Genomic DNA, 57,671 nt, shown 5'->3' with positions numbered 1-57,671 from the left:
AAAGTTCTTAAAGAACAAGTTGGACTTAATACTTTAGGAACTTACAGTGCAAAGATAAAAACCCCTGCACTTATCACAAGTTCATGTTGTGCGTTAGAGGGAATACTCACACCTAATGGTTTTATAGATAAGTACTATCTAAATAGATTTATTAATGCTAAATCAGCCGACTATGGAGATATTGGTATACGTGTTCAAGATGCGGGGAAATGCATAAAAGTTATTGCGAGTAACCCTTATCTGAAAAACAATCCACTTAAACGTGGAGATTGTATTTTGGCATTTGATGGCAAAAAAGTTTACTCATCGGCACATTTAATGAGACAAATACTTTTTAGTAAGGTTGGCTCTAAACATACGATCAAGATCAAAAGAGATGGGAAAGTTTATACCTTTAATGTTGTAGCAAATAAAAGAACAGGCGGTGGAGAGATAAGTGATACCTTCCTGGAGTTCCGCGGAATATTTTTTAATAAGAAACTTTACATCGTAGGTTTGAACCAGTATTTTAAAGATTACGGAATGAAGCTTGGTGATCGTCTTGTTCAGGTAAATGGCGTAAGAGTAAAAAACCAAGATGAACTTAGAGAGTATATAGAAAATTTTAAAGATTTCTCTTCTTTACTTTTTGAGAGAAATAATTTCCAATTTTTTGTAAATATTAAGTAGCGTAACTATATAATTTCATATGCAAAAATTTGAAGCTTTTTTACTAGACAATTTACCGACATCAGCATCGATCCATCCCGTATATGAGGATGCTTTACAAGAGATGTTAAAAGCTGGTGGAAAGCGTTTTCGTCCGGCACTTTTGCTTGGTGTTGTAAAAGCTTTAAATCCGCTAATGTTAGAGAGTGCGAGACACGCTGCATATGCGATCGAATTACTGCATACGTACTCGCTTATCCATGATGATTTACCGGCTATGGATGACTCACCGCTTCGTCGCGGAAAGCCGACACTGCATATGGTTTATGATGAAGTGACTGCTATTTTAGTCGGGGATGCACTCAATACTTACTCATTTGAAGTACTTAGCAATGCACCTTTTAGCGATGCAATGAAAGTAAAACTAATTCGTGAGCTTTCAAGTAACGGCGGTCTTAACGGTATGGTTTTAGGACAAGCGATAGATTGTTATTTTGAAAACAAACCTTTAGAGATTGAAGATATTAAAACACTTCACACAAATAAAACAGCAAAACTAATAGCAGCTTCAATGAAAATGGGTGCTATTATTTGTGGAGATGAAGAACTTTCTGAAAAACTTTACGAGTTTGGTATTAAACTAGGACTTCTATTTCAGATCCAAGATGATATCTTAGATGTGACACAAAGTAGTGAAGAAGCAGGTAAGCTAACAAATAACGATGAAGATAAAAATAGTTTTGTAACTATTTTGGGATTAGATGAGGCGATGAAAGAGGCTAATGTTTTGGCTGAATCATTAACTCTAGAGATGCAAAGTTTTGATGAGAGTTTACAAAGTGAATTGTCACCAATACTTACTAAATACATAAACAGACACAAATAACAAGGAATAAAGATGAGCGATAATGTAATGCGCAAAAAGATGGCGGACTCTATAAGATTTTTAGCGGCAGATATGGTACAAGCTGCAAACTCAGGTCACCCGGGTGCACCTATGGGACTTGCAGATGTTGCTGTAGTATTAAGTGAACACTTAAATCACAATCCAAAAAATCCATCTTGGTTAAACCGTGATAGATTAGTATTCTCAGGTGGACACGCTACTGGTCTTATCTATTCACTTTATTACCTTTGGGGATACGGTTTAGAGATTGAAGATCTTAAAAACTTCCGTCAGTTAGATTCTAAAACTCCAGGTCACCCTGAATATGGTCACACGGCAGGTATTGAGATCACAACAGGTCCACTTGGCCAGGGTATTGCAAATGCTGTTGGTTTCTCAATGGCTAGTAAGTTTATGGCTGCACAAGTAAACAGCGATACGGCAGATTTAATTGATCACAATGTATATTGTTTATGTGGAGACGGTGACTTAGAAGAGGGTATCTCTTATGAAGCGTGTTCAATTGCCGGACATAACAAGCTTGATAATCTAATCGTTATTTACGATTCTAACTGCATCACTATTGAAGGGTGTACAGATCTAAGTATCTCTGAAAATATCCGCGGAAGATTTGAATCTCAAGGTTGGGAAGTTTTAGAGTGTGATGGACATAGCTTTGACTCGATCGATATTGCGATCACAGCTGCAAAAGCTTCAACAAAACCGGCTATCATCATTGCAAATACAACTATCGCTAAAGGTGCGGGTGAGTTAGAGGGAAGCCACCACTCTCACGGTGCTCCACTTGGTGATGATGTAATTGCCCAGGCAAAAAAAGAAGCAGGTTTTGATCCTGAGAAAAAATTCTTTGTTGACGAAGATGTAATGGCAAGATTCAGATGTGCGATTGAAAAAGGTGACTTACTAGAGCGCGAGTGGATCCACAGACAAAAAACAATGCCTCTTTTAGAGCAAAATGAAGTGCTTTCATCGTTAGAGTACCCTGACTTTTCTCGTATTGAGTACCCAGTATTTGATAAAGCAGATGCTACTAGAAGCACAAACGGTAAGATCATGAATGCTATCGCTAAAGCGATTCCAAGCTTCTTAGGCGGTAGTGCGGACTTAAGCCCGTCAAACAAAACAGACCTTAAAGATATGGGTGTATTTCCAAAGGGAAGAAACATCTACTTCGGTATTCGTGAACACGCTATGGCTTCGATCACAAACGCTATTGCACTATACGGTCCTTTAATGCCGTTTAGTGCAACATTCTTTGTATTCTCGGATTACCTAAAACCATCGGCTCGTATCGCGGCACTTAGTGGGATCCAGCAGTTCTTTATCTGGACACACGACTCTATCGGTGTTGGTGAAGACGGTCCGACACACCAGCCGATCGAACACCTTTCACAATTTCGTTCATTACCAAACTTCTATGTATGGCGTCCGGCTGACGGTGCAGAGAATGTTGAAGCTTGGAAAAAAGCTTTAGAGATGACAAAATCTCCTTCGGCATTTGTATGTTCACGTCAAAACCTTTCAGTACTTCCGGCAGCTGTAAAGGGTGAAGCGTCACGTGGTGGTTATCTACTTGCAAGTGATGCAGATGCTACTGTTACGTTAATGGCTTCAGGTAGTGAAGTACAACTTGCTCTTGATGTAAAAGCGAAACTAAATGAGCAAGGTGAGAAAGTAAATGTTGTATCTGTGCCTTGTTATGACCTTTTCATCGAACAGGAAAAATCTTACATCGATGAAGTGATTGCTCCAGAAACTAAAAAAGTTGCGATTGAAGCAGCTCGCGGTTTAGAGTGGTATCGTCTGGCTGATGAAGTTATCGGTATGGACAGCTTCGGTGCTTCAGCTCCTGCAGATCAACTTTTCGAGAAATTCGGTTTCTCAGTTGATTCTGTAATTGCAAAAATAAAATAATTATTTTTTGGCGGGTTTGTTTTTAGAACTGTTTTGTTCTAAAAACATCCCTTGCATCATAAAACTTTTTTTAGAATTTTCAACCCCTTTTTTCTCATAAGAGTAATCCTCTTTGCCTCCATGCATATCTATTTTTCCCTTTTCATATTCTGCAAAACAAAATGAACTTAAAAATAGGACTAATAACGTGAATCTCATTTACGTTCTCCATATGCCGGAAGTGACATTATTCGACTATCTACAAAACCTTTTCCGACCGTAAAATGGTAGAATGTCTGAAATCTGTTATCTTGCAATCCTATAAGAGAGTGAAACATATCATCTAAAAAACATCCGATTCCGGTTCCGCTGAGATTTAAAGATGTGGCCTCAAGATAAAGCTGTTGCCCAATCGCTCCACACTCCCAGTACAACTCTTTATATCTATGCGCTCCAAAGTTTTGCAGTTCACTTGAAAAACGTGTCAGCATCCCTAGTGTAAAAGCACCGTCACTGGCAATATCTTGGGAACAGGAGATATTTTTAGCCGCAAAGGTAAAATCTCCCTCTTGGAGTAGATAGAGATTTTCAAGCTCCGTCTCTTTCCAAAGAAATTCCGCTTTCATTGAAGATTTTAGCGTTTGGAGATCATCTTCGTTTCTTACCAATATATAGAGACCTTGCTGCATATCTTTAACACGATGGAGCATTAACACAGGATGGACTGCATTTTTTCTACCATCGAGAGAGCCCGTTACACTTTTGATGATTGTAAAAAACTGCTCTTTTGAGATCCATGAGAGCTCTTTATCCATAACATGGATACTTCTTCTTTGCAGTACTACCTCTTTAGATTCTTTTGTAGGCTCTTTGAGATGAGTTCTGTGTGCAACGCTTTCTTGTTTTAGCGGTGTTGCTTGTGTAGCTTCTTCAATGGCAGGGATGATCTCCCACTCTTGCATAGTAGGGCTGAGTTTATTTGCTATCCCCTCATATTTTAATGGAAGTTCTTCATAGAGCTTATCTAGGTTTACAGCAGTTGAGTTTTTCTCTGGTGTAATCAGCAAAAACATATCGGGCAGTTCCATTTCAAAGAAACGCTCACTTTGATTCAGACCTAATATTTTTGAGAGATCAGCATCACTAATCTCATCTAGTTTTTGAACACTCCATCCAAGCATGGCCGCAGAGGCAACTATGCTTTGCCAAGCATGTCCGACATCGAGCTGCACATAACGAAAGGCACGCTCGCCGTACTTCCATACCTCTCTCCAAGAGATACTAGAGAGTGCGAGTATAAAGCTTCCTTCTGGTAGTGAGTTAAAAAAAGAGCTCTCAAGTTCACTAAGGATTTCAAGCTGATGATCTTTTGGAGCATAGTGGGAGACAATTGCTTTCTCAGTTAAAACAGGCGGTAAGATCAAGTAAGACTCTGTCGGGTGTAAGTTTCCGCTTGAAGCGTTACAACGTACTGCCCATTTTTCTGCTCCGGCAGATTTCCAAGCTGCAATTGCCATGGAAAATTGCAATAGTTGTGAGATTGACTCTTTGCACAAAGGTGCCCGGGGAACATCTGATGTATATAAAAGATGGTAAGGGGGCGTAGTATGCTCAAGCGCCAAGGGGAGTTGAATTTTTTTCGTCCCTTTGTATTCCCGAAAAGGGTTTGGCTGCGAGGCCCAGTCCATATATCCGAGAGATCGGGCATATCTGTGTTGATTATGTTTTGTCGTTTCGTGATAGTGGAGTACCGTTTGTAAATTTTTATTCATTTTATGAGTTTAATTATTTAATCTTAAAATTGGCTCTAAAAAATTATCGCGTTTATTTGAATAGTTTTTTTTAATTTTTGTCATGCTAAAAGGTGTCTATGAAATTTTCTGATTTAAAATTAACAACACCGTATTTAGAACTTCCTGAGTTGTTCTATCATCTTGTTGAACCAATGCCGCTAAAAAAACCGTATCTAATTGCCGCGTCGCAAAGTTGTGGAGAGCTTTTAGGTATCGATGAGGATCTCAGCGATGATGAGAAACTTGTGCAGATTGTCAACGGAAATGAAAAACTTGCAGGTTCAAAAACTTTTGCAATGTGTTACGCCGGGCATCAGTTTGGTTACTTTGTTCCGCGTCTGGGGGATGGAAGAGCTATTAACCTCGGTAAAGTGAACGGACAAAACCTTCAACTTAAAGGCTCCGGGCTTACACGCTATTCTAGAGAGGGTGACGGCAGGGCAGTGAAGCGTTCTAGTATTAGAGAGTTCTTAATGAGCGAAGCGATGTATGGTTTAGGCATAGCTACTTCGCGAGCTTTAGCTTTGATTGGAAGCGATACGGATGTAGCACGTGAACGGTTGGAAAAGGGTGCTATGGTTTTACGGGTATCACCTACGTGGATCCGTTTTGGAACTTTTGAGTATTTTAAAACAAGAAGAGAGTACGAGAAACTGCAACTCTTGGCCGATTATGTGATCGAAGAATCATTCCCCGAGTTGCAAGGTCAAGAGGACAGATACTTTAAGATGTTCTCACAGATTGTAGAGAATAGTGCAAAGACAGTAGCACGCTGGCAGAGTGTAGGTTTTAACCACGGTGTTATGAATACAGACAATATGTCGATAGACGGTCGTACTATTGATTATGGTCCCTATGCGATGTTGGATGACTACGAGGTGAACTATATCTGTAACCATACAGATGTAGAGGGGCGTTACTCATTTAAAAATCAACCCAGCATCATGCAGTGGAATCTTTCGGTTTTAGCAAACGCACTCTCCCCTATGGTAAATATTATAAAGATGAGCAAGCTTGTGGAGAAAGATTTTATCTCTATCTATGAGAGTGAGTATCTTGAGCTGATGAAAAACAAGATGGGACTCTTTGAAGAGGATGAAAATGATGTCCCTTTTATACGATGGATGCTTGGAAGTTTAGAAAGCAGTGTTGTTGATTACAGTCGCTTCTTTAGAACACTTTCACATTATAGTGGAGATAAAGCTGAACTCTTAGCACTATGTGAATATGAAACACCTTTACAGGAGTGGCTTGAGGCTTACGATGAAAGAGTTCAAAAAGAACAACTCTCACAAGCAGAACGTTCCAAAAAGATGTTGCAGACAAATCCAAAGTTTGTACTGAAAAACCATCTTTTACAAAAAGCGATTGAAAAAGAGGAGGAGGGGGACTTTACAATGATCGAAGATCTTTTAAAAGTGGTGCTCGATCCCTTTAGTGAGCATGAGGCGTTGGAGTACTTAAATATTCCAACACCGCCCAGAAGTAAAAACTTGAAGCTGAGTTGCTCATCATAGTAGGTTCAGATCATCTTGGAGCCGATTAAAACCTTCTATAAGTTTGTCATCAGTTAGAGGCCCTTTTAAATCTTTGTAGTAAGTGTAAAGGAGTACACCCTCTTTTTTTATTTCTATACGGATGTAGCCATTTGGGATACCTGAAGTTTTTTGTGCCCAGTTTTGGTTGGAGTTGCATACTATATCTGTTTTATAAGAGAGTGCAAGCTCGTAAGAGCAGTTTGTGTCAAACTGGTAGAGGGATTTGAGAGTAGACTCCATCTCTTTATTTGGTGGGAAAATTGAGAGCTGCATACACTTTATGGGTGTGTTAAATATCTTTTTATCATTTACATAGACCTCCCCTTGATCGCTGCAGCCTAGAAAAAAGAGTATGAAAAATATTGCAATAACGGTTTTCATAAGTATGTTAAAACCTTTACTCCCAAGAAGATAATACCTAAAAACAAAACAGAAGAGATAAGGACTAAAGCTGTTACCACTTTTGGTTCACACTCGTAGAGCGATGCGAGGTTTACATTGGCAACGGCCAGCGGCATAAGGAGCTCTATAAATATGATCCCTTTGATCATCGGGTCAAGTTCTATAAAGTAAAGCACTATAAATGTTACGATAGGCAGGAGTAAAAACTTAAAACTAAGCACCCAAGTGATCAGAGTTTTGTTGATCTCTTTGATTTTCGTGCCGTAAAGATAAACACCAAATAAAAAGAGCTGCATTGTCATGGAAGCATAAGCACCCATCATCAACATCTTCATAATCTCATCACTCGGTTTATAATGAAAAACACTTAATGTGATCGCAATAATCGCTGCCCAAAGAATGGGAAGTTTCACTATGTTCAGTAATGAAGTTTTAATATCAAAACTGCCTCGTGAGTAGTAATAAACTCCGATCGTATAAACTACAAATACATTAACAAGGTTTACGACAGTCGTATAGGGGATAGACTCCTCACCGAAGATTGCTATATTGAGCGGTATCCCTAAATTTCCTGTATTTCCGATCAGAGCTGCCACCATAGCTATTGAGTACTCTTTCTTCTGAGTGAAAAGATAACGTGCAAAAAGAGCTGAAATGATTAAGGCTATAAGAACGATCACAAAATAAATACTGGGAGCATAAAGAAGTGTAATATCTACAGGATGTATTAAAAGTCCCCAAAATGTTAAAAAAACTTGTAAAAAATAGACGTTAAGCAAGGTGATCGTTTTATCGTCGATCTTCTCTTTGAAACTGCGTTTGGCAATGTAACCCATGACGATAAAAACATAGATACTTAAAATACTAAATATAATTGAACTCATAGGGTAATTATAGTAAAATTCATTCATGCAAACAATAGAAGAGATAGAAAATAAAATTAAAGAAAATCTGGCTGTAATGGTGTACTTCTCAGCACCGACTTGTAATGTGTGTCATGCACTTAAACCAAAACTTCTTGAAGCGATCGATGCAAACTTTAAAGAGTTTGAGATTGTAAGTGTAGATACTTCGATCGATCAAGAGGTAGCTGCGCACTTTAGTGTTTTTACGATCCCGACGGTACTTATCTTTTTAGACGGCAGAGAGTTTTTAAGAAAATCTCGTCATATGTCAGTTGATGAGGTGATCCGTGAGATCAAACGCCCTTATGAGATTATGATCTCATAAAAGCGATCAGTGAGGCAGTCACTGCAACGTTGAGTGACTCAACCCCTCTGTTCATTGGGATAATTAAAGAGTCGTTACATAGTTTTTGTACTTCCGAGCTTACCCCCTCGCTCTCATTTCCCAAAACAAAGATAGATTTGTTTGAGGGTTTGAGATCATACAAAGAGTTCTTTGCTTCAAGTGAAAGAGCATATATCTTCGCATTATCAAGCTCCCCTAAAACATTTTCCAAACTGTCGCAAAAATAGATAGGTATCTTAAAAAGTGTCCCGGCACTTGCTTTGATCACAAGAGGTGAGATCTTTGCAGAATTCTTTTTCGGAAGTATTATTCCATCTACATTACCAGCCGCACAGCTTCTAATGATCATTCCAAGATTTTGAGGATTTTGAATTCCGTCAAGTGCGATAAGTCTATACTCTTGCAACTCTTTGATCGCATCTGCATTTTGATAGGTTTTTGAAAAAACATCGATCGCTACACCCTGATCCTGCTTAGCATTTTTACTGATGCGGCTAAGGGCATTTTTTTCATGGTAAGTGATCTCTATATTACGCTGTTTTGCCAGCTGCATAATCTTTTTAATTGCACCGTCAGGTTTATTCGATTTTGCAAGGTGAAGTTTGTGTACTTCGATGTTTTTATCTTGCAGTACTTCTACAACGACATTACGCCCGTAAAGGGTGATCAGCTTTTCAAAAAATGCTTTTCTTTGTTTATACTCTTGTGAATCTTGTTTCATTCTACGATCTCATATACTATTTCAGTTTTATTTTTTGTTTTTTTAATCTCTTTGACTTGAAGGTTTTCAATTTCGAGTTTATTAAACTCTTCCAAAGATGTGATCCCTGCTTTTGCAATCTCACGCAGTACTATACCGCGATATGCTTTTGCCCAGTGTGACACCGTCTTTCCATTTTTCAAAAACTTTAGCGTAGTGTAGGGTTGAGTAGTTTTATAAAACTTGTCGTAATAGCCTGCACGAAGATCCAAGATATCACTGTTTGAAAGATAGAGATCAAGTTGATACGAAAAGCGATCTTTGTAAAATTTATCGGGTGCTATCTCACCTATGGAGTTACCCTGTTTTACTTTATAGTTTGCTATCGGGTCTCCACCAAGCAGCGGCCCGTATAGGTTTGAAAATATGATAGTATTTTCTTTGAGGTAGTTTTGTGCGTTTTTGTCTAATGAACTGTACTGTAGATAGTCATACGCTACTCCGTCATATCTCTCAATGGCACTCATAAGCGGTGCGTCAAAAATATCTTCTATATACGGTTTGCAGTCGTCAAACTTCTTGATCCCAAAAAGAGCCGTGATCTTCTCTTCGTCACCACTGTTTACGATCTCATTATAAGTTCGTAAAATCTCATCTCTGGCTGATACGGCTCCAAAGATCTCTTTAGCAGCTGTATCACCGCCGACATTTTTCCCTTCAGAAGGTGAAAAAAGTATTTTTAACATCTTCTCCCTTTTTTTAATAAAATGATATAATCAGATAAAAGCTTTTAACAAAGGTCTTATATGAAACTATTCTTGATGTTAATGATAGCGAGTTTTACATATATTTACGCTTCTGTAATAGGGAGTGTTGAATATGTTCAAGGGAATGTTAAAGTAAAATCATCACAAAGCATTAAAAAAGTGAAAGTCCAGCAAGGATATCAGATCCAAGAGGGTGATATTATTACTTCCTATAAAGACTCATATGCAAAGATAGTTTTAGTAGATAACTCTACACTTGTGTTAGATGCAGATTCTATAGTTCATTTTGGCTCTGCTTCAGAACTAGCACAGGAAAAAGGTCGTGTTTATTACAAGGTCACTTCTAAAAAAGTAAAAAATTCATTTAAAGTGAAAACAGATTTTGCGATCATCGGGATCAAAGGGACTACGTTTATCGTAAAAGCCGAGGAGCAAAAAGAGGTATTATTACAAGAGGGGCTTGTCGGGATCAACAGCATCAAAGAGGAGTTTGAACTTTACAGAAAAAAAATCAATGCCGACTTTGAAGCTTTTAAAGCACAACAGCAACAGGGCTTTGAAGAGTACAAAAACGGTTACAGCGGTTATGAAAAAGTGATGACTACAAAAGCATTTGATCTCCAAAAACAAAATAAACTGAGTTTTGATCAGAATCTTGTAAAAGAGGATAGCTTTGAAAAAGATGATTATAAAGAGTTTGAGTATTTTGAGAAACTGATAGATGAGATTTAGTGTAGTTGCATTTTTAACGGTACTGTTTGTCCTTTTTTTACAATTTGAGAAAATTGAACTACTAGAGTCTTTTGCGCAAAGATTTAACGATATCAATTTTCAGCTCACTCAGAAAAAGATAAATCCGGACGTAGTAGTAGTAGCGATTGATGAGAAAAGCGTAAACCATTTTGGACGCTGGCCTTGGGATAGAGCAGTTTTGGCTGAGGGAATTGTAAAACTGCAAGATGCTGATGTGCTCGCTTTAGATATGGTGTTTTCAGAACCTACACCTTCTGATGAAAAGTTTTCAGAAGTATTAGGTAGTTTAGATAATAGTATCTGCGGATTTTTTCTAAGAACAAATGCTACACAAGAGCTTGGTGAAGCACAGCTAGATATTTTGCAAAACTCAAGTTTAGACCTGCTGCAAACAAAAATGAAAGAGGGAAACAAGTTTTTAAAAGCAGATTATGCAGAGTTAAACGTAGAACCGATATTGGACTCTTGTACACTACAGGGTGCTTTTTCAACACTCTCTTCAAGTGACAAGCTTTATAGATTTTATCCTACTGCATTTTATCTTCATAATTCACTTTACCCATCACTGGGTTTACAAAGTTTACGTTTGAAATTTAACAGGGATGTTGATCGTAAAAATGCAAACACTTTGCTTCTAAACCAGCTCTCAATACCAATTAACGAACATGGATTTACCAGACTTAATTTTTATAAGAAGAATGAGTATAAAACGATCTCATTTTTGGACCTTTATAACGGTGATGTGAAAAGTTCCGAGCTCAAAGAGAAGATCGTTCTCTTTGGCGTGACGGAGATGGGGATTGGTGATGTTGTCCCGACACCGATCGGGAATCTTTACGGGGTATATATCCACTATACATTTTTATCCAACTTTTTAAATAATGAACTTATCTTCGAAGCACAGTGGCTCAATTTAGTTTTTACAGCAACAATAATGCTACTTGTGCTCCTTTATATACTTTATATGAAGAAGGTTTTTTCTAGAGTCGTTGCATATGTGCTCTCTTATGCTGTTTTATTTATAACAGCAAAAGCTCTTTTTATTAACTACTCTATCTATATCGATACGTTTTACCCATTACTTGCATTGATACTGAGTGCATTCATTCAAGAGTTTATCCTTTTTTATATTCATGAAAAAGATGCCAGATTTATTAAAAAAGCATTTTCTAGTTATCTCTCGCGCGAACTACTCAATAAACTGGCAAATAGTGAAAAGTCTTTAGAGCTTGGCGGCGAGAAAAAAGAGCTGAGTATCCTTTTTAGCGATATACGTAATTTTACGACAATATCTGAGGAGATGAATGATCCTCAAAAACTGATCCATCTTTTAAATAGGTACTTTACTCCAATGACTCAGGCAGTTATGGATAATAAAGGGATGCTCGATAAATATATAGGTGATGCGGTAATGGCATTTTTTAATGCACCTGTAGATGTTGAAAATCATGCTGAGGCAGCTTGCAGGTGTGCATTGGATATGAGAGAAAAACTAGCACGCTTAAATGAAGAGCTTGAAGGTGACGGTATAGCCCCTATACATATAGGGGTAGGTATCAATACCGGTGAAGCTGTTGTTGGAAATATGGGTGCAACAAAAAGGTTTAACTACACCATAATTGGCGATAGTGTAAACCTTGCTTCACGACTAGAGTCAAAAACCAAAGAGTTTGGAGTAGATATAATTATCTCCAGTTATACGTATGAATTTGTAAAAGATCTTTTTATCTGTAAGGACTTAGGCTATACAGCCATTAAGGGTAAAAAAGATGAGGTGAAGATCTATCAACTCGTCTCTGATAAAAATGATATAATAACTGCCAAGGTGGAATGAGTATGAAAAATGAGATTGGTTCATTAGGTGCTACTGAACTGTTAGAACTTATTTTTGTTTATTTAGCAGAAGTTTCTTCACGTAGAAATTATGATGAGGTTATTGAACTGCTGGCAAGTATGGGGAAAGCATTAAGCAGTGCCGATCGTTGTAGTGTTTGGATTGTGAGTGATGACAAAAAAACAATCAAAACCAAAGTAGCTCAAGGTATAGCACCCATAGAGTTACCTATTGACTCAGGTATAGTAGGGGAGTCTATAGTAAACGGTACTCGATACATCATTGATGATGTTTATAAAGATGAGCGCTTTAACAGATATATAGATGAGAAAACAGGTTATAAAACAAAATCGATGATGGTTATACCTATGTATGACTATAATGAGAATGTAATCGGTGCTTTTCAGGTTATAAACCGTCAAGGCAATAGTGGTATTTTTGATGAGAGGGATATGGAAAGACTTACCCTTGCCACTACTTATGCAGCAGAAACTATCGTATCTGCAAAACTGACACAAGAGATAGAAGAGACACAAAGAGAGGTTGTCTTTACTATGGGTGCAGTTGGTGAGAGCCGCTCAAAAGAGACCGGGAACCATGTAAAACGTGTTGCTGAATATTCTAAACTGCTTGCTATAAAATACGGACTCAGTGAAAAAGAGGCTGAACTACTCAAACAAGCAAGTCCAATGCATGATATCGGGAAGGTTGCAATCCCCGATAGTATTTTAAATAAAAACGGCCGCTTTAATGAAGATGAGCGTAAGATTATGGATACCCATGCACAGCTTGGATTCGACATACTCCAAGGTTCCGAGAGAAAACTATTGAAAGCTGCGGCAATCGTAGCGCACCAACATCATGAAAAATACAATGGAACAGGATACCCTCAAGGTCTTAAAGGGGAGGATATCCATATCTATGGTCGCATTACTGCTATAGCCGATGTATTTGATGCCCTTGGAAGTGACAGGGTATATAAAAAAGCGTGGGATGATGAAAGAATCATAGAACTCTTTAAAGAGGAGAAGGGGAAACACTTTGACCCTGTACTTATAGATATATTCTTTGAGAATATTGAACAGTTTTATACTATTCGCGATACGTTTAAAGATGAATATAAATATGTAGAAGAGAAGATCGAAAAAACTAGAAATATTAAAGTTCTCGGTGCCTACGGAACAAAAGCAAAAGGGTTTGGGACAAGCTCTTTTGCTCTGAACAAAACAGATGTAATAGATGCAGGTAATTTACTTGAGGCTTTAGGGGAAGAATCTATTCATGTGAAAAACATTTGGCTAACTCATCAACATCTTGACCATATAGTTGATATTGCCTATATTATAGATAACTATTTCGGTATCAGAAAAAATACTATTAACATCCTTGGAACAAAAGGGACCATTGATGCTATCAAAAAACATTTTCTCAATGATGAAGTTTGGCCTGATTTCTCTAAAATAAAACTACCAAACAATGAGATGGTTGTAAAATATACAGAGATAGAACTCGGCCGTGAATATAAGATATCTGAGAACGAGTCTATAAAAGCTTTTGATACTGAACATACCGATTCAAGTTGCGGTTATATATATACACGCGATGGTAGCTCTATTTTAATTACTGCAGATACAGCAAATCTAGAGAGTGCTATAAAGGAGATAGAAAAAGACAATTCTATTAATAGTGTAGTCTTAGAATGCTCTTTTCCAAATGAATTAGAAAACTTAGCAGTTGAGAGTAAACATTTAACACCAAAAATGTTGTTTGAGAGTTTAAAAAATGTAAAAAGAAAAGATTTTCAACTCTATATTAATCATATAAAGCCAACTTTTATTCTACAAATTGCACAAGAGATCGAAGAAAACAAGGGGTTATTTAGCCCTAAATTAGTAAAAGATGGAGATTTTTTACAATTTTAGTCAAAAACCCTTGACATTAATTTTGTTTTGCACTATAATTCTGGCTCAAATTCGATGCCGACATAGCTCAGTTGGCTAGAGCAGCTGATTTGTAATCAGCAGGCCCGGGGTTCAAATCCTCGTGTCGGCACCATTGAATTTTGAATATTAGAAACAGTGTTAGACCAGATTTAAGATGGTGAGATAGTCAAGTGGCCAACGACGGCGGACTGTAAATCCGCTCCCTACGGGTTCAGAGGTTCGACTCCTCTTCTCACCACCACTTGTTCAGATGCGGGTGTAACTCAGTGGCTAGAGTTCCTGCCTTCCAAGCAGGCTGTCGAGGGTTCGAATCCCTTCACCCGCTCCATTGAGAACAAATTCTGGAAGCTGAAGTATAATTTCAACCAAAATTACTTCATATATAATATTTATACTCAAGAAACTTATAGATATCTATATAGCTTTACATCTAATCACAACTAATATTTTTTCGTTTAAGAATTATGCAATGATTTCTTATATTTTTACAATTTTGCTTATGTGGCTCAGTGGTAGAGCACTTCCTTGGTAAGGAAGAGGGCGTGGGTTCAATTCCCATCATAAGCTCCAGCAAAGTTGTATTTAAATAGTTTAAGAAATAATTGAATGATTTTTGGATATAATTCCATTTCAATTCACAATTTAAGGTCGGAGGACACTATGGCAAAAGAAAAGTTTGAACGTAACAAACCCCATGTTAACATTGGTACAATTGGTCACGTTGACCACGGTAAAACTACATTAACAGCTGCTATCACTGCAGTTTTAGCTGTTAAGAATGATGCAAAATTTATGGATTATGATCAAATCGATAATGCACCAGAAGAAAGAGAGCGTGGTATTACAATCGCTACTTCACACGTTGAGTACGAAACTGATACACGTCACTATGCGCACGTTGACTGTCCAGGTCACGCGGATTATGTTAAAAACATGATTACTGGTGCTGCTCAAATGGACGGTGCTATTCTAGTTGTTTCTGCTGCGGACGGCCCGATGCCACAAACTCGTGAGCATATCCTTCTTTCAAAACAAGTAGGTGTACCGTACATCGTTGTTTTCATGAACAAAGAAGATATGGTTGATGATGAAGAGTTATTAGAATTAGTTGAAATGGAAATTCGTGAACTTCTTGATCAATACGAATTCCCAGGTGACGATACTCCAATCGTAGCTGGTTCAGCTCTTAAAGCTCTTGAAGAAGCAAAAACTGGTACTCTTGGTGAGTGGTCAGATAAAATCCTTAAGCTTATGGCTGAAGTAGATGCTTATATCCCAGAGCCAACTCGTGAAACTGATAAAGATTTCTTAATGCCAGTTGAAGATGTGTTCTCAATTTCTGGTCGTGGTACAGTTGTTACTGGACGTATCGAGCGTGGTTTAGTTAAAGTTGGTGATAATGTTGAGATCGTTGGTATCCGTGACACTCAAACAACTACTGTAACAGGTGTTGAAATGTTCCGTAAAGAGATGGAGCAAGGTGAAGCTGGTGATAACTGTGGTATCCTTATCCGTGGTATTGGTAAAGATGAAGTTGAGCGTGGTCAAGTTCTTTGTAAGCCAGGTTCAATCACTCCACACACTAAATTTACTGCTGAGATCTATGTACTAAGTAAAGATGAGGGTGGTCGTCATACTCCATTCTTCACTAACTACCGTCCACAGTTCTACGTACGTACAACAGACGTAACAGGTGCAATTACTTTACCAGAAGGTACTGAAATGGTTATGCCAGGTGACAACGTAAGCATTACTGTTGAACTAATTCACCCAATTGCTATGGAAAAAGGTACTAAGTTCGCTATCCGTGAAGGTGGTAGAACAGTTGGTGCTGGTGTTGTAGCTGAGATTCTTGCGTAATTCGCTTTTGCGAATTACCCTGAACCAATTTAAAGGTTTAAAAACATGAGAGAAGCAATTCACTTAGGTTGTGAGAAATGTACTAGACGTAACTATCACACAACTAAAAACAAAAAAACTCATACTGAAAAATTTTCAGTAAGAAAATACTGTAAATTCTGTAGAGAACATACAGTACACAAAGAGATGAAACTGTAATAAGTTTTCTCTCTTTTCTTTAGGCGTGTAGCTCCAATGGTAGAGCACCGGATTCCAAATCCGGGTGTTGGGGGTTCGAGTCCCTCCACGCCTGCCACTTATATATTTATTATTAGTTTTGCTTTCGAGCAAAATTTATAATAAATGATACTTTAAGATGATGGAAAGAATAAATGAATTTAGGTAAACATATCCAAAATGCAAAATTAGAGTTAAGTAAAGTTATCTTTCCTACAAAAGGTCAGGTAAAACAAGCTTATATCGCTGTTATAGTTGTAGTGTCTGTTATCGCTGCGTTTTTAGCTCTAGTTGACCTTCTTATGTCATCTGTAGTTTCAGCAATCTTAGGTTAAGGAGAAAGTTATGGCACATCAATGGTACTCAATCCAGACCTATGGAAGTGACAGAGCAGTTAGAGATGCTATCTTCAATATGATTGAAGAGTATGGACTGCAAGAACACATTACTGACGTAATTGTTCCAACGGAAGACGTTATCGAAGTAAAAGACGGTAAGAAAAAAGTTTCAGAGAGATCTCTTTATAGTGGGTATGTATTCGCTAAAATTGATCTAAATACTGAAATACAACACATGATCCAATCTATCCCTAAAGTATCAGGGTTTATTGGAGAAGGGAACCATCCAACACCTCTAAGCGAGCATGATATTAATGTTATCTTAGATCGTGTAAATAATCGTCAGGCACCAAAACCAAAAGTATTTTTTGATAGCGGTGAAACTGTACGTATTATTGATGGACCGTTTGCAAACTTCACAGCGACTGTGGATGAGTACGATTTAGAACATGGTACTCTAAAACTCAACGTTTCAATTTTCGGTAGAGCTACTCCTGTAGATATCTCTTACACGCAAGTTGAAAAAATAATTTAAATTCATAAAAAGGACAAAAAATGGCAAAAAAAGTCATGGACTATATCAAGCTACAAATTGACGCTGGTAAAGCTAATCCAGCTCCACCGGTAGGACCAGCACTAGGACAACGTGGTGTTAACATCATGGAATTCTGTAAAGCATTCAATGAAAAAACAAAAGATAAAATGGGATTCAAAGTTCCTGTTGTTATCACTGTTTACAACGATAGAAGTTTCTCTTTTATCACTAAACAACCACCTGCATCTGAACTTTTAAAGAAAGCAGCTGGACTTAAAAAAGGTAGTGACAATCCACTTAAAAACAAAGTTGGAAAAATCACTCGTGCACAACTTATGGAAGTTGTTGAGTCTAAGATTGAAGATTTAAATACTGATGATAAAGATATGGCAGCAAACACTATTGCTGGTCAAGCTCGTTCAATGGGTATCGAAATCGTAGATTAATTTACGAACAATCATCGACCACAATGATTTAAAATTGTGTGGCAGAATTTATTACGGAGAAATTTGTTATGAGTAAAAGATATAAACAATTATTAGAAAAAGTTGATAGTTCAAAATCTTATACAATTGAAGAAGCATCTTCAACTGTAAAAGAACTAAAAAGTGCAAAATTTGACGAAACTGTTGAAATTGCAATGAATTTAAATGTTGATCCACGTCACGCTGACCAAATGGTACGTGGTGCAATCGTTCTTCCACACGGTACTGGTAAAACTGTACGTGTTGCAGTATTTGCTAAAGGTGCTAAAGCTGATGAAGCTAAAGCTGCTGGTGCTGATATCGTTGGTACTGACGAATTAGTAGCACAAATTAAAGAGGGTAATATCGATTTCGATATCGTTGTTGCTGCTCCAGACTGTATGGGTCTTGTTGGTCAAGTTGGTCGTATCCTTGGGCCAAAAGGTTTAATGCCTAACCCTAAAACTGGTACTGTAACTCCAGATGTTGCAACTGCTGTTAACAATGTTAAAGGTGGTCAAGTAAACTTCCGTGTTGACAAAAAAGGTAACATTCATGCTGGTATTGGTAAAGTAAGTTTTGATGCTAACAAAATTGCTGAAAACTTAACTACTTTTGTACAAGCTATTAATAAACAAAAACCAGCTTCTTCAAAAGGTCGTTACATTAAAAATGCTGCACTTAGTTTAACTATGTCTCCAGCTATTAAACTAGATGTAACTGAACTTTTAGATACTAAATAGTATAATACAGGTTTCCGAGAATATTTCTCGGAAATTTTGAAAGTTTTTATTTTGAGATTTTTTATCTTAAAGTAAAGATTTTCATTTTAGGTGAAAATCTGAATAACTTGGACTAAAGATAGCAGGGGGCATCTACCGTGTCGGTAGTGAGCTTAATCGGCCCTTTCCGCCCCGCTTGAAGTTATGTCTGGAAAGGAGAATTTATGCTTAAATCTAAAAAAGCTGAAGTAATTGAGCAACTTACTAATTCTTTCGCTGACACTGCTGCTGTAGTTATTTGTGACTACAAAGGTTTAACTGTTAGCGATTTAGAATCTTTAAGAAAAGCTGCTCGTGCAAAAGACACAAGTGTTCAGGTTGTAAAAAACACTTTAGCAACAATTGCACTTAAAAATGCTGATATGACAGGTGTAGAACTTAAAGATACAAATATCTTTATCTGGTCTGACGATGTTATTAGCGCTGCAAAAGTTGCTGCTGACTTTGCAAAAGATAACGAAAAATTCGTAATCAAAGCTGGTTACTTAGATAAAGAAGCAGCGGACGTAGCTAAAATTGAAGCGTTTGCTAAACTTCCAGGTCGTGAAGAACTTCTTGGTATGCTTGCTGCTACTTGGATGGCACCACTTACAAACCTTGCGTTTGGTATTGATGCTCTAAGAAAGAAAAAAGAGGAAGAAGCGTAAGCTTTACCTTTTAAATTTTACCCAATAGAAAGAATCGCATCCGTGCGATGGGCTTTCTAAAATATTTTAAAACATAAATAAATTAAGGAGTCGTTATGGCTGTTACTAAAGAAGATGTATTAGAGTTCATCTCTGGACTTTCTGTACTTGAGCTTTCTGAGCTTGTAAAAGAATTTGAAGAAAAATTTGGTGTATCTGCACAACCTGTAGCTGTTGCTGGTGTTGCTGGTGATGCTGGTGCTGGTGCTGGTGCTGAGCAAACTGAATTCAACGTTGTTATCACTGATGCTGGTGCTAAAAAAATCGGTGTAATTAAAGTTGTTCGTGAACTTACTGGTTTAGGATTAAAAGAAGCTAAAGATGCATGTGAAAACTTACCATCTACAATCAAAGAAGGTGTAGATAAAGATGTTGCTGAAGAAGCTAAAGCTAAATTAGAAGAAGCTGGTGCAACAGTAGAAGTTAAATAATTTTAACTGAACTTTTTTTTTGGAGGGCTTAGATCCCTCCACTTTCTGGGCGCTTTAGTAAGAAGAGGGAACTCTCCTTATTAAAGTGCCCTTATGTCGTTTATAAGCACTATAAAAATCTCTTTGCAATAAGAGTAGATTTCAAATCTAGGGACGCCTAGAATTTGATAATTGATTTGCAAAAATCATTAATTAACAACTTATCGAGGTAGCCTATGTTAAACACTTTATATTCCGGAAACCGTCTTCGTGTAGACTTCTCTAAAACTCCTCAAGAAATAGAAGTACCAAATCTATTACAACTTCAACAAAGTTCTTATGAAAAATTCTTAATGTTAGAATCAAAAGATAGAACAGCTAGTGGAATCGAAAAAGTATTCCAATCAGTTTTCCCTATCCATGATTCACAAAACAGATTAACTGTAGAATACATTGGTTCTGAAGTTACAAACCCTAAATATACTGTACGTGAATGTATGGAAAGAGGACTTACTTATGCTGTAAGCCTTAGAATGAAAACACGTTTAGTACTTTGGGACAGAGATGAAAATACTAAAGAGAAACTTGGTGTAAAAGATATTAAAGAACAATCTATTTTTGTTCGTGATATCCCTTTAATGACAGATAGAACATCTTTTATTATTAATGGTGTTGAGCGTGTTGTTGTAAACCAATTACACCGTTCACCTGGTGTTATCTTCAAAGAAGAAGAATCAACAACTGCTAGTTCTAAACTGATCTATACTGGTCAAATTATTCCAGATCGTGGTTCATGGTTATACTTTGAGTATGATCCAAAAGATATCCTTTACATGAGAATTAACAAGCGCCGTAAGGTTCCTGTAACAATTATGTTCAGAGCATTAGGTTATTCAAAACAAGATATCTTAAAACTGTTTTACCCTATTCAAACAATTAAAATTGAAGATAATAACTTTGCAATCGATTTTAACCCGTCTGATTATTCTGGCCGTTTAGGATACGATTTAGTTGATACTAACGGAAAAACATTAGTAGCTTTTGGTAAAAGATTATCTGCTAAAAAAGCACAGAAATTTGTTGAAGATGGTTTAACAGAAGTTCAGTACCCGATCGAAGTGTTAATCGAACGTTATTTAGCTGAGCCTATCATCGATCCAATGACAGGTGAAGTGCTTTTTGATACTATGACTCACATTGATGAATCTAAGTTAAAGAAAATGGCTGAAATCGGTGTAACTGAATTTAAAATTGCCAACGATTTAGCTGAAGGTGTTGATAGCTCAGTTATTAATGCATTTAACGCTGATGCTGATTCACTTAAACTTCTAAAACAAACAGAAGAGATCGAAGATGAAAATGATTTAGCGGCAATCCGTATCTATAAAGTAATGCGTCCTGGTGAACCAGTTACTAAAGAAGCGGCACATGCATTCGTAAACCAATTATTCTTTGACCCTGAAAGATATGACTTAACACAAGTTGGTCGTATGAAAATGAACCATAAACTAGGATTAAATGTTCCAGAATACGTAACTGTACTTACTCATGAAGATATTATCGAGTCTGTTAAATACGTTATCAAAGTTAAAAATGGTCAAGGTCATATCGATGATAGAGATCACTTAGGTAACAGACGTATCCGTGCAATTGGTGAACTTTTAGGTAACGAGTTACACAACGGTTTAGTGAAAATGCAAAAAGCTATCCGTGACAAATTATCTACAATGAGTGGACCGATGAATGAGCTTATGCCTCATGATCTAATCAACTCTAAGATGATTACATCGACTATTATTGAGTTCTTCTCAGGTGGACAGTTATCACAGTTTATGGACCAAACTAACCCATTATCTGAGGTTACACATAAACGTCGTTTATCAGCACTAGGTGAAGGTGGTCTTGTTAAAGAGCGTGCCGGATTCGAAGTGCGTGACGTACACCCTACTCACTACGGTCGTATCTGTCCAATTGAGACTCCAGAGGGTCAAAATATTGGTCTTATCAATACTTTAGCATCATATGCAAAAGTTAATGAACATGGTTTCATCGAAGCACCATACAAAGTGATGAAAGACGGTGAAGTTACAAAAGAGATCGTTTATCTAACAGCTACTCAAGAAGAGGGTGTGATGATCGCAGCTGCTTCTAATAAGCTTGGTGAAGATGGACAGTTTGTAGAAAACCTTATCTCTGTTCGTCAAGATGGTGAAATCTTATTAAGAAGCCCTAAAGATTGTCAATATGCTGACTTATCATCTAGTATGGTGGTTGGTGTTGCTGCATCACTTATTCCATTCCTTGAGCACGATGATGCCAACCGTGCACTTATGGGATCGAACATGCAGCGTCAAGCGGTGCCTTTATTAAAAGCACAAGCTCCTATGGTAGGAACTGGTGTTGAGAAACTTGTAGCACGTGACTCTTGGGAATGTGTAAAAGCTAAACGTGGCGGTAAAGTTGAAAAAGCTGATGCTAAACACATCTATGTAATGGGTGAAGAAGATGGTGAAATCTTTATTGATTATTATCCATTACAAAAGAACTTAAGAACGAACCAAAACACATCTTTCACACAAAAGCCTATCGTTAACGTAGGTGATATAGTTGAAAAAGGGCAAATCATTGCTGATGGTCCAAATATGGATCAAGGTGAGCTTGCTCTTGGTGTAAATGCAATGGTTGCTTTCATGCCTTGGAACGGTTATAACTTCGAGGATGCGATTGTTATCTCTGAAAAGCTGATCCGTCAAGATGCATTTACTTCAGTTCATATCTATGAAAAAGAAGTAGAAGCTCGTGAACTAAAACACGGTGTTGAAGAGATTACTCGTGACATCCCTAACGTTCGTGATGATGAATTAGCACACCTAGATGAATCTGGTATCGTTAAAATCGGTACACAGGTAAAAGGTGGAATGATCTTAGTTGGTAAAGTTTCTCCAAAAGGTGAAGTAAAACCAACTCCTGAAGAGCGTTTATTACGTGCTATCTTCGGTGAAAAAGCTGGTCACGTTGTAAATAAATCACTTTACTGTCCACCATCTATGGAAGGTGTTGTTGTAGATATTAAAGTATTTACGAAAAAAGGTTACGACAAAGATCCTCGTGCATTAGAGCTTGAGAAAGAAGAGCGTGACCATTTAGAGCGTGAACACTATGACAGACTAATCATGATCGATAAAGAAGAGATGTTACGTGTAACTAAACTTCTTACTCGTGAACCATTAGTAAGTGATGTAAAAATCGGTGATAAAGATTACAAAGCCGGAGATCTAATCAATGGTGACGATTTAGCTGGTATCAACCGTTTTGCTATGAACAATGTTGTAAAATCTTTTTCTGAAGAGATTCAAGATCAGTATAACAAAACTAAAAACCATTTCCAAAAGCAAAAACGTCTTTTCAGAGACGAGCATGAAGAAAAACTTAGCATTCTAGAAAAAGATGACATCCTTCCAAACGGTGTTGTTAAATATGTAAAAGTTTACGTTGCTACAAAACGTCACCTAAAAGTTGGTGATAAAATGGCGGGTCGTCACGGAAATAAAGGTATCGTTTCTAACATCGTACCTGAAGTTGATATGCCGTATATGGAAGATGGAAGAAGTGTAGACGTTTGTCTGAACCCACTAGGGGTACCTTCTCGTATGAATATTGGTCAGATTTTAGAGATGCACCTTGGTATGGCTGGTCGTGAACTAGGAAACCAGATCCAAGCTGAATTTGAAACAAAACAAAAAGATTTCTTAGATAATTTACGTACTAAGATGGCTGAGATTGCTGACGTTGCAGGTCTTATGAATGCAAAAGAAACAATCGGTGCTATGAATGATGAAGAGTTCTTAAAACATGCACGTGACTGGGCAAAAGGTGTTAAATTCGCTACTCCGATTTTTGAAGGTGTAAATGCTGTAGAGTTTGAAAAACTTTATGAAGCAGCACGTATGGCAGAAGATGGTAAAGTAGTACTTTACGATGGTAGAACAGGTGAGAAGATCAAAGAGCGTGTAAATGTTGGATATATGTATATCCTAAAACTACACCACTTAGTTGATGAGAAAATTCACGCTCGTTCAACTGGACCATACTCTCTTGTTACACAACAACCAGTTGGTGGTAAAGCATTATTTGGTGGACAAAGATTTGGTGAGATGGAAGTTTGGGCTCTTGAAGCATATGGTGCGAGTGCTGTTCTTAAAGAGATGCTTACAATTAAATCTGATGATGTGGATGGTCGTGTACGTGCATATAAAGCACTTACAAAAGGTGAATCAGTACCAGCTTCTGGTATACCTGAGACTTTATTTGTATTAACAAAAGAGCTTCAAGCGTTAGCTCTTGATGTAGAGATTATGGACGAGGTGGAAGACGATGAGTAAATTAGTGCCAGTAGAAGTAACAGAAGATAGCAGACCGCAGGATATAAAACAACTTCAGTTCAGATTAGCGTCACCTGAAAAAGTTTTATCTTGGTCAAACGGTGAAGTTAAAAAACCTGAAACTATCAACTACCGTACATTAAAGCCGGAACGTGATGGGCTTTTCTGTGCAAAAATTTTCGGTCCTGTACGTGACTATGAGTGTCTTTGTGGTAAATATAAAAAGATGCGTTATAAAGGTGTTGTATGTGAGAAGTGTGGTGTTGAAGTAACATCTACAAAAGTTCGTCGTACTCGTATGGGGCACATTGAACTAGTTACTCCTGTTGCACACATTTGGTATGTATCTTCATTACCATCTCGTATCGGTACACTTTTAGGTATCAAAATGAAAGACCTTGAGCGTGTACTTTATTACGAAGCATATATCGTAGAAGAGGGTGGTGAAGCATACTATGATGCTGAAGCAAAAACTCCTGTACAACAATATGATGTTTTAAATGAAGAACAATATCGTACACTAGTTCAAAGATTTGGCGAATTAGGCTTTAAAGCTCGTATGGGTGGTGAAGTTGTTCGTGATCTTCTAGATTCAATCGATCTTGTTGAAGTATTTAACAAACTAAGAGAAGAGATTGAAGAGACTCGTTCAGAAGCTAAGAAAAAGACTATTAATAAACGTTTAAAAGTTATTGAGTCTTTCTTAAATAGTGGAAATAATCCTGCATGGATGATGTTAACTGTTTTACCGGTTCTTCCACCTGATTTACGTCCACTTGTATCACTTGACGGTGGCAAATTTGCTGTTTCTGACGTAAATGATCTTTATCGTCGTGTTATCAACAGAAATCAACGTCTTAAACGTCTAGTTGAGCTTGAAGCACCTGAGATTATCGTTAGAAATGAAAAGCGTATGCTTCAAGAATCAGTAGATGCACTATTTGACAATGGTCGTCGTGCAAATGCTGTTAAGGGTGCAAATAAACGTCCACTTAAATCTTTAAGTGAAATCATTAAAGGTAAGCAAGGTCGTTTCCGTCAAAACTTACTTGGTAAGCGTGTTGACTTCTCTGGACGTTCTGTAATTGTTGTTGGACCGGATTTAAGAATGGATGAGTGTGGTCTTCCAAAGAAAATGGCTTTAGAGCTTTTCAAACCGCATTTGATCGCTAAGCTTGAAGACAAAGGTTATGCAACTACAGTTAAAGCTGCTAAAAAAATGATCGAAGACAAAACAAACGAAGTTTGGGAGTGTCTTGCTGAAATCGTTGACGGTTATCCAATTATGCTTAACCGTGCACCGACACTTCACAAGTTATCGATTCAAGCATTCCACCCAAGACTAATTGACGGTAAAGCTATTCAGCTTCACCCATTAGTTTGTGCTGCGTTTAATGCCGACTTCGATGGTGACCAGATGGCTGTTCACGTACCTTTATCTGCAGAAGCTATTGCTGAAGCGAAAGTTCTTATGCTTGCATCAATGAATGTTCTTCTTCCAGCTTCTGGTAAAGCGATTGCTACACCTTCACAAGATATGGTCCTTGGTATTTACTACCTATCTTTAGAGAAAAATGGTGTTAAAGGTTCAAACAAACTATTTGCTAATGTTGATGAGATCAATATTGCATTAGAAAACAAAGCTCTTGATATTCATGCAAAAGTTAGAACTCGTGTTGATGGAAGAATTATCCATACAACTGCTGGTCGTCTTTTAATTAAAGCTATTCTTCCTGCTTTCGTTCCTGCAGAATTATGGAATAAAACTATGAAGAAAAAAGCTATCAATGAGATTGTTGACTATGTTCAAAAGCATGGTGGTATCGGTGTAACTGCATCATTCCTAGATAGATTAAAAGACCTTGGTTTCAAACATGCAACTGAGGCTGGTGTATCTATTTCAGCTGATGATATCCGTGTTCCAGATATGAAAGAGGGGAAAATTACAGAGTCTAAAAACCGTGTAATTGAGATCCAAAAACAATTTGAAGCGGGTCTTTTAACTGAACAAGAAAGATACAATAAAATTATCGACGTTTGGACAGATACAAACAACACGCTAGCATCAGAGATGATGGATCTTGTTCAAAATGATAAAGATGGTTTTAACTCTATTCATATGATGGCTGATTCTGGTGCGAGGGGTTCTGCAGCTCAGATTCGTCAGCTTGCCGGTATGCGTGGTCTTATGGCTAAACCAAGTGGTGATATTATTGAAACTCCGATTATCTCGAACTTTAAAGAGGGTCTAAACGTAATCGAGTACTTTATTTCAACTCACGGTGCGCGTAAAGGTCTTGCCGATACAGCACTTAAAACAGCGAATGCGGGTTACTTAACACGTAAACTTGTTGACGTTGCACAGAATGTGAAGATTGTTGAACATGATTGTCATACTCACGAAGGTATTGAGATTACAGATATTTCTGATCAAAATACATTAATTGAGTCTTTAGAAGACAGACTTAACGGTCGTGTTTTAGCTGATGATGTAATCGATCCAATCTCTAATGAGATCCTTTTTGCAGAGGGTACGTTACTTGATGAAGAGAGTGCTAAAGTTATCGCAGAGGCTGGAATTAAATCAGCTCACATCAGAACACCGACAACATGTAAAAGTGAAGACGGTATCTGTGCACTTTGTTATGGTGTTAACCTTGCAACTGGTCACATTGTACGTCCAGGTGAAGCAGTTGGTATCGTTGCAGCTCAGTCAATCGGTGAGCCGGGTACACAGCTTACACTTCGTACATTCCACGTTGGGGGTACTGCGAGTTCAACTGCTCAAGAGCGTCAAGTTGTAGCTGAAAAAGAAGGTTTTATCCGTTACTATAACCTTAAAACATACCAAAACAAAGAGGGTAAAAACATAGTAGCTAACCGTCGTAATGCGGCTGTACTACTTGTTGAGCCAAAAATTAAAGCACCTTTCTCTGGAAAAGTTGAAATTCAAACTATCCATGATGAAGTACTTGTAAGTATTACTGGTAAAGATGATACTATCCGTTATGCACTTCGTAAAAATGAGATAGCTAAACCAAATGAACTTGCTGGTGTAAGTGGTCAAATTGAAGGTAAATATTACTTCCCGTATGCAAACGGAACAGAAGTTGAAGCAGAAGATTCTATCGTTGAAACTATTAAAGATGGATGGAATGTACCATCACGTGTACCTTATGCATCTGAATTATTAGTTGATAACGGTGCGCCTGTTACACAAAAAATCTATGCTAAAGAGCAAGGAACTGTTAAGTACTTCCTACTAAAAGGGGATTATCTTGAGAGATTCGAAGGCTTAAAAGCTGGTTACGAAGTAAAAGAGAAAGGTCTTTTCGCAGCTGTAATTGATGAGAACAACCGTGAAGCTGTTCGTCACTATATCGCGCGTGGTTCAGTTATTGTTACTGAAGATGATGAAATAGTTGAAGGAGCAAGTTTAATTGCTAAACCTGCATCTGATGAATCAGTTGTTATTGCAGAGTGGGATCCATATTCGAACCCTATTATCTCTGAAGCAAGCGGTACAGTTAAATATGAAGATATTCTTGTTGGTACTACAGCTACGGAACAACTTGATGAGTTAACTGGTAAAACTCGTTTAATGATCAATGACCACATCTCGTCTGAGTACAAGCCGACAATTGTGTTAGCTACTGAAGATGGTGAGTTATTACGTTATGCAATTGAGCCTAAATCATCTTTATTCGTTAAAGATGGTCAAGAGGTGAAAATCGCTGACATCATTGCGAAAACACCTAAAGCACTTCAAAAATCATCGGATATTACAGGGGGTCTTCCACGTGTATCTGAACTATTTGAAGGTCGTCGTCCAAAAGCTACTGCACTTATCTCTGAGATAGACGGTACAGTTAGTTTCGGTAAACCGTTACGTGGTAAAGTACGTATCATCGTTAGCAATAGCGAAAACGGTATTATTAAAGAGTACTTTGTAGACAAGTCACATGAAGCAGTTGTAAATGCTGGTGACTTCGTTCACGCAGGTGAGCGTTTAACTACTGGTATCTTATCATCACATGAGTTACTAAGAATTATGGGTGTTAAAGCACTTTATAACTACTTAGTATCTGAAGTACAGCAAGTTTACCGTTCTCAAGGGGTTAACATCGCTGATAAACACATCGAAGTTATCTTTACTCAGATGTTAAGACAAGTTAAGATCTTAAAATCTGGAGATACGAAGTTTATCGAAGGTGATTTAGTTTCTAAAACGAAATTTGCTCAAGAGAATGAGAAAATCATTCGTCTTGGTGGTCGTCCTGCGATCGCTGAGCCGTTCCTTGTTGGTATCACACGTGCTGCAGTATCTGCTGATTCTATTATCTCAGCTGCATCATTCCAAGATACAACTAAAGTATTAACTGAAGCTGCAGTAAGTGCTAAAGTTGATAACCTTGATAACTTAAAAGAAAATGTTATTATCGGTAGAACTATTCCGGTTGGAACAGGTATCTATAAAGATAAAACAGTAACTTTTGAATCTTCGGAAGAGTAGGGAGTAAGCCTTTAGGCTACTCTTTACAACCTTCATACCAATTATCCAAAAAATCTACATCTATTTTAAAATAAATTAAAATCCACTTAAAATAAGCAAACTTTAAATACTATTTCTGTAATATTTCGTGTCTATAACTCTCTAAAATTTAGTGAGTTACATTCTACTGGAAAAATTAAGTTAAAGGAAATATATGCCTACAATCAATCAATTGATTCGTAAAGAGCGTAAAAAAGTAGTAAAGAAATCAAAATCTGCTGCTTTAAAAGCTTGTCCACAGCGTCGTGGTGTATGTACTCGTGTTTACACAACTACACCTAAAAAACCAAACTCGGCTTTAAGAAAAGTTGCGAAAGTTAGATTAACTTCTGGAATCGAAGTTATTTCATATATCGGTGGTGAGGGTCACAACCTTCAAGAGCACTCTATCGTACTAGTACGTGGTGGTAGGGTAAAAGATTTACCGGGTGTTAAGTATCACATCGTTCGTGGTGCACTAGATACTGCTGGTGTAACTAACCGTTTAGTAGCTCGTTCTAAATACGGTACTAAAAAACCTAAAAACTAAGGTTTTTAGAACATAGCACTAAGTTCACTTCAGCAGTGGGCCCACAAACTAATTTCTTTTGAAAATAGTTGAAAAGTGTAAAAGCTGAACAATGTTCAAAGATAGCTACAGGGCATTAATAAATGCTTTGAGTAAATTTTGACAAAAATTGAAGACAAGGAAAAACAAATGAGAAGAAGAAAAGCTCCTGTTCGTGAAATTATGCCGGATCCAGTTTATGGAAGCAAAGTTTTAACGAAATTTATTAACAAAGTTATGTTAGATGGTAAGAAGTCTACAGCAGAAAAAATTATCTACAGTGCGTTAGATGCAATCTCTGCTAAAGGTGAAAAATCAGGAATTGATACATTCAATGAAGCTATTGAGAATATTAAACCTATTATTGAGGTTAAAAGTCGCCGTGTTGGTGGTGCTACTTATCAAGTTCCAGTAGAAGTACGCCCAGTACGTCAACAGTCTTTAGCTATCCGTTGGTTAGTTGATGCTGCTAGAAAAAGAAACGAAAGAACAATGGCTGAGAGATTAGCTAATGAGTTTATGGATGCTGCAGCTGAAAAAGGTACTGCATTCAAGAAGAAAGAAGATACTTACAAAATGGCTGAAGCAAATAAAGCATTTGCTCACTACCGTTGGTAATATATAAGGTAATTTAAAAATGGCAAGATCTCATAAATTAGAAGACGTAAGAAACATAGGTATTGCTGCGCACATTGATGCTGGTAAAACAACAACAACTGAGCGTATCCTATTCTATACAGGTGTTGAGCACAAAATCGGTGAAGTTCACGATGGTGCTGCAACAATGGACTGGATGGAGCAAGAGCAAGAGCGTGGTATTACAATTACTTCTGCTGCAACAACTTGTGAATGGGCTGGAAAACAGATCAACATTATCGATACTCCGGGACACGTTGACTTCACTATTGAAGTTGAGCGTTCTATGCGTGTACTTGATGGTGCTGTATCTGTATTCTGTGCTGTTGGTGGTGTTCAGCCGCAATCAGAAACAGTTTGGAGACAAAGAAACCGTTATGGTGTACCTTCAATCGTTTTCGTAAACAAATATGACAGAACTGGTGCTGATTTCTATGAAGTTGAGCGTCAAATTCGTGAGCGTCTTAAAGGGAACCCGGTTCCTATTCAATTACCAATCGGTGCTGAAGATAAATTCGAAGGTATCGTAGATCTTGTTCAAATGAAAGAGATCGTATGGGATGCTGATGCCGCTATGGGTTCTGCATATCATACACAAGATATCCGTGCTGATTACCAAGACAAAGCTGAAGAGTACCGTGAAAAGATGATCGAAGAGGTTTCTGCAGTTGACGGTAACGAAGAGCTTATGGAGAAATTCTTAGAGGGTGAAGAGATCTCTGAAGAAGAGCTTAAAGCTGCAATTAAGCGTGCTACTATCGCTATGCATATCGTTCCAATGACTGTTGGTACAGCTTTCAAAAACAAAGGTGTTCAAACATTACTTGACGCTGTTGTAGATTATCTTCCAGCTCCAACTGAAGTACCGGCTATTAAAGGTACTATGATGGATAACGAAGAAGAAGAAGTTGTAGTTCCATCAACAGATGACGGTGAATTCGCTTCATTAGCATTCAAAATTATGACTGACCCATTCGTTGGACAGTTAACATTTATCCGTGTATACCGTGGTCACCTAGAATCTGGTTCTTATGTTCACAACTCTACAAAAGATAAAAAAGAGCGTATTGGTCGTATCATGAAAATGCATGCTATCAAACGTGAAGAAGTAAAAGAGATCTACGCTGGTGAAATCGGTGCGGTTGTTGGTCTTAAATATACAACAACTGGTGATACTCTTTGTTCTGAGAAAGATAAAGTTGTTCTTGAAAGAATGGACTTCCCGGATCCGGTTATCTCTGTTGCAGTTGAGCCAAAAACAAAAGCTGACCAAGAAAAAATGGGTATTGCTCTAGGTAAACTAGCTGCAGAAGATCCATCTTTCCGTGTTAACACTGACGAAGAAACTGGTCAAACAATTATTTCTGGTATGGGTGAGTTACACCTTGAAATTATCGTTGACCGTATGAAACGTGAGTTTAAAGTTGAAGCTGAAGTTGGTGCTCCACAAGTTTCTTACCGTGAAGCTATCAGAAGCGAAGTTGATAAAAACTACAAATACGCTAAACAATCTGGTGGTCGTGGACAATATGGTCACGTTGTATTCAAAATGAAACCTGCTGAAGCTGGTTCTGGTCTTGTATTTAACAACGAGATTAAAGGTGGTGTTATCCCTAAAGAGTACGTTCCTGCTATTGAAAAAGGTATGGAAGAATCTATGAAAAATGGTGTACTTGCAGGTTTCCCAATCGAAGATGTTGAAATTACACTTTACGATGGTTCATACCATGAAGTTGACTCGAATGAGATGTCATTCAAAATCGCTGCATCAATCGGTTTCAAAGAAGCTGCTCGTGAAGCAAGTCCAGCTATCCTTGAGCCAATTATGAAAGTTGAAGTTGAAGTACCTGAAGAGTATATGGGTGACGTTATCGGTGACCTTAACCGTCGTCGTGGTCAAGTTAACTCTATGGGTGACAGAAGCGGAAACAAAATTGTTGATGCTCACGTTCCTCTTTCTGAGATGTTCGGATATTCTACTGACTTACGTTCTAATACGCAAGGTCGTGCTACATACGCTATGGAATTCGATCACTATGAAGAAGTTCCAAGAAACGTATCTGAAGAGATTATCAAAAAACGTAACGGATAATTCTTTATCCATCTTCTATAAGACTTCCTTTTGGAGGTCTTATAAACCCTCTATTCCCTTATAAATCAAAAATTCGCTATAATACCACAAAAATTAATAGGTTAGAAAAATGCGTAAATTGATTTTATTAGTACTATTTTCCACATTACTTTTTTCAAAAAATCCTGATGTATATGCTGCTTTAGGTGATGTAATCTATAATAATGTAGATAATATTTCCAAGCTAAAAGATATTGAGCAGTTTAATGTTTATAAAGACAAAATAGAAAAATATACAAATAAAGTATACGCTACAAAAGAGGCGGGTTTTAAAATAGAGCAAGGAGATGCAGCACTTGATAAAAAAAGTTATTTATCAAACTTAAGAGCACTCTCAAAAGATAATGACTTCTTTTTGCGATTAGCTAAAAAATATTATGAAGATTCTATTACAGCTCAAAATTCACAACTATTTTCCAAAATAATTAACAGCGGTCTAATTGATACAGAGGAACATAAACAAGAGATTATCGATTATTATTTTGCTCATCAGGAGGATATTAATGCTTCAGGTGTTATACAAGCATACTTGGACGAAAATGCAGAGCTTAGAGCAAAAAAAGAGGCAGAGTTAAAAAATAGAAAATCTAAAAGAGAACGTGAATTAGAGAGAATTAAGCAAATAAGAGAAAAAGATCAAAGAGAGCAAGAAGCGTTAGAAAAAAAACTGCAAAAAGAGCTTGAAACTAAGAAAAAACAACTTCGTGAAGAACAAAAACGAGAGTTATTAAAGACGAGATAGAATCACAGCCAATTAAACTCTTCATATTCACTTGGTCTACCCTCTAGGGTAACATAAGGGGCATAATCCTTTTTATACTCTAGAGATGGACAACCCTCGACATAATAACCAAGATATATCCACTTTTTATCATATCGTTTTGCAAACTCAATCTGCTTATATAGAGAGAGTCTACCAAGAGAGTATTGTGCAAAGTCAGGATCATAATAAAAGTAAATTGAAGATATACCATCTTGCAAAATATCTATAAGATCAACACCTATAAGTTTGTCTTGGAAAAAGTATAGAACCTCATATCCAAAATTTTCATAGCCGCTTACAAAAGAGTTAAAATAATGATCCGGGGAAGTTGGGGAATAATCCCATCCCTTTTTTTGATTCATATGTTTATGATATTTATCAAACAATTGAAGATGTGTTTTAGTCATTGTTGGATGCTGCACAACTATAGAGATATCTTTTGCTTTTTTTAATACACGTCGAGCTGATTTTGAAAAAGTAAAATTATTAACATCAATTTTAATACTTTGACATTCGTTACAATCAGCGCATATTGGTCGAAAATACATTTTACCGAACCTTCTATACCCACGCTCTATTAGATCTTGACATACCGTAGAGGAGCATTTGTCTATTACTTTGTAATGCGTAGTCTGCTGTTTATTATCCAAATATGAGCATTTATCTTCGAGTAAAAATTCTTTAAGTAAGTTCATAAGTGAATTTTGACATAATTTTGCTTTATTCAAAGCTAAAGGTTAATTGTGGAATTTTTTTTAAAACATCAGACAGTTATTTTTAGAAGTGTAGGTGCTTTTATGCTTGTACTTGGTTTAGTGCTCTATTTTTGGGCAGCACCTCAAAAAGTACTTAGTGAAAATGAAAGAGCTGCTGCAAATCTAGCACGTATGGAAGCTTCTGTAAGTGGCAGCAGTTCATCAAAGGCTTCTGCACGACAGCAATCAAATGCATCACCAATATCTGCAGCTATGCAGGAAACACAGAAAAAACAGATACGTATGTTAATGATCATGGTTATGATTTTCGGTGCAGGTTTTCTAGGGTACAGTTTTTTAAAAAAAGAGAATAAAGAGTAGGTTAGTTCTCTTTATTCATTGCTATTAAAACACCTTCTATCATTTTGTCGATATCCCCATCAAGAATAGCAGGAACATTTGTGTAAGCTTCATTACTTCTTGTATCTTTTACTTGTTGGTAGGGTTGCATAACGTAAGAACGGATTTGGTGCCCCCATCCAATTTCACTTTTTTCTACACCCGCTTCTTTTGCTTTTTGCTCTTCAAGTTCTAATTCGTATAAACGAGACTTTAACATCTTCATTGCAGTAGCTTTATTTTTATGTTGGCTTCTATCGTTTTGACACTGTACAACCACACCAGTTGCAATATGGGTAATACGGATAGCAGATTCGGTTTTATTAACGTGCTGTCCACCCGCACCACTTGCACGGTATGTGTCTATTCTGATATCTTTATCTTCGATAACGATATCAATATCATCATCAATCTCAGGTGAAACCATGACAGAAGAGAAAGATGTATGTCTTTTGGCATTAGAATCAAACGGTGAGATACGGACAAGTCTGTGGATACCGTTTTCAACTTTTAAATAGCCGTAAGCATTTTCACCTTTTATGAGAATTGATACATCTTTAATACCTGCTTCATCACCCGCTTGGTAATCAAGGACCTCTACTTTAAAGTCATGACGCTCTGCCCAACGTTTATACATACGAAGCAGCATGCTGGCCCAATCTTGAGATTCTGTTCCCCCGGCACCAGGATGGATCGAAAGGATTGCATTTGAAGCATCACTTTCACCACTAAGTAAAACTTCGATCTCCATAGCACGGATCTGCTCTTCAAGTTCTGGAGCATCTGAAAAGAGTGCTTCGATTGATTCTTCATCATTCTCATCTTTAGCCATCTCATAGAGATCAGCCGCATCATCGACAGCAGATTTAGCAATGGTATATTTTTCTAATTTTCTTTGAATTTGTGTTTTTTCTTTTTGGATTTTTGCGGCATTAGCTGCATCATTCCAAAACTCCGAATCGTTTTCAAGAGTCTCGATCTCATCAAGTCTATTTTGTAGTTTTACAGGCTCAACTACACCTGTAATGTTTTCCATTTTTATTTTTATATTTTTTAAAAGTTCTGTGTATTCGTAGTTATCCATTTAATTAGTCCCGTAAAAGAAAGTAAATTTCTTTTTCTCCGCTTGCGCCGCTGAGGCGACTAAAGCTAGAGATTTGAAAAATCTCAGAGAAATGTATTGTATAATTGCGATTATATTATATTGGGACTTAAAATGAAGATTATTTATGAACCATTAGAGTTACAGTCATATCTTAAAGAGCAAAATAAAACTATAGGATATGTACCAACAATGGGTGCACTTCACGAAGGGCATATAGAGCTTATAAAAAATGCGAGAAAAGCCAATGAACTTGTCGTGGTTTCTATTTTTGTCAATCCGACACAATTTTTAAAAGGGGAAGATTTAGATAAATACCCGCGTCGTGATGAAGCAGATAAGAAAATATGTGAATTAGCCGGTGTAGATGTGATATTTTTCCCAAATAAAGAGAACATCTATTTTGAAGACGAAGTAAAGATAGAAGCACCTGAGGTAAGAGGTTATGTTCTTGAAGGTGCTACACGTCCTGGTCACTTTTCGGGAGTACTAAGAATTGTGATGAAGCTTTTAAATATAGTAAATCCTACACGTGCTTATTTCGGGAAAAAAGATGCACAGCAGTTAAACCTGATCCAACTTATGGTGAAACACTACTATATGGATGTGGAGATAGTTCCAATAGATACGGTAAGAGAAGCAGATGGATTGGCAAGAAGCAGTAGAAATATTTACTTAAGTGTCGATGAGAGAAAAGAGGCACTTAAGATATCAGCGTCATTATATGCAGCTTCTAAGATGATATCGAAAAATATTCTTGATGTAGAGGAGATAAAAGGTGAGATGTTTACAATCTTGAAACCTTTAGAGATTGGATATGTTGAGATAGTTAACCGTGAGTTTGAACCGATTAAAAAAGCAGAGATCGGAAACTCTATTATTCTTGTCGAAGCAGTTGTCGGAAAAACAAGATTACTCGACAATATCTGGTTGTAGATATCCATCTTCAACCATAATATCAATCGCTTTTTTAAATACAGGTACTGCCGTTTGTGCGGCAAATTGACTTTTTTTCGGCTGTACAACTACAACACCCATAGTATATTTTTTCTTTTTGTCATTGACAAAACCGATGAATGAGGTATTGTATTTATTAACATATCTGCCATCTTCAACGATGTGAGCAGTTCCTGTTTTCCCGCCAACTTCCAGACCAGGTGTGATTGTTTTTACACCTGTCCCTTTATTTACCGTTTTTATAAGTATATCTTTCATTCTTTGTGCAGTTGCACTATGTATCGCTTCTACTTGTTCCTCATAAGGAATTTTTGTCTCTTGATTATATTCGTTTATCAAAGAGTGTAAAAGTTTTGGATAAACCATTTTTCCATTGTTGTTAAAAGCTGAATATGCACGCAATAGTTGCATAAGGTTTGCCCGTAAACCATAGCCGTATGAACATGTAGCTTTATAGATCTGATTTTCTAAACGTTTTGCACTTGGAATAGAGCCTGTTTTTTCATAGATAAGATCGTGTGTAGAAGATTTTGAAAATCCAAATTTTTTAAGTCCTTCATGAAAGTCAAATCCTGAGAGTTTTTGGGCTAGTTGTGCAATACCGACATTTGATGAGTGAACAATAACATTTTCAGCACTTAACCAATCAAACTTATGCTCATCGGTGATCATTTTTCTGCCAATTTTAAATCGACCGTTATGACCGTTGACAAGATCGTACGGATTGACAAGCTTTCTTTCTAATAATAAAGAGAAAGTTACCGGTTTTAGTACACTTCCCGGTTCAAAGCTGTACTCAATCATTCCACTGTTTAAAGATGGATAGTCACTTCTTTTTATCTCTTTTGGAAAATAACGATTAGAACTGGCCATTGCTAAGACATCACCGTCAGTAGAGTCCATAACTGCAAGCATAATTTGTTTTGCATTCAGTTCTTTTTTCATCTGATCAAGCATTTTTTCTATTTTAATCTGCAACGCTACAGGGATGGTGATCTTAAGGTCAAGACCATTGATTTGGGGTTTTGTAAAACTCTCTTTATTTAATAAAATGTAGCTGTTGACATCTCTTTTACCGCGAGAATAACCATCTTGCCTTGCTGAGAGTTCATCATCAAAACGTTTTTCTAAACCTTTTACCCCTTTTACAAATGTATAACCATCCTCTTCCAGTTTATGTGGATAGCCGATAATAGGTGTCAAAAGATTACCATAGTTATATTCACGGCTCTCACCACTTTCAATGATATTAAGGCCGTGCACAGAAAGTAAACCGCTGCGGGGGTTTTTTAAGGCTTTGAACACTTTAAAACGTCTAAGCTCATGGGCAAGTTTTTTGAGATAATGTGCCTGGATTTGCGGGATGTTATAACTTAAAACCACAACACCTTTATGGGCATTTATTTTTTTTAAGATAGTTTTTTTCTCCATCCCGGAATAGATAGAGAAAAGTTCTACAAATAGATCTTTTTTTTGCGGATCTATATAACGGGTATTGACAACGGCTTTAAAAAGCTTCTTTGTAGTAGCTAAATGAAAACCGTCAGCACTGATAATACTTCCGCGTGATGCTTTTGAACTTTCAGCCGTATATTTTGAAGGGATATGTCTTGGATCCAGAACAGTAAAAAGCATTACTGCAAGAAAAACTAAAAATCCGGCAAATATTATGCCGTAAAGAAGAAGGATTTTGCCACTTTGATTTTGGTTGATCATATAGTTGAGAGTATTGCTAAAAAGAGATTAGAGTTGTGTTCTACTAATCTCTTTATAAGCATTCAATGCCTTATTTCTAATCTCTAGCATAAGTTTCATACTTGTTTCTGCTTTACCGATAGCCATAGCAGCTTGATGAAGATCTTTTACTTGCCCAGTTGCAAGATCTGCAATCGCTTGCTCTTTGTCTTGTTGAATCTCATTTGTCTCGTTGATAGCAGATTTGAGTTGTTTAGCAAACTCATCAGAAGCATTTGATGGAGCTGCTTTTGCATTATTATTGAGCAGGTCAGCTGTTGAGATATTTGCTAAGCTATTTACATTGTTACTCATATTTTACAACTTCCTTTACTGTAACAGTGATATTGCACTGTTAGCCATATTTTTCGCACTTTCAAATGCAGCAACATTTGCCTGATATGAACGTGTAGCTTCAACTAAATCGGCCATTTCCACTACAGGATTAATATTTGGATAGGCAACATACCCATTTGCATCTGCATCAGGATGATTCGGTTCATATTTTAGTTGTGCTTTTGAATCATCACGAGAGATTTTATCAACTACTACACTCATTATAGCAGGATTTACCTTTTTTCCAAATTCACCTTCATTCAAAGGATCTTGATATTCAGCACTGTTTGTTTCATTTGTAAGTGCTTTATTATAGTAGTCATTAAAGTTGATAGCTTTAAATACAACCTCTTTACGACGGTAAGGCCCACCCTCATCTGTTCTTGTTGTTTGTGCATTGGCAATGTTTGACGAGATCACATTTACGCGAACACGTTGTGCAGAAAGGCCATATCCGCTAATATCAAAACTATTTAAAAAATTACTCATTTGTTAAAAACCTTTATTAACTTACTTTTTGTGATGCTTCTATCACAGATCTAAAAATAGCACCATCTTTTTTGTTAGCTTGAATTAATGCATTGAACATAATAGAGTTTTTACTCATCTCAGTTGTCTCTACATCTATATCTACACTGTTGCCGTCATTTCGTGCCATATGACCGTCTCTGAAAAATAGTGTCGCTTTAGTTTGAGAGTTTTGATCACTTGGCGTTAAGTGTTTGGAATTTGTCGTAGCCATTTGTAACTCGTTACTATCTTTTGCATAGAGTGCCGCTTTTTTTGCTTTAAGTGCATTTTCAAAACTGATATCTCTAGGTTTATAATAAGGTGTATCTGCATTTGCAATATTTGAAGCGATCATATCTTGTCTTGCAGCACGATAATCAAGAGCATCTTTGATTAATGAATGTGTTTTTGAAATCTCTATACTCATAAATACACCTTTTATAATTTACTATATATGAAACAAGCATTTTCTATTCCAAATATATGAAATGTGATAATTAAGGTAAGGGATATCTAAGATAATAGTAAATAAATGCTGTTTAAGCATATTTTAATATTTATAGGCTCATAATTAGTGACAAGGTTACAAGAGTAATCCAAATTATTTAACTTAAAAGGAGTTCTTATGAAAAGAGCTGGTTTTACAATGATCGAATTGATCTTCGTTATCGTTATTTTAGGTATTCTTTCAGCAGTTGCTTTACCGAAATTTATTGGTGTTTCTGATCAAGCAAGAGCTGGAAAATGTGAAGCATTTATTGGTACATTAAATCGTACGATTGGTGCATCTATGTGGTCAGAGTCTATCGCTGAAGGTGCTAAGGGTAAAGTAAATGATAATAATATTACTGTTAATGATCATATTGCATTAGAAGATATCCCATTTGAATGTTTCGGTGATACAGCAACAGCACCAACAAGTGATGCAGATGCTAAAAGTTTACTATTTACAGGAACAGGTACATCTGTTTCATTTGGTACAAGTACTTACGATATAAACTTTACAGAGGGTAACTTAAGTAATTCACCAAGATGGACTTGGACAAAACAATAGTAAGTATTTTACTACATATATTATTTAGTTTCTCCGCTAAAAGCGGAGAAGCTAAATTTTTTAACTAAATTATTTTAGAATTGTTTAGTTAAAAAATAGAGAATAGGTTTATTATGAAAAACTCAAAAGCTTTTACTTTAATTGAATTAATATTTGTTATTATCGTACTGGGTATATTGTCTGCAATTGCATTGCCTAAATTTACGTCTACTGGTACACAAGCTAGGATAGCAAGTGGAAAAGCTGACGTAATGGCTATACGTTCAGCTATTATATCTGAACGACAAGAAAGACTCATAAGAGGTGAGAAGAATTATATAACTGCGTCGAATTTAGATAATGGTGGATTATTTGGAGGAGTGCTTACATATCCAAAGCAAAACTCAAATACATCGGGAAATTGGTATGCAGCTACTACCGGTTCAGGTACATACCAGTATAATATAGATGGGACGAATGTTCAGTTTGATTATAATTCATCAACAGGTACTTTTACTTGTACATCAGGAAGTTCAACACAAGCACAAAAATATTGTAGACAGATGATATATTAATTTGTATTATTACAAAATCTCCATAATAGGCTCGCTTTTAGAGCCTTTAACTTACCAATCAGAAGAAAATATCTCTCTTTATTCCCAAGTTACCGTTTTATTAAACAATAAAGAAAAAAAAGGTGTTGTGGTAGAAGAAACAACACAGCCGGATTTTAAAACACTTGAGATTTTAGAGCTTACTACACAATACTACTCAAAAAAACAGTATGAACTTGCAAATTTTATAGCGGGATATTATATCTGTTCTTTGGGAGAAGCATTTGCTCTGATGCTTCCGTTTCAAAATGATGTGGATCAAGATAATAGTTTTGAAGCTAAAGAGTCACAGATAGTACTCTCTGAAAAACAGAATCAGGCACTGTCTTTTTTACAAAAAAATAGAGTTGCTTTACTTTTTGGTGATACCGGAAGTGGAAAAACTGAGATCTATATGAAGTATTTTGAGTCAATTATTGAACAAAAGAAACGGGTTATATTTTTGATGCCGGAGATCTCATTAACACCGCAGATGTCTAAACGGTTGGAGGAGCATTTTGGTAAGCAATTTATCATGTGGCATTCAAAACTCACTCCAAAACAAAAAAAAGAGGCTTTAGAGAAAGTGTATTACGGCAGAGCCAAGATCATAGCCGGTGCACGTTCAAGCCTCTTTTTACCTATAAAAGATTTGGGTTTAATTGTAGTAGACGAGGAGCATGACGACAGTTACAAATCTTCATCACGACCGCGTTACAATGCTAGAGATTTGGCAGTTTATATGGGAAAACTATATGATATTCCTGTTGTACTTGGAAGTGCTACACCTTCACTTAACTCGTATGTAAAGTATCCATACATAAGACTGAAAGGTGGGCATTTCAGTGCAAAGCGTGAATTTGTCTATGAGGCAAGAGAAGAGAGTTTAACACCTCTTATTTTTCATTATCTAAAAAGCACGATTCAGCAAGAGAAACAGGCAATCGTGTTTTTACCTACACGGGCAAATTTTAAGTATCTGGTATGTAAGGATTGTGGGGCAACTTATAAGTGCCCGTATTGTAGTGTGGGGATGAGTATTCACCATAAAGCAAATGCGATAAAGTGTCACTATTGTAACTATATGCAAATGATTCCAAAACAGTGTGCAGAGTGTGGAAGTGAACATCTATCAAGTTCACGCATAGGTACGGCAGAGGCTTTAAAAGAGATCGAAGAAGAGATGCAAGATGTAAAAGTTGAGCAGTTTGACAGAGATACGATCACCACTGCAAATAAGCTAAAAAAAGCGCTGAAACGTTTTAACGATAGAGAGGTGGATATTTTAGTTGGCACCCAGATGCTTTCAAAAGGGCATGATTATCACGATGTGGAACTAGCGGTTATTTTAGGGGTTGATAATATGCTTAGTATTGCTGATTATCGTGCACGCGAGAAAGCGCTCTCATCTCTGATCCAGGTTGCAGGTAGAAGCGGAAGGGCAAGTGATGCCAAGGTCCTGGTACAAACATTTAACGAAGAGTTTATTAAAGCATATATTGAGAACTATGAAGATTTTTTAGAATATGAGAAAATTTTTCGTGAAGGTTTATACCCACCATATAAAAAATTGTGTCGGGTACTATTTGCCGATAAAAACGGACTTAAAGCTCAAGAGAAGATGCGTGAGATGGAGGAGTGCCTCAAAAAGTTTGTCACGATCGAAGTTGTAGGTGCAAAAAAATGTGCAGTTGAAAAGGTGGCAAATAAGTATAGATTTGAGATCTTACTTCGTTCCGATAAGGCGACAGATCTCATCAAGGCTGTAAAATCGTGTAAAAACTCTATGGCAGAGATCGATATGGACCCAATCGATTTTGCTTAAAATATTCTCTTCTTTTTAGTTTTTTATATTTTCAAAAAACCAATAAAAAGCCATCATCATCCCCGGAGTTTTTTGAAAACTCTCATCAAACATAAACTTTTTGGCTTCATCTGTTTTTAGTTCTATAACCTCGATCTCTTCCTCATGGATACCGCCGCCGTCATGAACTCTCATACTCTCATCGATTTCTCCGTAATAGAGTGTTTGTTTTGCTCCTGAGATGCCTACAGAGGTAAAAAAGCTTGTAATATAGTGCAAGTTGTCGGTAGGAATATCATAACCGCACTCCTCTTGAACTTCCTCTTTTGCAATTTGTATAAGTGATGTTTCTTTGTCGACTATTCCAGCGCATAGCTCATGCATATAGCCATCTTTATGGAGGTTAAAAACAGGGGGACGAAGTTGTTTTACTATGATAAAAGCATCTTTTTCTTTGTGCCACAATAAAATTGCCACAGAATCATGAGAGATGATAGCCTCCCATTTTTTCTTTTGCTCATTTTGTGTGTAGTGGATCTCTATAGGCTGTATATATTGTGGTTCTTCAAGCGCTTTTACACAGGTTATTTTATCCATTTTGATCATCCATCATATAGATATAACACATATCTTCAAAGCGTGATGGTTTTGTATACTCGGTTTTGTTATTTAGATGTAAAGCTATACGTTCATCAAAGTTGTTTTTAAGTTGCAAGAACGCTGTTTTCTCTTTTCCTGCGAGTTTTTTCGTAGTTACTTGAACAACTCTTAGCGGATTGATCGCAACACCGCGCTTACGTAGTTCAAAATGGAGGTGTGGACCAGTTGATCGTCCCGTTGAACCTACATAACCGATAGTTTGCCCTTTTTTAACATATTTACCTCTATAGATCCCTCGGCGGAATGATTTGAGGTGGGCATAACGTGTCTCATATCCGTCACTGTGACGAATTTTTATCAAGTTACCGTAGCTACCCATGCGGGCTGCATAGATAATTGTACCGCTTCCTGCTGCAACAATAGGTGTCCCGCGACGCGCTGCGTAATCAACTCCAAGGTGTGCTTTCCATTTATGCAGTACAGGGTGGTATCTTCTTTTTGTAAAGTAAGAGGATATTCTGGCTCTAACAGGTCGTGCAAGTAAAAAGCCTTCAACCTCATGTGCTTTTTCATCGTAATATCTATCGTCATCATTAAGATAGATGTAGTGCTTTTTTGAACCCATTTCGATCATGGCTGATTCAAGTGTCGGCATAGAAAAAGGTTGTCCCAGACGATACTTCTGAGAGTAAAGCATCACAAGCTCATCCCCTTTACGAATGTCATTTTTAAAGTTAAGGGAGTGTTTAAATGCAGCAACAAAAACACCTGCAAGTTTTCGGCTTCCCGTTTTTTTCAGAATTGCATAGTTAGGTGAGGAGTTTATCTGTGTATATAAAACCTCTTTTTTAGTTGTACTGATGATAGGAATCGCTTCAAATGCATACCCGTCACCGTTTTTATAAATATGGATCTGAAGCTCGTCATTGAGTGGAAGTAAGATTTGCAAAATATTGTTTTGAGTATCTTTTAGAATCTGATAATGAACACCTGCTCTCATCTCTTCCGTAAGACGTTGATCATCTTTATCTAAATTGTAGTAGAGTTGTCTGACAGGCAAGTTTAACTTCTCTAAAAAGACTAAATAAGTTTCTCCATTTTGCCATCTGTATCGTTCCACGTGGGAAGCGAGCAGTGTACTCGAGAAAAAGAGTGTAATAAAAAGTAGTATGAAAAATCGTATCATTAAATATAAACCTATAATAAATAATTGTGAGAGATTAGCAAATTTTGGCTTAGTCTGAGGTTTATTTGATATAATCTCAAATATATTACAAAAGAGAAGTTCAATGAGATATATTTTTTTAGCGTTTTTAATACAGCTGAACCTATTTGCAGGTTTATTAAGTTCAAAGATTGTAAATCTTGACTCAGAACAAGGGACTGCAACGATAAATATAGATAAGGTTGATGTAGGTGTAAGCGGTTATGTTGTGCATCATCTTACTCCAGAACATAGCAGTATCTTAAAAAGTTGTGTTGTAAAAAGTTTTGATCCTCAAACAAAAACAGCAGTTGTAGAGATGAAAGAGTTTGATCTTTTAAAAAACAATGCTCTACCGAAGGGGAAATGGAAAGTTGAAGTAGGTGACAGTGTAGAACTCGCTTTTGGATATACACGCTCACTCTTAATCGCACCGAGCGAAGAGATATATTATCAGATCTCAAAGTCTGTAAATACTCAGTGGGTTCATCCTGATATTTTTGCAACTCTTTTATCAATGCATGGACATCCAACACCATTGCAAGAAGATTTTAGCGATATTGCTACAGCTTCAAGTGCGGGATTGGTATTTATCTATTTAGAGCAAAAGCTTTACACTGTAGACAGTAAAAGTTTTAAAATTTTATATGTGAGTGATGCCGCGCTTACACAAGACAAAGTGCAACTACCTTTCTACTCAAGAGTAGAGACGATAGAAGATTCATGGTTTGGAGAGGGTAGTGATGAGATGGAAAGTTACGAACCTCATTATTATGAACTTTTAGTGAAAAACAACAATACAAACAAAACTTTATATGAGACAGTAAAAAATAGTAAAAATGAAGAGGTAAACTCTTTAGTTGAACAATTTAAGATTGGAGAATAGATGTTAGATACAAAACATATACAACATTTTACAAAAATAGTTGGTGATGATAATATTTATAGTGACAAGGCACACCTTATTGCCTACTCTTACGATGCAACTCGTGAGCATTTTGAACCTGATGCAGTTATCTTTCCGCGCAATGAGCAAGATGTTAGTGATATTTTAAAATATTGTAACGAGCAAAGAATAGTGATCGTACCTCGTGGAGCTGGAAGCGGTTTTACAGGCGGTGCACTACCTAGTAGCGGCGGAATCGTATTGGCTATGGAAAAACATATGAACAAGATCTTAGAGATCGATATGAAAAACATGGTAGCGATCGTTCAGCCGGGTGTTGTAAATATGGACTTGCAAAAAGCGGTAGAGGAGGTAGGTCTTTTTTATCCGCCGGATCCGGCAAGCCAAGACTACTCAACTATTGGTGGGAATGTAAGTGAAAATGCAGGCGGTATGAGAGCTGCGAAATACGGGATCACAAAAGATTACGTAATGGCTACTCGTGCGGTTCTTCCAAACGGTGACATCATTAAAGCGGGAAAAAGAACGATTAAAGATGTTGCAGGGTATAACATCAGCGGTATTTTAATCGCAAGTGAAGGAACTCTGGCGGTTCTTACGGAGATTACGCTTAAACTTATTCCAAAACCGAAAATGACAAAAACTGCAATGGGTATCTTCCCTAGTGTAACGGAAGCTATGAATGCGGTTTATAAAACTATGGCAAGCGGTGTAACGCCTGTTGCGATGGAATTTTTAGATAACTTAACTATCCGTGCAGTTGAGCAGACATTTCATAAAGGTCTTCCGGTAGATGCGGGAGCTTTACTTGTAACGGACGTTGACGGCAACTTAGAAGATGATCTAAACTTCCAGTTAGAGCAGATCGAGAAAGTTTTCAAAGAGAACGGTTGTAGCGAGTTTAAAATAGCAAAAGATGCTAAAGAAGCAGCTGACCTTTGGTTTGCTCGCCGTAATGCTTCTCCGTCACTAAGTGTGTACGGAAGTAAAAAACTCAACGAAGATGTAACGGTCCCTCGTGCGGTTCTTCCTGAACTTCTAGAGAAGTTTTATGCGATTGCAGAAAAGTACAATGTAAATATTCCGTGTTTTGGCCATACAGGTGATGGAAATGTACATACAAACGTTATGGTTGACGGTAGCGATCCTGAACAAGTGAAGATCGCATACCAAGCGATCGAAGAGGTTTTCCAGGCAACGGTTGATCTTGGCGGGACACTTTCTGGTGAGCATGGAATCGGGCTTGCAAAAGCACCGTATATGTCTATGGCATTTACACCTGAAGAGATGGCACTCTTTAAGTCGATCAAACAAGCGTTTGACCCAAACAACATTTTAAATCCTGCGAAGATGGGACTTAACTAAAATGAACTTCCGAGCTTCTGAACTTTACAAGCAGGTAAGACTTTTTGTTTTATCGTTTGTAGATAAAGAGCTCACTCTTTTTGCTGCATCACTTAGTTTTTATACTATTTTTACGATCATCCCTTTACTTATCATCATGATGTCATTGCTTACATCATTACCGAGTTTTCAAGAGTACTACGAAAGTATTAAAGGGTTTATATTCTCAAACCTTATGCCTGTACAATCAGAGGTGATAATAAGTAAAATAGACGGGTTTTTAGCAAACTCTGCAAAGATGGGGATTATGAGTTTAGCTGCCGTTTTAGTGGCATCTCTGCTCTTTTTCAAAAACTTCGAATATATCGCAAATAAGATCTTTCATGCAAAACCCAGAGGATTATGGGAGTCTATAACTACCTACTGGACTATGATGACACTCACACCTATCGGACTTGGGGTGTCGTTTTACATTACGGGTAAGATTGCTGCTCTTATGGCTTCAAATGAGCTGACATCCGGGTTTAATATTCTTCCGCTTATTCCATACATAATTATATGGGGAGTATTCTTTTTAATCTTTCAAATAGGACCAAACGCAAAGATAAACCCTCGTGCTTCAGCGATCAGCTCATTGATCGTATCAGTGATATTTAGCATCAGTAAAAACGGTTTTATCTATTATGTATTTTTAAATAAATCATACGCTACGATGTACGGTTCTTTCGCAATCGTTATGTTTCTGTTTCTATGGATCTATGTCTCTTGGATCATCTTCTTATACGGTCTGAAATTATGTCACATTATAGACAGCATATATAAAAATAGACAAAGCAAAGATATTGAGAATGTAAAACAGAACTCTGTTGTAGATACTGCCGAGTGATACACCGATAAACAGCCATAATATTTTCTGATCAAGAATTACAACAGTTCCAAAATCTGCACTCTTTAATAGCATTACTAAAAGTGGATCAAATAGACTTCCCAATCCAACTATATGCAACACTAATGAAAACGGATAGAAAAGTGTAAAGAGTGTCGTATGGATGATTGAGAGGGGATGTATGTACGAGAAGTTCCCAAAGAAGCTTAGAGAGTAAGGAAGCATCATCAGGTAGACAAAGAGAGGTAGCAGTAAAAACTGATACACCTTGCCTAGTTTTTGAAAGTAGATAAGAAACAGAAATATATAAAATACTCCCGCTACACTCAACCATAGACCAATATTAAAAAAAAGGCGTGGAAAAAATGCCAAAATTAACAATACGGTAAAGAGCAGTGTCTGCATAGAGATAATCTTAATTCCCCGATCGTATAGAAAAAATCCTATCACTAACATTACAAAAGCACGAAGCAATGAGGGTGGTGATTCTAAAAAGAGTGTATAGAGCAGCAAAGCAGTCGCAATAATGAAGAAACTGTCTATTTTATAACTTCTGTAGGGAAAGTAGTTATTATGAAAAACTCTATAGGGGTATTTGAGAAGGAAATAGAGCAGGGCTGAGAGTACCCCTAGATGAAAACCGCTAATTGCAATAAGGTGAGATAACCCTAAAGTGGAAAATGTTGTCTGGAGCTCTGACGGTAATGATTTTGCAAGATAGAGCGCTTTGTAGAGTGCTGTAATCTCAGGACTTTGGTGTTGCTTTTCTATAAAGCGTGAAAGTTTCTCTTTTGTTGTAGTGGAGTCGTCAATATTTAAAATTTTACTAAAAGCAAAAAATCCTTTGATATACTCTGTAAAACTAATATTTCCAATCTCACCGGTAAAGATCTCAAGGCGTATCTTTTTAGAGCTGATGTCAGGAAGCTCTTTTTTTGCAACAGTATAGAAGGTATACCCCTCGGAAGCTTTGAGCTTTAACACTTGGTAATGTTTAGTCTTTCCGGTCTTTGTCAGTTTTGTTTTATCGTATTGTTTTAAAACAGTAGCCTCTACAAGGGCTGAGTCAAATTTTATAAGTTGTTTGTATTTGTAGTATTCGTAAGAGAGATTAAGAGTTAGAAGTAAAAAAAAGAGAAGAAAAAGAGAGAGCCACTCCTTTTTTGTTTGAAGCAGCTCGACTTTTTCTATCATAATCTTAGAGTGTCGGCATCTCTATTTTGTCAGCTCCGCCGATATCCATTTGAGCCGATTTTGTATCGACATTCTCATAGACAAACTCTGTAGCCTGAGAGAAAGTAGGGGCATCGACAAAGCGTGTAAGCTTTTTCTGAAATACAAGTTTTACATGCCCGGTTGGACCATTTCTTTGTTTTCCGATGATGATCTCAGCATCCTCTTCCTCTTTTTCAACATAGGTTGGAGTAAACTCTTTCCCCTCCGCTTTGGCAGCTTTTTCACGCTCTTTTTCTTCCTTGTACAGGTAAACATCATCACGATATACAAAGAGGATAATATCGGCATCCTGCTCAATTGAACCAGACTCACGAATATCGCTCAGCATAGGACGTTTGTCGTTTCTGCTTTCAAGTCCACGGTTGAGCTGTGAAAGTGCTACAATCGGAATCCCAAGTTCACGGGCAAGCATTTTTAGACCACGTGAGATATCAGAAACTTGCAGGTGTCTGTCTTGATTCCCGATCCCCTGCATAATCTGTAGGTAGTCAATTACGGCCATTTCGATTTCCGGATGTTGTGCTTTTAACTTTCTCAGTTTGGAACGAAGTTGATTAATGTTTACACTACCCGTATCATCTACAAAAAGCTTAGCATTGTTCATTTGATCAATTGCACCGTTTAGCTGACTCCATTGCTCATCACTCATATCACCGACACGCAGTTTTTGCAGTGGGATCGAAGTTTGAATAGAAAGCATTCTAAGCATTAACTGTTCAGCCGGCATCTCTAATGAGAAAAATGCCACACCCTTATCCTGCATGATAAGATTGTGAACTGTATTTAAAATAAATGATGTTTTCCCCATCGCCGGACGGGCTGCAACGATAACAAGGTCCCCTTTACCAAAACCTGTTGTCATTTTATTAAGATCTTGAAAGCCTGTATCTACCCCGACAAGTACAGAGTTACCGCGGGCTTTCATCTCTTTGATATATTCCATCGTTTGAAATGTCATCGTAGGAGAATCAAGGAAGTCACTTGTTTGGTTGTCCTGAGTGATCTCGTAGAGCTTTTTTTCTACAATATCTACAACATCGGCTGAGGGTAACTCCTCTTCAACTGTTACACGTTTAATCTCTGTTGTAAGTGTTAAGAGATGGCGTTTTAAAGATTTGTCTTTTACTTCATCTACATACGCTTTAGTGTTTGAGATAGGGTTTGCTGCAAGAATCTCTAAAAGTACCTGCTCATCAAACTTTTTCATTTTGTTGAGCTCTTTTTTTATAAACTCCTCATCGATCGGTAAGTCGTTTTGAAAGAGCGTCATAATCGCTTTAAAGATATCTTGGTGTGCGGGGAGATAAAAATCATCCACTTTTAGCATCACACTTAGATCATCAAACTGTGAAGGTTCAAAAACGATCGAGCTTAAGATACTACGTTCAAAAGCTAAGTTATAAAGGTTGTCTTGCATATTACTCCTGACCTGCCATTTTTTCAATTTCATCGACAAACTTGTCAACGAGCTCTTTTTCATCGAGGTTTGCAACAACCTCACCTTTAACCATAACTAGACCTTTTCCTTTTCCGTACGCAATCGCAACATCGGCATGAGCCGCTTCTCCGATCGCATTTACTACACATCCCATTACACTTACATTGAGCGGCGTTTTTATGTGCGCGGTTCTTTTTTCGATCTCGCTTACGGCACTTACAAGATCTGCTTCTATACGACCGCAAGTTGGACATGAAATAATGTTCAGTCCATCGGGTAATGCACCACTGTCTTTAAGGATTGCACGTCCGACATTGATCTCCTCTTCAAGCTCACCCGTAATAGATACTCTTAGTGTATCACCGATACCGTCAAGTAATAGTGCTCCAAGACCGATCGAACTTTTTACAGTTGCATGAAAAAGTGTTCCGGCTTCTGTTACACCTAAATGGAAAGGATAGTTGTTTTTAGGACGAAGCATTCTGTAGGCATCAACCGTTCTTTGTACATCACTTGCTTTAAGAGAGATCTTGATATCTGTAAAACCTAAATCTTCTAGGTATTTGATGTTGTACTCGGCACTTGCTACCATCGCTTCGGCTGTTTGACCATACTTGTTATCGAACTCTTTCTCTAGGCTTCCTGCATTGACACCGATTCGGATCGGAAGGTTACGCTCTTGGCATGCTTTTACAACTTCGGCAACTTTCTCTTTAGAACCGATATTACCCGGATTGATACGTATACAGTCAACTGACTCAGCTGCAATGAGTGCTAGTTTATGGTTAAAGTGTATATCTGCAACAAGGGGAAGAGAGATCTGCTCTTTGATGCTTTTTAATGCCAGTGCATCTTCCATATCGGGAACGGCTACACGAACAATGTCACATCCGGCAAAGTGAAGACGATTGATCTGCTCAACAGTTGCTGCAACATTGTGTGTATCTGAGTATGTCATAGATTGCACAGATATAGGTGCATCTCCACCTACAGCGACATCTCCGACATATATTTTTTTCGTTGGGTATCTTTCTATCATAAAAAGGATTTTAGCTTGTTTGATATAAAAAAGGGGTTAATTTTTTAAGTCATATTTTAAGCCCGTATTTTACGGGCTTAAAGAGGGTTTAGAATTTGAAGTCTAAGTTTGTATAGAAGTAACGACCCGGTTCGTTTAGAATCATTATATCAGTTGCCCCACCTGTTAAAAGAGTTAAGTCTGCGTAAGTATTGTTTACAGCATATGTTACATCAAAGATATTGTTAAGACCGATTGTAAGATCGAACTTTTTATTTACTGCATGTTTTACTTTCGCATTAACAACTGCCCAGCCAGCGATTTCTTGCTCACCGTTATCACTATCTATTTTATCCCATCTATCACTTGCTTGAACTTCTAAAGTTGCCATAGAATTGTTTATATACTCATAGTTTACTGCTATATTCCCGCGTAAAGGAGCAATATCTGCAAGATCAGTATCTGTTTGTCCTATTAAAGCTTCGTCTTTTTTACCAACCTTATATGAAGCACCCATATCGATTGTGATATCATCAGTAGCATATATTGATGCACTTAACTCTGCACCATAAATTGATGCATTAATGTTTTTAAAGTTATTCATCATTATTGCTGTACCATTAATTTGTTTTTGATAATAAATATAATTATCTAGCATAGAATAAAATGCTTTCGCTTTTAGTTTGAAGTATTGATTATCTGTTTCATAACCTAAATCTACCTCTTGATTTTTTGTTTGCTCCAGAGTTTCTGATCCTACTAAGTTACCAGTCATTGATGAAATGAAGTAGAGTTCTCTTGCATCAGGAACACGGTAAGCTTGTCCAAAACCGGCAAAAATCTTATTTTCTTTATTGATATTATAAGTTGTTATTACATTAGCATTAAAACCTGAGTAGTCATTATTAGTATAACCACCATTATTTGTTATTTTTGTATTATCGTATCTAGCACCTAATTCAACATTGAAGTCTCCATATGCTTTTTTTAGTTTTGCAAAGATAGCAGCATTTTCTGTTTCTGTTTTAGGAATAGAAACAGGATAAGTATGAGGAGTGTCTACACCTGTTATAGTACTTGTTCTGTAGTATTCACCTTCCCAAGTTCTTTTGCTAGTATCGAGACCTAAGAGTAACTCATGTCCAGTAATATCAAATGTATTTTTAAGTTTAAGACCATCCATATTTGTTTTTAAGTGATTCGTCATATACATAGGTGTTGTTGTTCTGAATCTTGTATCCATTGGGTGGTCAACATCTGAATGATAATATTGAAGATTTAGATTTGTAAAGTTGTCATTAATTGAGTCAATATTGTATTCGGCACTGTAAATATTTGAATCATCATATTTTGCATCCATTTTTGAACTAGGATAAAGGATATTATCACTTCTGTTTGCAGTTACACTAAGACGTAATTCTTGATTCTCAAAAGTGGAGATATAGGCTTTTGCCATTGCACTTTTTTTCTTGTATGCAAGGGTGTCATGATATTGAGGTAAATATGTAGATGTGCCGTAATTATCAACTTGCTCTGCTAGAGTATCACCGTTTCCGTCTTTATACTGATCACTAGATTCATCCGATACAGTTGCGATCATTCTGATAAAATCATTTCCACCGCTTACAGTAGCACCGAATTTTCTGTAGTTCCATGCACCAAAACCTAAGTTAATTGAACCTTTAAGATCTTTTGTCGGTTTTTTAGTTTCGATTTTTACACCACCGCTAAGAACTCCAAAGCTCTCAACATCGTAAGGACCTTCAATAACCGTTATCTTGTCAACTTGATTTGCAACGATGTGTGATGTCGGCGGATCCATTCTGTTTGGACATGCACCGCAAACTTTTGTGCCGTCAACTTCTACAACGATGTTATCCCTTTTTTGACCACGGATGTAGATGTCGTTAGCGATACCGCTTCTTCTATTCATATCGATACTTGGTACTTTATCGCTAAGTGCTTTTGCAACGTCAGCTGAAGTTTGTGCATTCTCTGCAACTTCTGAAATTACTGTAGATTCAACGTTAATCGTATCTACTTGTAGATCGTTTGCAACAAGGTACGATACGGCAAGTAATGATAATGGAATGATTTTCTTCATATATAACCCTCTAAACTAAAATTTACCTATTCTAATCAAATAATGTTACAAAAGTGTTAAGAGAGTATTTGATACAATTTTATTATGACAAAAATGGAAAAATTGAAACGAACGGTAATGATAGCGATAGGTTTTGCCCTTGCCACATATTTGATAATAAGTGGTATGGCAATATTGGAACAAGAGGAATTACAAGAGAGTAATTCCACTAGCGAAGTTCATAGTGACACAGTGAAGTGAACCGTGTTGACGGATCAGTGTTGAACAATCGATAGCAACTATTTTGCGATCAGGGAACGCCCATTTAAAGATCTCCAGAGCTTCTGCATCCTCTTTTACATTGTAAGTTGGAACTAAAACTCCTCCGTTTACAAGTAAAAAGTTGGCATAAGTTGCAGGGAGTCTTTCATCTTCATCATAAACAGCAGAACTCATAGGAAGTTTGATCAGTTTTAGTTTATGTTCAATTACAAACTCTTTGAGTTCATCCTCCATCATTTTTAATGCTTCGTAGTGCTCGTCTTGTGGGTCATCACACGCTACATACATGACCGTGTCTTTTGAGATAAAACGTGCAAGCGTATCTATATGGGAATCTGTATCATCCCCTGCAAGGTAACCGTGATTAAGATATAAGACCTCTTTGGCTCCAAAACACTCTTTTAACTTTTGTGTCATTTGCTCTTTTGTCAACTCTTTATTTCTATTTGGGTTGAGCATACACTCCGATGTTGTAAGGATGAGTCCCTCACCGTTGCTTTCAACACCGCCACCTTCTAAAATAAGGTCTACATCTTCTAACGGGACCGAATAAACAGAAGCGATAGCGCGAGACATTTTATTGTCAAGTTCTGCCTCAAACTTACCGCCCCATGCGTTAAACGTGAAATTAAGCAGTTTAATCTCACCGTCGTTTTCAACAGCAAGTGCTGAGCTGTCACGTGCCCATGTATCGTTTGCCGTATACTCTACAAACTTTATATTTGTATGGTCATTAAAATAGCTTTGTACCTCTTTTATGTCATAACAAACAACTAAACATGGCTGAAAATTTCTGATCGCATTGATGATATTTACAAAATTTTTTCTAGCATCCTCTAAACAACAGTTCCAATCTGTATTTTTATGAGGAAAAACAACTTGAGTGAAGCTTTGTTTCTCAAATTCTGGTATTAACATAGTATAATTTCTCCATGGCTTATATAACTCTCAATAAAAACAATCTTTTTTATAATTTTGACATTATCGCAGATAAAACTAAAAGCAAAGATAAAGTTGCCGTTGTTTTAAAAGATAATGCATACGGACATGGACTTTGTGAAATTGCAAAAATGGCACAAGAATACGGAATCAGCAAAGCGGTAGTTCGATCACACGCCGAAGCAGAGGCTATTTATGATTATTTTGAATATATTTTAGTACTTGCCGAAATTCCACAAAAAGCAGATCAGAAAATTCACTATACTGTTAATGACATGAAGCTGATTAGTAAGTTTCCAGAAGGGACAAAAGTAGAACTTAAAGTAAACAGCGGCATGAACAGAAACGGTGTTTCATTAGAGGAGCTTGAAAATAGTTTTGCAATGATCAAACAAAATAATTTAGAGCTAAAAGGTGTTTTTACACACCATTCTTCTGCGGATGAAGAGGGGGATTACTTCTCTTTTCAAAAGCAGAACTTCGCCTTGTTTAAAGAAAAATCAAAAGAGTTGGCAGAGGAGTACGGATACACACTCGCATTTCATTCGGCAAACTCAGCGGCACTATTTCGAGAAGAGAATTTTGATGAAGATATGGTAAGAATAGGGATCGCAACATATGGATGTTTAGAGTTTCCTGCCAGCATGGAGCAACCGGATCTTAAACCTGTACTGAGTGTTTATGCTAAAAAAAACTCCTCAAGAGTAGTCAAAGAGGGTGATTGTGTCGGGTATGGCGCTAGTTTTAAAAGTACAAAAAAACAGGTTGTAAGCAATTACGACTTTGGTTACGGGGACGGCTTTTTACGTGCTTGTTCAAACATCTATAAAACACCGGAAAATGTAAGTATTGCAGGTAGAATTTCTATGGATAACAGCTCTTTTTTAAGTGATAAGGAGGAGTTACTGATCTTTAGCGATGCCAGAGATATAGCAAAGTTTGCAGGTACCATTTCATATGAACTTTTAACATCGTTAAAATCATACATACCGAGAAAAATAGTTTAGTAATTCAGAATACGTCTTGCCTGCCAATACTTTTCCCTCCAGTAGGGATTATTGAGGTTAGATATTGTCACACCGTGTTTTGTTGAGGTGTGCAAAAAATTTCCGGCTTCAAGGTAAACTCCAGAGTGTCTTGAACTATAGCCGGTTTTAAAAAGAAGCAGATCCCCCTCTTTTATTTCAGGTTTTTTCACATAAGTTCCAATTTTAGCCTGATGTTTCGTATCTCTTGGAATATTTAATCCAAAACCATCTTTGTAAACCTGTTGTACTAACGAGGAACAGTCTATCCCGTAACAGGTAGTTCCTCCATATTTATAAGGGGTATTTACCCACTTTTTGTATTGTTCATAGATCGTAAGTGTTATAGGGGTTTTATTGTGTAGTTTATAAGAAAGCTCTTGTTGTAAGGGAGGGGAATAGGGTGTTAAATTTGCATATTGTTTCGTTTGCGGTGACTTGCCGGAACATCCACTCAAAAGAAGAAGCGATGTTACGACAAAGAGTAAAAAAGGCATTAGCTTATCTTTACTATTGCCTCTGCAAACAGGGCGCCGTCAACACCTAGCAGTGCCAACTCCTCTATCTCCTCTTCATCCTCTATATGGACTAGGATTTTTGAATCGAAAAGATAGTTTTCGGCAATGTTCTGCGCTGTTTTTGCCAAACTTTTCGGCACTACAATGTAGTGTGCACCGAGTGCTGAAGCATAAATGATCTCTGTTATATTTTGCACATTGAGTGCAAAAACGATGCTGTTTGTTTGAAGATAGTTGATAATATCTAGGTTATCTTCATGAAATGCGAGATATAGTTTAGATGACGGTGGCGTATGAGTAATATCATCTATATCAGAGATATGATAAAAATTCTCACTTTCTATAAAACGGTGGCCAAAGAGTAACATTATTTGTCCTTATCTACACACTCTTGAGAGCAGTAATATTTACCACTACTCAGAATTGCCTCATCTACTTCAACGTAAACTCCACAACTTGCACATTCGATCATGTCGTTAGGTTGTAGTTTAGTGTCTTTCTTTTCACTCTTAGAACTAATCGGCTTTTTTTTGATAAACATAAAGTATACGACGGCAATTACACCGATAACTAGTAAAATTTTCAATATCATAGTTGTTCTCCTAAAAGTAAGTAATGTCTGTTTTGTGTTTCGATAATTTTATATTGCATATTTTCTACAACATCATTCACTTCATCAAAAACTTTTTCACCTTTATAGAAAAAGAGTTTTGTATGGGAATCTCTATGGTTTTTGCTTAAATTTAAAAGCATTTTTGTATCGGTTACTGCACGTGAAGTGATAAGATCAAACACTTCACTCTCCATCTCTTCTACTCTTTTTTTCACAACTCTTACATTATCAAGTCCTAAATTCGCTTTGATAAATTGTAAAAAACTTGCACGTTTAGCGAGCGGTTCTACTAAAGTGACTTGAGTGTCAGGAAGGGCAAGGGCTAAGATCATGCCTGGAAATCCTGCACCTGTTCCTATGTCCATTAAAGAGTTAACTTTAGGTAAAAAGCTTACAGGGTAAACAGCATCAAAGATAAACTCATCTAAAGTTTGCTCATCCTTTGCACCTGTAAGGTTATGGATCTTATTCCATTTATTGAGGTGTTCTTTGTATTTTTGAACATTAGTAAAAAAATTATCCGGTAATTGTAGTTCTTGCAGTTTCGATTGTAGATTCAACAAAACATCCTTTTCAAAAAGGATATTTTATCTAAAAAAGTGTTTTTTACGAAAAGAGTTTTTTCATAGCTGTGAAAAATATTTTAAAAATCCCTTTGTTTCCTACGAGATCATTGATAAACTCATCATATGTTACACCTTTTTCTTCCAAAAAGCCGCGAAGATATTTTTCACTTGCTTCAACTCCGCCGTCTTTCTCGATCTCTAGAAGTTTTTGGTAGATCGGCTCCATCGTTTCAACCGCTTTTTTTGGTGCAGCTTTTCTAAAAGCCGTATGGGAGATGATCTCGTTTGTAATAGGATCAACTTTAGGTTCAAATTCCGTCACAACCCAATAGTAGCTTCCGTCTTTTGCAAGATTTTTTACAACAGCCATAATGTTTTGGGCACGATTGATTCTGTCCCACATCATTTTAAAAACAACTTTTGGCATATCTGGATGGCGGATAATATTGTGAGGTTTTCCTATGAGTTCTGCTTCTGTATAGCCGGAAATTTCGACGAAATAATCGTTTCCATACTCTATGATCCCTTTAGGATCTGTTTTTGAAACAATGTATTTCTTTGGATTTAATACTTTCTCTTTATCTATTGGAGTTGGACGTGCCATATACTAATCCTTTTAAAAAAATTAATTTAATTATATAACTTTATTTGTTAATTTTTTGTAATTAGTATATAATTTATAAATTTTAAGGCAAAAGAGAATAAGAATGACAAAGACAGAGATGTTAGAGGCTGTGGAGGCTGCAAAAGATATTCATAAAAAAGAGATGGAGAAGATTGAGAGTATCATAAAAGGCAAAAGCGTAGAAGAACCAACGGCACTTGGCAAAATGGAATGTGCTTGCGGTCAATGGTTTTATGCCAATGAAGATATGATGAAAAAAATCTTAGGTCATCAACTGTTTGAGCGTTTGGATAGAACACATGAAAGATGGCATAAAGATTATAGCAGAGTGTACGAGATCTATCAAAATCAAAAACAAAGAAAGAGTGGTTTCTTCTCTAAAATTCTAAATAAAAATATGGATGCTTTAGAATACGATAAATTAAAACTATACTATAAAGAGCTCACACAAATTACAGAGGAACTTTTTAGAGAAGCAGATACTGCAATTCGT

General features: G+C 37.0%; 56 protein-coding genes, 5 tRNA genes and 2 pseudogenes (2 of these 63 running past the window's edge). 39 read left to right on the top strand and 24 right to left on the bottom strand.

Features of this window, described 5'->3' with window-relative positions; all coding sequences use genetic code 11:
• The 3 genes in view from QWY88_RS05075 to tkt are tightly spaced (at most 19 nt apart) and all read left to right on the top strand, a layout consistent with a single transcriptional unit that may run on beyond the window.
• Positions 1-669, top strand: the 3' portion of a protein-coding gene (locus QWY88_RS05075; RefSeq protein ID WP_304544755.1) for a DUF7488 domain-containing protein. The gene continues 315 nt to the left of window position 1, outside the view; the window shows 669 of its 984 coding nt (coding positions 316-984); the start codon falls outside the window, past its left edge; its stop codon occupies positions 667-669.
• A gap of 19 nt (positions 670-688) precedes the next feature.
• Positions 689-1,534: a polyprenyl synthetase family protein gene (locus tag QWY88_RS05070; protein ID WP_304544753.1), complete on the top strand. Its 846-nt coding sequence runs from the start codon at positions 689-691 to the stop codon at positions 1,532-1,534.
• Positions 1,535-1,546: 12 nt separating this feature from the next.
• Positions 1,547-3,469, top strand: a complete 1,923-nt coding sequence (gene tkt / locus QWY88_RS05065; RefSeq protein ID WP_304544752.1) for a transketolase — start codon at positions 1,547-1,549, stop codon at positions 3,467-3,469.
• Here the strand turns inward: tkt and QWY88_RS05060 are convergent, their stop codons facing one another.
• Both QWY88_RS05060 and QWY88_RS05055 read right to left on the bottom strand, forming a co-directional pair.
• Positions 3,470-3,667, bottom strand: a complete 198-nt coding sequence (locus QWY88_RS05060; protein WP_304544751.1) for a hypothetical protein — start codon at positions 3,665-3,667, stop codon at positions 3,470-3,472.
• Positions 3,664-5,220 (bottom strand): nitroreductase family protein, encoded by a 1,557-nt coding sequence (locus QWY88_RS05055; RefSeq protein WP_304544750.1) that lies wholly within the window; start codon positions 5,218-5,220, stop codon positions 3,664-3,666. Before QWY88_RS05055 ends, QWY88_RS05060 begins: the two co-directional genes overlap by 4 nt.
• A gap of 98 nt (positions 5,221-5,318) precedes the next feature.
• On the opposite strand from QWY88_RS05055, the gene QWY88_RS05050 reads away from it, so the two are divergent.
• Positions 5,319-6,758: a protein adenylyltransferase SelO gene (locus QWY88_RS05050; protein WP_304544749.1), complete on the top strand. Its 1,440-nt coding sequence runs from the start codon at positions 5,319-5,321 to the stop codon at positions 6,756-6,758.
• Here the strand turns inward: QWY88_RS05050 and QWY88_RS05045 are convergent.
• Complete coding sequence (locus QWY88_RS05045) at positions 6,753-7,160, bottom strand: hypothetical protein (RefSeq protein ID WP_304544748.1); 408 nt, start codon at positions 7,158-7,160, stop codon at positions 6,753-6,755. The two genes, QWY88_RS05050 and QWY88_RS05045, sit on opposite strands and share 6 nt — an antisense overlap.
• On the bottom strand, positions 7,157-8,065 hold the full coding sequence (locus QWY88_RS05040) for an AEC family transporter (protein ID WP_304544747.1): 909 nt from the start codon (positions 8,063-8,065) through the stop codon (positions 7,157-7,159). Before QWY88_RS05040 ends, QWY88_RS05045 begins: the two co-directional genes overlap by 4 nt.
• A gap of 25 nt (positions 8,066-8,090) precedes the next feature.
• On the opposite strand from QWY88_RS05040, the gene QWY88_RS05035 reads away from it, so the two are divergent.
• The gene (locus QWY88_RS05035; RefSeq protein ID WP_193113875.1) at positions 8,091-8,411 is read left to right on the top strand and encodes a thioredoxin family protein; all 321 of its coding nucleotides are present in this window, start codon (positions 8,091-8,093) and stop codon (positions 8,409-8,411) included.
• On the opposite strand, the gene QWY88_RS05030 is transcribed toward QWY88_RS05035, so the two are convergent.
• Together QWY88_RS05030 and QWY88_RS05025 are read right to left on the bottom strand one after the other, a co-directional pair.
• The gene (locus QWY88_RS05030) at positions 8,398-9,153 is read right to left on the bottom strand and encodes a TrmH family RNA methyltransferase (protein ID WP_304544744.1); all 756 of its coding nucleotides are present in this window, start codon (positions 9,151-9,153) and stop codon (positions 8,398-8,400) included. The two genes, QWY88_RS05035 and QWY88_RS05030, sit on opposite strands and share 14 nt — an antisense overlap.
• On the bottom strand, positions 9,150-9,878 hold the full coding sequence (locus tag QWY88_RS05025; RefSeq protein ID WP_304544742.1) for a YaaA family protein: 729 nt from the start codon (positions 9,876-9,878) through the stop codon (positions 9,150-9,152). The genes QWY88_RS05030 and QWY88_RS05025 overlap by 4 nt, the downstream gene beginning before the upstream one ends.
• Positions 9,879-9,938: 60 nt before the next feature.
• Between QWY88_RS05025 and QWY88_RS05020 the strand changes: the two genes are divergently transcribed.
• The 24 genes and pseudogenes from QWY88_RS05020 (at position 9,939) to QWY88_RS04905 (ending at position 32,710) form a co-directional block, all read left to right on the top strand.
• Positions 9,939-10,631: a FecR family protein gene (locus QWY88_RS05020; RefSeq protein ID WP_304544739.1), complete on the top strand. Its 693-nt coding sequence runs from the start codon at positions 9,939-9,941 to the stop codon at positions 10,629-10,631.
• The gene (locus QWY88_RS05015) at positions 10,621-12,486 is read left to right on the top strand and encodes an adenylate/guanylate cyclase domain-containing protein (protein ID WP_304544737.1); all 1,866 of its coding nucleotides are present in this window, start codon (positions 10,621-10,623) and stop codon (positions 12,484-12,486) included. Before QWY88_RS05020 ends, QWY88_RS05015 begins: the two co-directional genes overlap by 11 nt.
• Positions 12,483-12,923 (top strand): annotated as a pseudogene (locus QWY88_RS05010) (GAF domain-containing protein); the annotation flags it as partial. The gene QWY88_RS05015 and the pseudogene QWY88_RS05010, both read left to right, overlap by 4 nt.
• Positions 12,924-12,995: 72 nt before the next feature.
• A pseudogene (locus QWY88_RS05005) lies at positions 12,996-13,601 on the top strand (HD-GYP domain-containing protein); the annotation flags it as partial.
• A 168-nt stretch (positions 13,602-13,769) separates the two neighbouring features.
• Entirely contained in the window at positions 13,770-14,408 is a 639-nt protein-coding gene (locus QWY88_RS05000; protein WP_369811218.1) for an MBL fold metallo-hydrolase, read from the top strand.
• 56 nt (positions 14,409-14,464) lie between these two features.
• A tRNA-Thr gene (locus QWY88_RS04995) sits at positions 14,465-14,541 on the top strand.
• A gap of 44 nt (positions 14,542-14,585) precedes the next feature.
• Positions 14,586-14,670 (top strand) — tRNA-Tyr (locus QWY88_RS04990).
• Positions 14,671-14,681: 11 nt separating this feature from the next.
• Positions 14,682-14,757 (top strand) — tRNA-Gly (locus QWY88_RS04985).
• Positions 14,758-14,924: 167 nt separating this feature from the next.
• Positions 14,925-14,999: transfer RNA gene (locus QWY88_RS04980), tRNA-Thr, on the top strand.
• A 90-nt stretch (positions 15,000-15,089) separates the two neighbouring features.
• A complete protein-coding gene (gene tuf / locus QWY88_RS04975; RefSeq protein ID WP_304544735.1) occupies positions 15,090-16,289 on the top strand; it encodes an elongation factor Tu in 1,200 nt (399 codons plus the stop codon).
• Positions 16,290-16,334: 45 nt separating this feature from the next.
• Complete coding sequence (gene rpmG, locus QWY88_RS04970; protein WP_207562144.1) at positions 16,335-16,487, top strand: 50S ribosomal protein L33; 153 nt, start codon at positions 16,335-16,337, stop codon at positions 16,485-16,487.
• 21 nt (positions 16,488-16,508) lie between these two features.
• Positions 16,509-16,584 (top strand) — tRNA-Trp (locus QWY88_RS04965).
• A gap of 76 nt (positions 16,585-16,660) precedes the next feature.
• Complete coding sequence (gene secE, locus QWY88_RS04960) at positions 16,661-16,840, top strand: preprotein translocase subunit SecE (RefSeq protein ID WP_193113883.1); 180 nt, start codon at positions 16,661-16,663, stop codon at positions 16,838-16,840.
• 10 nt (positions 16,841-16,850) lie between these two features.
• Positions 16,851-17,378: a transcription termination/antitermination protein NusG gene (gene nusG, locus QWY88_RS04955; RefSeq protein WP_193113884.1), complete on the top strand. Its 528-nt coding sequence runs from the start codon at positions 16,851-16,853 to the stop codon at positions 17,376-17,378.
• Between the two features lie 20 nt (positions 17,379-17,398).
• Complete coding sequence (rplK, locus tag QWY88_RS04950; protein WP_304544728.1) at positions 17,399-17,824, top strand: 50S ribosomal protein L11; 426 nt, start codon at positions 17,399-17,401, stop codon at positions 17,822-17,824.
• Between the two features lie 68 nt (positions 17,825-17,892).
• The gene (gene rplA, locus QWY88_RS04945; RefSeq protein ID WP_304544726.1) at positions 17,893-18,585 is read left to right on the top strand and encodes a 50S ribosomal protein L1; all 693 of its coding nucleotides are present in this window, start codon (positions 17,893-17,895) and stop codon (positions 18,583-18,585) included.
• 203 nt (positions 18,586-18,788) lie between these two features.
• A complete protein-coding gene (gene rplJ, locus QWY88_RS04940; protein ID WP_304544725.1) occupies positions 18,789-19,271 on the top strand; it encodes a 50S ribosomal protein L10 in 483 nt (160 codons plus the stop codon).
• Between the two features lie 95 nt (positions 19,272-19,366).
• Positions 19,367-19,741, top strand: a complete 375-nt coding sequence (rplL, locus tag QWY88_RS04935; protein ID WP_304544723.1) for a 50S ribosomal protein L7/L12 — start codon at positions 19,367-19,369, stop codon at positions 19,739-19,741.
• A 215-nt stretch (positions 19,742-19,956) separates the two neighbouring features.
• Positions 19,957-24,102, top strand: coding sequence for a DNA-directed RNA polymerase subunit beta (gene rpoB, locus QWY88_RS04930; RefSeq protein WP_304544721.1), 4,146 nt, complete (start codon positions 19,957-19,959; stop codon positions 24,100-24,102).
• The gene (rpoC, locus tag QWY88_RS04925) at positions 24,095-28,615 is read left to right on the top strand and encodes a DNA-directed RNA polymerase subunit beta' (RefSeq protein ID WP_304544719.1); all 4,521 of its coding nucleotides are present in this window, start codon (positions 24,095-24,097) and stop codon (positions 28,613-28,615) included. Before rpoB ends, rpoC begins: the two co-directional genes overlap by 8 nt.
• 193 nt (positions 28,616-28,808) lie before the next feature.
• On the top strand, positions 28,809-29,183 hold the full coding sequence (gene rpsL, locus QWY88_RS04920; protein ID WP_304544716.1) for a 30S ribosomal protein S12: 375 nt from the start codon (positions 28,809-28,811) through the stop codon (positions 29,181-29,183).
• Between the two features lie 168 nt (positions 29,184-29,351).
• Positions 29,352-29,819: a 30S ribosomal protein S7 gene (gene rpsG, locus QWY88_RS04915; protein WP_304544714.1), complete on the top strand. Its 468-nt coding sequence runs from the start codon at positions 29,352-29,354 to the stop codon at positions 29,817-29,819.
• A gap of 19 nt (positions 29,820-29,838) precedes the next feature.
• Positions 29,839-31,929 (top strand): elongation factor G, encoded by a 2,091-nt coding sequence (gene fusA, locus QWY88_RS04910; RefSeq protein WP_304544712.1) that lies wholly within the window; start codon positions 29,839-29,841, stop codon positions 31,927-31,929.
• Positions 31,930-32,038: 109 nt separating this feature from the next.
• Complete coding sequence (locus QWY88_RS04905) at positions 32,039-32,710, top strand: hypothetical protein (protein ID WP_304544710.1); 672 nt, start codon at positions 32,039-32,041, stop codon at positions 32,708-32,710.
• 2 nt (positions 32,711-32,712) lie between these two features.
• On the opposite strand, the gene QWY88_RS04900 is transcribed toward QWY88_RS04905, so the two are convergent.
• On the bottom strand, positions 32,713-33,426 hold the full coding sequence (locus QWY88_RS04900) for an arginyltransferase (RefSeq protein WP_304544708.1): 714 nt from the start codon (positions 33,424-33,426) through the stop codon (positions 32,713-32,715).
• A 48-nt stretch (positions 33,427-33,474) separates the two neighbouring features.
• Here QWY88_RS04900 and QWY88_RS04895 point away from each other — a divergent pair, with 48 nt between their 5' ends.
• Entirely contained in the window at positions 33,475-33,807 is a 333-nt protein-coding gene (locus tag QWY88_RS04895; RefSeq protein ID WP_304544706.1) for a hypothetical protein, read from the top strand.
• A gap of 1 nt (position 33,808) precedes the next feature.
• On the opposite strand, the gene prfB is transcribed toward QWY88_RS04895, so the two are convergent.
• On the bottom strand, positions 33,809-34,909 hold the full coding sequence (prfB, locus tag QWY88_RS04890) for a peptide chain release factor 2 (RefSeq protein ID WP_304544704.1): 1,101 nt from the start codon (positions 34,907-34,909) through the stop codon (positions 33,809-33,811).
• Between the two features lie 132 nt (positions 34,910-35,041).
• Between prfB and panC the strand changes: the two genes are divergently transcribed.
• A complete protein-coding gene (panC, locus tag QWY88_RS04885; RefSeq protein ID WP_304544702.1) occupies positions 35,042-35,863 on the top strand; it encodes a pantoate--beta-alanine ligase in 822 nt (273 codons plus the stop codon).
• Here the strand turns inward: panC and QWY88_RS04880 are convergent.
• From QWY88_RS04880 to flgB, 4 genes are read right to left on the bottom strand one after another with little or no spacing between them, the layout of a single operon-like run.
• The gene (locus QWY88_RS04880; protein ID WP_304544700.1) at positions 35,840-37,600 is read right to left on the bottom strand and encodes a peptidoglycan D,D-transpeptidase FtsI family protein; all 1,761 of its coding nucleotides are present in this window, start codon (positions 37,598-37,600) and stop codon (positions 35,840-35,842) included. The genes panC and QWY88_RS04880 overlap by 24 nt on opposite strands.
• Before the next feature lie 27 nt (positions 37,601-37,627).
• Complete coding sequence (fliE, locus tag QWY88_RS04875; protein ID WP_304544698.1) at positions 37,628-37,933, bottom strand: flagellar hook-basal body complex protein FliE; 306 nt, start codon at positions 37,931-37,933, stop codon at positions 37,628-37,630.
• Between the two features lie 15 nt (positions 37,934-37,948).
• Positions 37,949-38,443: a flagellar basal body rod protein FlgC gene (flgC, locus tag QWY88_RS04870; protein ID WP_304544696.1), complete on the bottom strand. Its 495-nt coding sequence runs from the start codon at positions 38,441-38,443 to the stop codon at positions 37,949-37,951.
• 16 nt (positions 38,444-38,459) lie between these two features.
• Positions 38,460-38,891, bottom strand: coding sequence for a flagellar basal body rod protein FlgB (flgB, locus tag QWY88_RS04865; RefSeq protein WP_304544694.1), 432 nt, complete (start codon positions 38,889-38,891; stop codon positions 38,460-38,462).
• A 198-nt stretch (positions 38,892-39,089) separates the two neighbouring features.
• Between flgB and QWY88_RS04860 the strand changes: the two genes are divergently transcribed.
• The 3 genes from QWY88_RS04860 to QWY88_RS04850 all read left to right on the top strand — a co-directional run bounded on the left by QWY88_RS04860 (position 39,090) and on the right by QWY88_RS04850 (position 41,915).
• Positions 39,090-39,518 carry a type II secretion system protein gene (locus QWY88_RS04860; RefSeq protein ID WP_304544692.1) on the top strand — a complete coding sequence of 143 codons (429 nt, stop codon included), beginning with the start codon at positions 39,090-39,092 and terminating at the stop codon, positions 39,516-39,518.
• Positions 39,519-39,631: 113 nt separating this feature from the next.
• A complete protein-coding gene (locus QWY88_RS04855; protein ID WP_304544691.1) occupies positions 39,632-40,072 on the top strand; it encodes a type IV pilin protein in 441 nt (146 codons plus the stop codon).
• A 1-nt stretch (position 40,073) separates the two neighbouring features.
• The gene (locus QWY88_RS04850; RefSeq protein ID WP_304544690.1) at positions 40,074-41,915 is read left to right on the top strand and encodes a primosomal protein N'; all 1,842 of its coding nucleotides are present in this window, start codon (positions 40,074-40,076) and stop codon (positions 41,913-41,915) included.
• Positions 41,916-41,930: 15 nt separating this feature from the next.
• Here the strand turns inward: QWY88_RS04850 and QWY88_RS04845 are convergent, their stop codons facing one another.
• Both QWY88_RS04845 and QWY88_RS04840 read right to left on the bottom strand, forming a co-directional pair.
• Positions 41,931-42,491: an NUDIX hydrolase gene (locus QWY88_RS04845; RefSeq protein WP_304544688.1), complete on the bottom strand. Its 561-nt coding sequence runs from the start codon at positions 42,489-42,491 to the stop codon at positions 41,931-41,933.
• Positions 42,484-43,614 (bottom strand): peptidoglycan DD-metalloendopeptidase family protein, encoded by a 1,131-nt coding sequence (locus tag QWY88_RS04840; RefSeq protein WP_304544686.1) that lies wholly within the window; start codon positions 43,612-43,614, stop codon positions 42,484-42,486. Before QWY88_RS04840 ends, QWY88_RS04845 begins: the two co-directional genes overlap by 8 nt.
• A gap of 169 nt (positions 43,615-43,783) precedes the next feature.
• Between QWY88_RS04840 and QWY88_RS04835 the strand changes: the two genes are divergently transcribed.
• The 3 genes from QWY88_RS04835 to QWY88_RS04825 are packed head-to-tail and all read left to right on the top strand — an operon-like array spanning position 43,784 to position 46,835.
• A complete protein-coding gene (locus QWY88_RS04835; protein WP_304544684.1) occupies positions 43,784-44,584 on the top strand; it encodes a plasminogen-binding N-terminal domain-containing protein in 801 nt (266 codons plus the stop codon).
• A complete protein-coding gene (locus tag QWY88_RS04830) occupies positions 44,585-45,970 on the top strand; it encodes an FAD-linked oxidase C-terminal domain-containing protein (protein WP_304544682.1) in 1,386 nt (461 codons plus the stop codon).
• 1 nt (position 45,971) lies between these two features.
• The gene (locus QWY88_RS04825) at positions 45,972-46,835 is read left to right on the top strand and encodes a YihY family inner membrane protein (protein WP_304544680.1); all 864 of its coding nucleotides are present in this window, start codon (positions 45,972-45,974) and stop codon (positions 46,833-46,835) included.
• Here QWY88_RS04825 and QWY88_RS04820 read toward each other — a convergent pair.
• The 5 genes from QWY88_RS04820 to QWY88_RS04800 form a co-directional block, all read right to left on the bottom strand.
• The gene (locus QWY88_RS04820) at positions 46,743-48,029 is read right to left on the bottom strand and encodes a ComEC/Rec2 family competence protein (RefSeq protein ID WP_304544678.1); all 1,287 of its coding nucleotides are present in this window, start codon (positions 48,027-48,029) and stop codon (positions 46,743-46,745) included. The genes QWY88_RS04825 and QWY88_RS04820 overlap by 93 nt on opposite strands.
• Before the next feature lie 4 nt (positions 48,030-48,033).
• Complete coding sequence (locus tag QWY88_RS04815) at positions 48,034-49,488, bottom strand: replicative DNA helicase (protein WP_304544676.1); 1,455 nt, start codon at positions 49,486-49,488, stop codon at positions 48,034-48,036.
• A 1-nt stretch (position 49,489) separates the two neighbouring features.
• On the bottom strand, positions 49,490-50,548 hold the full coding sequence (gene ispG, locus QWY88_RS04810; RefSeq protein WP_304544674.1) for a flavodoxin-dependent (E)-4-hydroxy-3-methylbut-2-enyl-diphosphate synthase: 1,059 nt from the start codon (positions 50,546-50,548) through the stop codon (positions 49,490-49,492).
• Positions 50,549-50,636: 88 nt separating this feature from the next.
• Entirely contained in the window at positions 50,637-52,631 is a 1,995-nt protein-coding gene (locus QWY88_RS04805; RefSeq protein ID WP_304544673.1) for a TonB-dependent receptor domain-containing protein, read from the bottom strand.
• Between the two features lie 189 nt (positions 52,632-52,820).
• Positions 52,821-53,810 (bottom strand): agmatine deiminase family protein, encoded by a 990-nt coding sequence (locus tag QWY88_RS04800; protein ID WP_304544672.1) that lies wholly within the window; start codon positions 53,808-53,810, stop codon positions 52,821-52,823.
• A 14-nt stretch (positions 53,811-53,824) separates the two neighbouring features.
• Here QWY88_RS04800 and QWY88_RS04795 point away from each other — a divergent pair, with 14 nt between their 5' ends.
• Positions 53,825-54,838, top strand: a complete 1,014-nt coding sequence (locus tag QWY88_RS04795; RefSeq protein ID WP_304544671.1) for an alanine racemase — start codon at positions 53,825-53,827, stop codon at positions 54,836-54,838.
• On the opposite strand, the gene QWY88_RS04790 is transcribed toward QWY88_RS04795, so the two are convergent.
• From QWY88_RS04790 to QWY88_RS04770, 5 genes are read right to left on the bottom strand one after another with little or no spacing between them, the layout of a single operon-like run.
• Positions 54,835-55,353, bottom strand: coding sequence for a C40 family peptidase (locus QWY88_RS04790; protein WP_304544670.1), 519 nt, complete (start codon positions 55,351-55,353; stop codon positions 54,835-54,837). The two genes, QWY88_RS04795 and QWY88_RS04790, sit on opposite strands and share 4 nt — an antisense overlap.
• Positions 55,353-55,742, bottom strand: coding sequence for a hypothetical protein (locus QWY88_RS04785; protein ID WP_304544668.1), 390 nt, complete (start codon positions 55,740-55,742; stop codon positions 55,353-55,355). The genes QWY88_RS04790 and QWY88_RS04785 overlap by 1 nt, the downstream gene beginning before the upstream one ends.
• Positions 55,742-55,966 (bottom strand): PP0621 family protein, encoded by a 225-nt coding sequence (locus QWY88_RS04780; protein WP_304544666.1) that lies wholly within the window; start codon positions 55,964-55,966, stop codon positions 55,742-55,744. Before QWY88_RS04780 ends, QWY88_RS04785 begins: the two co-directional genes overlap by 1 nt.
• Positions 55,963-56,547: a 16S rRNA (guanine(527)-N(7))-methyltransferase RsmG gene (gene rsmG, locus QWY88_RS04775; protein ID WP_304544664.1), complete on the bottom strand. Its 585-nt coding sequence runs from the start codon at positions 56,545-56,547 to the stop codon at positions 55,963-55,965. The genes QWY88_RS04780 and rsmG overlap by 4 nt, the downstream gene beginning before the upstream one ends.
• Positions 56,548-56,593: 46 nt before the next feature.
• A complete protein-coding gene (locus QWY88_RS04770) occupies positions 56,594-57,157 on the bottom strand; it encodes a PAS domain-containing protein (RefSeq protein WP_304544662.1) in 564 nt (187 codons plus the stop codon).
• 103 nt (positions 57,158-57,260) lie between these two features.
• On the opposite strand from QWY88_RS04770, the gene QWY88_RS04765 reads away from it, so the two are divergent.
• Positions 57,261-57,671, top strand: the 5' portion of a protein-coding gene (locus QWY88_RS04765; protein WP_304544660.1) for a CZB domain-containing protein. 36 nt of this gene lie beyond the right edge of the window; 411 of the gene's 447 nt are visible here — the first part of the coding sequence; it begins with the start codon at positions 57,261-57,263; the stop codon falls past the right edge of the window.

The sequence above is a fragment of the Sulfurimonas sp. hsl 1-7 genome, from assembly GCF_030577135.1.
Lineage (GTDB): Bacteria > Campylobacterota > Campylobacteria > Campylobacterales > Sulfurimonadaceae > Sulfurimonas > Sulfurimonas microaerophilus.
Note: the sequence above shows the minus strand (reverse complement) of the source record. Positions and strands in the feature narration are given on the sequence as shown.

What these genes read in the sequence shown, in the direction of transcription:
- prfB (WP_304544704.1), bottom strand. Translation starts at nt 34,909, where the DNA reads ATGGATAACTACGAATACACAGAACTTTTAAAAAATATAAAAATAAAA.
- QWY88_RS04805 (WP_304544673.1), bottom strand. Translation starts at nt 52,631, where the DNA reads ATGAAGAAAATCATTCCATTATCATTACTTGCCGTATCGTACCTTGTT.
- QWY88_RS05020 (WP_304544739.1), top strand. Translation starts at nt 9,939, where the DNA reads ATGAAACTATTCTTGATGTTAATGATAGCGAGTTTTACATATATTTAC.
- QWY88_RS04845 (WP_304544688.1), bottom strand. Translation starts at nt 42,491, where the DNA reads ATGGATAAAATAACCTGTGTAAAAGCGCTTGAAGAACCACAATATATA.
- QWY88_RS05040 (WP_304544747.1), bottom strand. Translation starts at nt 8,065, where the DNA reads ATGAGTTCAATTATATTTAGTATTTTAAGTATCTATGTTTTTATCGTC.
- QWY88_RS04790 (WP_304544670.1), bottom strand. Translation starts at nt 55,353, where the DNA reads ATGCCTTTTTTACTCTTTGTCGTAACATCGCTTCTTCTTTTGAGTGGA.
- tkt (WP_304544752.1), top strand. Translation starts at nt 1,547, where the DNA reads ATGAGCGATAATGTAATGCGCAAAAAGATGGCGGACTCTATAAGATTT.
- rpsL (WP_304544716.1), top strand. Translation starts at nt 28,809, where the DNA reads ATGCCTACAATCAATCAATTGATTCGTAAAGAGCGTAAAAAAGTAGTA.
- fusA (WP_304544712.1), top strand. Translation starts at nt 29,839, where the DNA reads ATGGCAAGATCTCATAAATTAGAAGACGTAAGAAACATAGGTATTGCT.
- rplL (WP_304544723.1), top strand. Translation starts at nt 19,367, where the DNA reads ATGGCTGTTACTAAAGAAGATGTATTAGAGTTCATCTCTGGACTTTCT.
- QWY88_RS04825 (WP_304544680.1), top strand. Translation starts at nt 45,972, where the DNA reads ATGAACTTCCGAGCTTCTGAACTTTACAAGCAGGTAAGACTTTTTGTT.
- QWY88_RS04880 (WP_304544700.1), bottom strand. Translation starts at nt 37,600, where the DNA reads ATGATCAACCAAAATCAAAGTGGCAAAATCCTTCTTCTTTACGGCATA.
- QWY88_RS05070 (WP_304544753.1), top strand. Translation starts at nt 689, where the DNA reads ATGCAAAAATTTGAAGCTTTTTTACTAGACAATTTACCGACATCAGCA.
- panC (WP_304544702.1), top strand. Translation starts at nt 35,042, where the DNA reads ATGAAGATTATTTATGAACCATTAGAGTTACAGTCATATCTTAAAGAG.
- QWY88_RS05030 (WP_304544744.1), bottom strand. Translation starts at nt 9,153, where the DNA reads ATGAAACAAGATTCACAAGAGTATAAACAAAGAAAAGCATTTTTTGAA.
- rplK (WP_304544728.1), top strand. Translation starts at nt 17,399, where the DNA reads ATGGCAAAAAAAGTCATGGACTATATCAAGCTACAAATTGACGCTGGT.
- QWY88_RS05025 (WP_304544742.1), bottom strand. Translation starts at nt 9,878, where the DNA reads ATGTTAAAAATACTTTTTTCACCTTCTGAAGGGAAAAATGTCGGCGGT.
- QWY88_RS05050 (WP_304544749.1), top strand. Translation starts at nt 5,319, where the DNA reads ATGAAATTTTCTGATTTAAAATTAACAACACCGTATTTAGAACTTCCT.
- secE (WP_193113883.1), top strand. Translation starts at nt 16,661, where the DNA reads ATGAATTTAGGTAAACATATCCAAAATGCAAAATTAGAGTTAAGTAAA.
- nusG (WP_193113884.1), top strand. Translation starts at nt 16,851, where the DNA reads ATGGCACATCAATGGTACTCAATCCAGACCTATGGAAGTGACAGAGCA.
- ispG (WP_304544674.1), bottom strand. Translation starts at nt 50,548, where the DNA reads ATGATAGAAAGATACCCAACGAAAAAAATATATGTCGGAGATGTCGCT.
- QWY88_RS04795 (WP_304544671.1), top strand. Translation starts at nt 53,825, where the DNA reads ATGGCTTATATAACTCTCAATAAAAACAATCTTTTTTATAATTTTGAC.
- rpoC (WP_304544719.1), top strand. Translation starts at nt 24,095, where the DNA reads ATGAGTAAATTAGTGCCAGTAGAAGTAACAGAAGATAGCAGACCGCAG.
- QWY88_RS05055 (WP_304544750.1), bottom strand. Translation starts at nt 5,220, where the DNA reads ATGAATAAAAATTTACAAACGGTACTCCACTATCACGAAACGACAAAA.
- QWY88_RS05060 (WP_304544751.1), bottom strand. Translation starts at nt 3,667, where the DNA reads ATGAGATTCACGTTATTAGTCCTATTTTTAAGTTCATTTTGTTTTGCA.
- QWY88_RS04900 (WP_304544708.1), bottom strand. Translation starts at nt 33,426, where the DNA reads ATGAACTTACTTAAAGAATTTTTACTCGAAGATAAATGCTCATATTTG.
- QWY88_RS04855 (WP_304544691.1), top strand. Translation starts at nt 39,632, where the DNA reads ATGAAAAACTCAAAAGCTTTTACTTTAATTGAATTAATATTTGTTATT.
- QWY88_RS05015 (WP_304544737.1), top strand. Translation starts at nt 10,621, where the DNA reads ATGAGATTTAGTGTAGTTGCATTTTTAACGGTACTGTTTGTCCTTTTT.
- QWY88_RS04830 (WP_304544682.1), top strand. Translation starts at nt 44,585, where the DNA reads ATGTTAGATACAAAACATATACAACATTTTACAAAAATAGTTGGTGAT.
- QWY88_RS04770 (WP_304544662.1), bottom strand. Translation starts at nt 57,157, where the DNA reads ATGGCACGTCCAACTCCAATAGATAAAGAGAAAGTATTAAATCCAAAG.
- rpsG (WP_304544714.1), top strand. Translation starts at nt 29,352, where the DNA reads ATGAGAAGAAGAAAAGCTCCTGTTCGTGAAATTATGCCGGATCCAGTT.
- tuf (WP_304544735.1), top strand. Translation starts at nt 15,090, where the DNA reads ATGGCAAAAGAAAAGTTTGAACGTAACAAACCCCATGTTAACATTGGT.
- QWY88_RS04820 (WP_304544678.1), bottom strand. Translation starts at nt 48,029, where the DNA reads ATGATAGAAAAAGTCGAGCTGCTTCAAACAAAAAAGGAGTGGCTCTCT.
- QWY88_RS04780 (WP_304544666.1), bottom strand. Translation starts at nt 55,966, where the DNA reads ATGATATTGAAAATTTTACTAGTTATCGGTGTAATTGCCGTCGTATAC.
- QWY88_RS04800 (WP_304544672.1), bottom strand. Translation starts at nt 53,810, where the DNA reads ATGTTAATACCAGAATTTGAGAAACAAAGCTTCACTCAAGTTGTTTTT.
- QWY88_RS04835 (WP_304544684.1), top strand. Translation starts at nt 43,784, where the DNA reads ATGAGATATATTTTTTTAGCGTTTTTAATACAGCTGAACCTATTTGCA.
- QWY88_RS05045 (WP_304544748.1), bottom strand. Translation starts at nt 7,160, where the DNA reads ATGAAAACCGTTATTGCAATATTTTTCATACTCTTTTTTCTAGGCTGC.
- rpmG (WP_207562144.1), top strand. Translation starts at nt 16,335, where the DNA reads ATGAGAGAAGCAATTCACTTAGGTTGTGAGAAATGTACTAGACGTAAC.
- QWY88_RS04905 (WP_304544710.1), top strand. Translation starts at nt 32,039, where the DNA reads ATGCGTAAATTGATTTTATTAGTACTATTTTCCACATTACTTTTTTCA.
- flgB (WP_304544694.1), bottom strand. Translation starts at nt 38,891, where the DNA reads ATGAGTATAGAGATTTCAAAAACACATTCATTAATCAAAGATGCTCTT.
- flgC (WP_304544696.1), bottom strand. Translation starts at nt 38,443, where the DNA reads ATGAGTAATTTTTTAAATAGTTTTGATATTAGCGGATATGGCCTTTCT.
- rplA (WP_304544726.1), top strand. Translation starts at nt 17,893, where the DNA reads ATGAGTAAAAGATATAAACAATTATTAGAAAAAGTTGATAGTTCAAAA.
- QWY88_RS04815 (WP_304544676.1), bottom strand. Translation starts at nt 49,488, where the DNA reads ATGCAAGACAACCTTTATAACTTAGCTTTTGAACGTAGTATCTTAAGC.
- fliE (WP_304544698.1), bottom strand. Translation starts at nt 37,933, where the DNA reads ATGAGTAACAATGTAAATAGCTTAGCAAATATCTCAACAGCTGACCTG.
- QWY88_RS05035 (WP_193113875.1), top strand. Translation starts at nt 8,091, where the DNA reads ATGCAAACAATAGAAGAGATAGAAAATAAAATTAAAGAAAATCTGGCT.
- QWY88_RS04860 (WP_304544692.1), top strand. Translation starts at nt 39,090, where the DNA reads ATGAAAAGAGCTGGTTTTACAATGATCGAATTGATCTTCGTTATCGTT.
- QWY88_RS04785 (WP_304544668.1), bottom strand. Translation starts at nt 55,742, where the DNA reads ATGTTACTCTTTGGCCACCGTTTTATAGAAAGTGAGAATTTTTATCAT.
- rpoB (WP_304544721.1), top strand. Translation starts at nt 19,957, where the DNA reads ATGTTAAACACTTTATATTCCGGAAACCGTCTTCGTGTAGACTTCTCT.
- rplJ (WP_304544725.1), top strand. Translation starts at nt 18,789, where the DNA reads ATGCTTAAATCTAAAAAAGCTGAAGTAATTGAGCAACTTACTAATTCT.